Origin of the sequence: Nocardia sp. NPDC059154 (assembly GCF_042755705.1) — a bacterium.
GTDB lineage: Bacteria > Actinomycetota > Actinomycetes > Mycobacteriales > Mycobacteriaceae > Nocardia.
This window is the reverse complement of sequence record NZ_JBHZCS010000047.1, coordinates 1-56,705: the sequence shown is the minus strand read 5'-3', so window position 1 is coordinate 56,705 and position 56,705 is coordinate 1. Positions and strand designations below refer to the sequence as shown.

The window sequence follows — 56,705 nt, the reverse complement described above, 5'->3', positions numbered from 1 at the left end:
ATCTGCGGCAGGACTGGCCGAAAGCCCTGCTGGACAAGGGGTTCGAACCGGATCATCCGACCGCCTGGCTGGCCGAGGGGCTGCTGCGCTACCTGCCCGGGCACGCCCAGACTCAACTGCTCGAGCGCGTGGTGGAACTCAGCGCGCCGGGCAGCCGGATGGCGATCAACCTCGGCACCGGGTCCGGTGATCTGGCCGACGAGTTCCGGGAGCGGCGGCGCAAGGTGATGGCGGATGCCGGGCTGAAGCTGGACCTGGAAGATCTGTTCTACCCGTGGGAGGGCCGCGAGGACCCCCGCAGCTGGTTCGCCATGCACCGCTGGCTGGTCACCGAGGGCGACCCGATCGCCCTGCTCGAGGACCGCGGGCGGGCCGTTCCCGAGGCGGTCCGGGCCGCTATGACCCAACACATTCTGATGACCGCGACGAAACCGCGAGGAGACGACACGCTATGACCCAGGGCGGCAGCACCAATGAAGGCGCGCTGTGGGGTGGACGCTTCGCGTCCGGCCCGGCCGCGGCGATGGCGGCGCTGAGCAAGTCGACCCACTTCGACTGGGCGCTCGCGCCGTACGACATTCGCGCCTCCAAGGCTCACGCGCGCGTGCTGCACAAGGCCGGGCTGCTGTCGGAGACCGACCTGGCGGGCATGCTCGCGGGCCTGGATCAGCTTGCGGCGGATGTGGAATCGGGCGCCTTCGGCCCCCTCGAATCCGATGAGGACGTGCACGGCGCGCTGGAGCGCGGGCTCATCGACCGGGTCGGCACCGAGCTGGGTGGCCGCCTGCGCGCGGGCCGCTCCCGCAACGACCAGGTGGCCACGCTGTTCCGCATGTGGCTGCGGGATGCGGTGCGGCGCATCGCCTCCGGCGTACTGGATGTGGTGGACGCCCTGGTCGAGCAGGCCGCCGCGCACCCGGACGCGGTGATGCCGGGCAAGACCCACCTGCAGGCCGCCCAGCCGGTGCTGCTGGCCCACCACCTGCTCGCGCACGCCCACCCGCTGCTGCGCGACATCGACCGGATCCGCGACTTCGACAAGCGGGCCGCGGTGTCGCCGTACGGTTCCGGCGCGCTGGCGGGCTCCTCGCTGGGCCTGGATCCGGAAGCCATTGCCGCCGAGCTGAACTTCGACTCTTCCGCCGCGAACTCCATCGACGCCACCTCCTCGCGTGACTTCGCCGCCGAGGCCGCGTTCGTGCTGGCCATGATCGCCGTCGACCTGAGCCGCATGGCCGAAGAGGTGATCATCTGGAGCACACCGGAATTCGGTTACATCACCCTGGCCGACGCCTGGTCCACCGGCTCCTCGATCATGCCGCAGAAGAAGAACCCGGACGTCTCCGAGCTCACCCGGGGCAAGGCGGGCCGCCTCATCGGCAATGTCACCGGCCTGCTCGCGACCCTGAAGGCTCAGCCGCTGGCCTACAACCGCGACCTGCAGGAGGACAAGGAGCCGGTCTTCGACTCGGTCGCCCAGCTCGAACTGCTGCTGCCCGCCATCGCGGGCCTGGTCTCCACCCTGACCTTCCACACCGACCGCATGGCCGAGCTCGCCCCCGCCGGCTTCACTCTCGCCACCGATATCGCCGAATGGCTTGTCCGCCAGGGTGTTCCGTTCCGCGTCGCGCACGAGGCCGCGGGTGGGTGCGTGCGCGCCGCCGAGTCCCGCGGCGTCGGCCTGGACGAGCTCACCGACGCGGAGTTCGCCGCCGTCGACCCGGCCCTGACCCCCGGTGTCCGTGAGGTCCTCACCGTCGAAGGCTCCATCGCCTCCCGCAATGCCCGTGGCGGCACGGCCGGCACCCAGGTCGCCAAGCAGCTCGAGGAGGTGCGCGGCACCGCCGCCACCCAGCGCGCCTGGCTCAGCTGACACCCGAAACGGCAACGGCCCGTTGGATTTCCGACCTGGAAACCCAACGGGCCGCTTTCGTCATCCGCGTCGATAGTTCATGTGCTTCGCGGCGGGCACCGCGGCACGACCGGCGTCGTGCACCTTGCCGTTCGCGGTGGTCTGCTGCTTCTTGTCGCCCTTCCCGCGCCGTTCGCGCCGCGACAACGGGCGTTCGGCGGGGTCCTCGGCAAGGATTTCGGACAGCGGAAAGCGCTCGGGCATGAGTCCTCCTATGGGTATGCGTGACCGACGGACCGGGTTCGATCGCCGGTCGGAATCGGGAATGCCACAGGCACGGTCAATTCGGCAGACCGCCGGGCGTCACAAACGAATCGTGCTCAGGAGAACAGCTGCAGCCACATGCGGAGCACTGTAACCGGGCCTGGGCATTCAACGCATCCCATTTATTGCTCGAAGTCCAAGGTCGCCCGCTCCAGGAGTTTCACCAGCTCGGTGCGGACGACCTCGTCGGGTTCCGCGACGGCGGCCGCACCGACCCACTCGCGGACATCGGCGGGCAGATCCGGCCCGAACACCTCCGCGAGCTTGCGGATGGCCACGCTGCGCAATCGCACGGTGCGGCCGCGAATCCCGGCCCGCAGCAAGGGCACTCCCACGTCGCCCGATCTGCGGTCCAGACGAGCGAGTACAACCTCGAGGATGTGGTCTTCGGGTTGCCACAGGGAGCGGCTCTGGTTTCGTGAGAGCGGTCCGCTCGCCATCTCGTCCAGCGGCAACTGCTCCTGTGTCAGCCTGGCGAGTTCGGCGACCTCGTGGTCGGGTGTCCGCTTGGCGACCCATTGCCAGGCGTAAACGCTGAGTACACCCGTGCGGAGGTGTGCCAGTGCATGCGGGTAGGCGTCGAAGCCTACGGCCTCGGAGCATTGCAGGGCCTGGTTCAAGGCGAAATCGTCTGCGGGGTCGAGGAGTTCGGCCACGACCAGTTCACGCCAGTCGGGACGCTCGAGCAGTGCCGAGTACCGGTCGATGACGGCGGATGTTCGAGTGGGCTCCCAGTCCGTTTTCGGAGCAGCACGTTTCAGCTGCTGGGGGAACGATCCGGCCGCGCAGACGATACGGAGGGTCGGGGGCGCTTCGTGGAGCAGTTCGGCGAATCGAGCCAGCACGGGTAGCGCATCAGGGTAATGACGGATGTCCTGCGCTGGTCCGCCCCACCCGGTGAGAGCCGCGAGGAGATCGGCTGTGCTGTCCAGCAGTTCGGCGTCGACATCGGGTGCGAGTAGTGCGGTGTGGAGATCCCCGGTGGTGGCCGCGAGATGTGCGAGGTATTCGTTCAGTATGCGATTGCGGAACCCCGTGCGTAGCAGCCAATTCTTGATCTCCGGGTCCTGGGTCCCCGCCAGGCGTTCCACGGCATGGATCCGTCCCCAGCCATCCACGCGCTGGGCCAGCTCGTAAACCGCCGTATCGCGGTTTTGCTGGGAATTGGCCAGTGCGACAGCCGCATACAGTGTGAGGTCCTCCAAACTGCCCAGGAGCAGGAGCAGTTCACGGTCGCGGTGATCACCCGCAACGCCCAGCATGACGATGCCGAGCGCGACGGCATTGCGGCGGGTGCCATTCTCCAGAAGTCGGCGGGCCAGCGATCGCAGGTCCGCGGCGGGTACTTCCCGCGTCCGCAGTTCCCGGGCGAGATCATCGGCCACATCGAGGGCTCGGTATTCGGCGAGCCGATCATGGAGCACCGCTAGGGTATTCGTGTTTGAAAGCGCGGCGACCTCAGTGATCAGGTCGGCAAGGGCTGTGGCGGGCGGCGATTCGGAGTCCATAGCGACGTGATGGGTCCGGACGCCGTCCAGGACAGTCGAATTGAGGAATGTTCGCTCGCCAGGATCATCATCAGGGAGCGGATTGCCGCCGCGTGGCCATGGGTCTGCACCGTGGATGGCTGCGAGGCTGAGGGCGTGAGCAAGAAAAGTGGTCCGGCTGTCCGTGTTCTCGGAAGTCGGCCACTGGCCGGGGATCACCGGCAGGGGCGCTTGGCGCCCTTTCCATCGAAGAAGATCACAGTAAGACGATAGAGCCAAAAGATCGAAGAGACAAAAGATAAAAGATGCCTGGAGGAAGGAGGGAGGGTGGCCGAGCTTGCGAGGCCCCCTCACCTACCAGCCCCATTACGGCTCGGCCGTTCATCGTCTTTATGTAGTTGTCAAAGAACCATTAGCTGGGGAAATCCTTGGCGGTCTCGAGTTGTCGGTAAAGGGATGCGTGCAGTCGGTGGGCTGGGAGGTGAGGTGTGGCTCTCGGTTGGGCGTCAGCTCCAGTGCGGCAGGGCGGCGACGCAACTACACCTCCCCGTCCCCGCGCACACAGGGTGGGACGCTGGCAGCCCTGGGGCTCACGCCACCCGTGAACCCCACTCCCGGCAACTGGATTCGATCCTGGCGGCCAGCCGCTCCGCCACGTGATGACGCTCGTTGACCTGTGGGGTTTGGGTGGGGTCGATGTGCCTGGGTGCGATCCATCCGCACCGGCCGGGGTGTGGTGAATCCTGGCCCATCACAATCGTTTTCCATCCGTCCCGGCTGTTGTTGACGAGCGCGTGGCAGTGATCGCATGCCAACGCCAAGTTGTCCAGGTCGGTGGGTCCGCCGACGGCCCAGTCGGTGACGTGGTGGGCGGCACACATGCTCGCTGGTGCATCGCAGCCCGGGCGGGTGCAGCCCTTGTCCCGGGCTATGAGGGCGAGGCGCTGACCGGAGGTCGCGAGGCGCTCGCAGCGGCCCAGGTAGAGCGGAATCTCGTTGGCGTCCAGCACTGCGAGCACCGGGCGGGTGCCCTGAGCCATCTCGAGGGCCTCGTGGATGCTTACGTGGCCGCCGGTGCTGGTGGTCGCCACACCCGCGCCGCGCTCCACATCGGCCAGACTCATTGTCAGCACCGGCTGTACGCGCATGCCTCGGTGGGAGCCGAGTTCGGCGGCGCTGATGCCGAGCTTGACGGTGTTGACGGCGAGTTCGGTGGGGGAGATGCCGGGCGTGGCGGTATTGGCGCCAGACTCGGCCGCGCCGGCATGGGGCTTGGTGGCGTTGATGCCAGCCTTGCCGATGTTGATGTCCGGCTGCAGCAGCGCGTGCAGCGCGTCGTGGGTGCGCTGCGCGGCATCGCGACGGTCGCGGCGTGCGGCGGCTTCGAGGACCTTGGAATCGATTCGAGCTGTGGCGGTGAGGATTTCGGTGTCGTCGATGTTGCACATGCCGGGCCGTGCGAGCTTGGCGAGGATCGCGTCCAGCGACGCGCGCAGTCCGGGGGTGAGCCAGCCTTCGATCTTCGACATGCCGTCCACGCCGGGGCGGCCGATCACGATGCCGCGACGGCGACGCCGGTCGGCATCGGAGATCACGGTCCCGTTGGGGTCGAGGCGGGTGAGGATTTCGCGGCCGATCTTGGGCAGGTCATCGGGGGAGCCGGTGTGGCAGAACGTAACCAGCAGTTCCTCGGCCTCGACCCGTGCTTGTGTGGGGATATCGGAGGGCAGGTGCGTCATGATCTCGACGATGCCGCGTACGTGGTCGCGGGAGATGTTCGCGGTCTCGAAGGCTTTGGCGGTCGCGGCCAGAGTCGCTGTGCGCAATTGCCCGGTGCTGTCGAAGAACTCTCCGCATGCACCGGCGATCTTCACCCGCACCGAGGCGTCGTAGCGGGACAACCCGAGGGTTTCGCGCAGGAACGGCACCAGATCCTTGTCCCCATTCTTCCGCGGCAGCGAACGGTCGGAGGCTTCGATGATCAATCGCGAATCCAGTGCGGACAGTTGCCGTTTGCAGGTTTCCAGCTTGCGCATCAATTCCACGACATCACCGTCCGTGAAATGATCCAGGTTGCCGTGGAGGATCGAATTCGACAAGGTCTCGACCGCGGTCGCCAACTCGGCGATGCCGCAGGTGTCGAGTGTTGTCCCCTTCGAATCCATGTGCTAATTCTACCGCCATCAACAATGCCTGGAAACCCGAAATGTCCAGTATGGCAAGGTAATTCAGCAACATTCCGGGCGAATGCAGAGTGTAATTCTTTCCAATCCTATTGCTTGCCAACGGATCAACCTGCCCGCGTTGCCTGACGCGGCACTACCGGGTCGATGACCGATGGTGTAACCCGCCACCACGGGTAGCGGGTTACACCATCGGCCTTCCCGGAGGCGGCACTAGCTCAGGGACCGCTTCAGGAGGTCGGTGATGCGGGATTCGGTCTCGGGGGTCATGGCCTTCAGTGCATAGTTGACGGCCCACAGGTCGCCCTCGTCGAGGTTGGCGATGTCGTTGAAGCCGAGGACGGCGTAGCGGGTCTTGAACTTGGCGGCGGTCTGGAAGAAGCAGACGATCTTGCCGTCGCGCATGTAGGAGGGCATGCCGTACCAGGTCTTGCAGGTGAGTTCGGGGGCGACGGATTTGATGAGGGCGTGGAGGCGTTCGGCGATCTCGCGGTCGGTGCCGGTCATTTCGGCGATCTTGGCCAGGACGTCCTGTTCGCCGTCGGCCTTGGCGGAGCGGGAGCTGCGGCGGGCGGCGGTCTTCAGTTCCGCGGCATGGGCTTTCATGGCGGCGCGCTCTTCGGTGCTGAAGCCGACGGTGGTCTTCTTGGTGGCGTTCTCGATGGCCATGGCTGGATTCCTTTGCGGGAGTGGGGGAGAGGGCTGGGTGGGGTTGCGGTCAGCGGTCCTGGATGAGGCCCAGGACATTGCCGTCGGCATCGGTGAGGGTGGCGACCAGGCGGCCGCCGCCCACCTCGCGTGCGGGTTGTTGGACGGTCGCGCCGGCGGCGGTGAGCTCGGCGACCTTGGCCTCGATATCGCCGACGTGCCAGTAGGAGACGGGGGCGGCCGGGCTCTGCGGGCTGCCCGCGGGGACCAGGCCGATGTGCTGGCCCTCGGACTCGAAACCGATGTAGTAGGGGGAGTCGGTCTGGGGCTCGATGCCCAGCAGCGCGGTGTAGACGGTCTTGGCGGCGGCGAGGTCGGAGACGGGGTGCAGCACGGTCCTGATGCCCAGCGTGGTCATGATTTCTCCTGGTGAGTGGGGGTCCGAAGCGACCCTGTGGTCCGGTTGGCTCCTGCGAACCCGGTGTGCATTCAGCTTCGCTTCCGGGGCCCCTCGGTCACATCCGTGGTGACCACGGAATCCACCACGGAGAGCCACACCGAACCCATCGGTACCGTCTTCCGGCGACCGATGCGGCAGACTGAATTCATGGCTGTGACGTCGGAAGTATCCACTCGCGAGGCGGAAGTGCTGACCCTGGTGGGCGAGCACCTCAGTAATGCCGAGATCGGTGCGCGACTGTTCATCTCGGTGCGCACGGTGGAGAGCCACGTGTCCTCGCTGCTGCGGAAACTGGACATGCCCGACCGGCGGGCCCTGGCCCTGCACGCCGCCGCGACCCGCGCCGCCGGCCCGCGACCCGCGCCGGCGCTGCCGAAACCGTTGACCTCGTTCATCGGTCGCACCCGGGAGCGGGCCGAGCTCACGGAACTGATCAAGACGCAGCGGCAGGTGACCGCGGTCGGACCCGGCGGCGTCGGCAAGACCCGGCTCGCCCTGGCGGTGGTGGCGGATGTGGCCGCCGACTTCGCCGACGGCGTGTGGTTCGTCGACCTGGTGCCGATCACCAGCCCGGACATGTGTGTGGTCGCGGGCACCGTCGCCATGGCGCTCGGCATCGGTGAGCAGCCCGGTCGCGGCTTCGACCGCGCCGTACTGGCCGCGCTCGCCGACCGGAACGCACTGCTGGTGCTGGACAATTGCGAACACGTGCGGGACGGCGTCGCCCCCTTCGTGGAGCAGTTGCTGGCGGCGTGCCCGGGGATGAGCGTGCTGGCCACCAGCCGCGCCCGGCTGATGGTGCCGTTCGAGCGCGTGTACACCGTCCCGCCGATGTCGCTTGCCGGGGACGGTGATTCGGACGCGGTCGCCCTGTTCATGGACCGCGCGGCGGCGGGCGGCTGGCCGCCCAACCACGCCATGCGCGACCAGGTCGCGACCTTCTGCGAACGCCTCGACGGCGTGGCGCTGGCCATCGAGCTGGCGGCCGCCCGCTGGACCACGCTCGGATTGGACGGTCTCGCAGCGGGTTTGGGCGATCAGCTGCGCATGCTCTCCGGCGGCGCCCGCGCCGACGACCGGCACCGATCGGTCCGCGCGGCCCTCGACTGGAGCCACGCCCTGCTCGAGTCCGAGGACCGGATGCTGCTGCGGCGGGTCTCGGTGTTCATGACCTCGTTCCCGGTCGAGGCCGCGGCCGACGCGGCAGGTCTCGACAAGGGCGCGGTGGCAGCCGGATTGGCGCGACTGGTCGAACAGAGCCTGCTCGTGGTGACCGATACGCCGACCGGTACCCAATTCCGCGCGCTGGAGACCATCCGGCAGTACGGGCTCGAACAGCTCGAGGCGGCCGGCGAGGTGACCGACGCCCGCGCCGGGCATCTGCGCTGGTGCCTGGCCGAGGCGGGCGACCTCTCGGTGGTGCGCACCGGCTGGCGGGCCCGATTCGATGCCGCCGCAGACGATTTCCGCGCCGCACTCGGCTGGGCCTGCGAACAACCCGACCGCCGAAGTGATGCCCACGGGCTGGCGCGGCTACTGGCTCCCCTGATGTTCACCCGGCACCTCACCGGCGAATCCCAATGGCGCTACGAGCAGGCCGCCTACCTCGCCGACGACCCGGCCGCCGCCGCGGAATTGCTGCGGCACGCCGCGGCCGCAGCCGGTTGCCAGGGGAACGGTGACGACATGTACCGCCTGCACCACGCTGCCGCCGAATTCGCTCAGCGCGCAGGGGATTCCGCGGGCGCATCCATCGACCTGGCGACCGCGGCGGCCTCCGCCTACCGATTCTGGGGCAGGTTCGAGCGCATCCCGGCCCGCGAAGATCTGGTCGCACTCATCGCCGAGGCGCGCCGCCTCGCCGCAGCACCAACTTCCGCCGCTCCGGCCGATATCGCGTCGGCCGTTGCGGCGGGGGCAGATACCGTGCAGGATTCCGCTGCGCTGGCCGATATCGCTCGGTCCGGGGCTGTCACGATTGATCCGGCGCGGGCGGAGGCTGCTCGGGCTGCCATCGCACTGGCCGAGGCCGTCGTTCTCGCCAACCCCTTCGGTGCGCCACAGGGCGTTACCGATGTTCCTGCGCCGGAGGTGATTTCGAGTGCGGAGCGAGCCGTCGAGCTCACGCACGGCACCCGTGACCCGTTCGCCGAATCCGCTGCCCTCGATGCTCTCGCCGCCGCTCAGAGCCGCGCTGGGGAATTGCGCGCCGCGGCGGCCACCGCACGGCGGCGCATCCGCCTGCTCTCGACCACGCCGGACAACCCGGTCGGCACCCACGAACTGGTCGGCGCTCTCGGCCAGGCCACCGAATTCGGTCTCGGGGCAGGCGATCTGGCCGGAGCGCGCCGCTGGGGACGGCAGCTTGCCGAGCATCCGATGCTGGCCGAGGTCGGACACACTGCCACCAGCCGCCTGCTGGTGGCGGATGCGTTGGCGGGCAATGTCGATGACGTCCTCGCCCACAGCGCGCGCTTCCTCGAGGCCTGGCATCGCGAGGAGCGCCCGGCCCGCTCGGCGCTCGGCGCGGCCGTGGCCGGGGTGCGCATGATCCACGGCCTGCGCGACGACTACGACGCCGAACGCGAATGGACCCGCGTACTCCAGCAACTCGGCACCCCGGCCACGGATGCCGATGGCTACCAGGCCGTTTTCGACGCACTGCTGATGCTGCACCACGGCCAGCCGGAGGACGCGCTGGAACGCACCGAACTGACCCCGGCCGAGGCGCGCACCCGGGTGACCGGCGCATGGCTGCCGTGGTACCTGGCCCTGCACGCCGAAGCCGCCGCCATGACCGGGAACACCTCCGCATCAGACGATCTCGCACAGGCACGCACCGAGGTCACCGGAAACCCGGTGGCCACGGCCATCATCGACCGGGCCGAAGCCCTATTGGCCAAGGACCGGGACCGATTGCTCTCCACCGCAACCACGTTCGATGCCGCAGGCTGCATTTACCAGTCGGCCCGGACCCGTATCCTGGCCGGCGGTGCGGACGCCATCGAGGGCGCCGCCATGCTCACGACCCTGGGCCTGTCCCGGATGACAGCACTCGTGCACCTCTAACAGTTCAGCAGCGAGTATTCTGCTTCGCCGCCCCGGATGACGACGGGACCTGGCACTACGCCCGCTCCTGGCCCCGCTTCGGATCGGTGTCGAGCGCGGGTGACCAGGGCGTCGGAGCGGGCGCGACCCAGCGCCGATCACCTCGGCCACCGGCCGCAGCCGGATCCCGTAGCGGGCGAACGGCATTCTCGCCATGGCCTCCGGCTCGCCGACACGCACCACCACCCGGCCGCCGGGACGCAGCACCCGTCGCAGCTCGGCGCATGCGCGCTCCATGTCGCCCAGGCACTCCGGAAGCGGGGTGAAGGGTGGTTACTGTGCGGATATGACTTTGTTGTTGCTGGCGTTGGCTATTGCGTGTGAGGTGACGGCGACTGTTTCGCTGAAGATCTCGGAGGGGTTCAGCAGGCTGGTGCCTTCGATCATCGTGGTGATCGGGTACGGGGCGGCGTTTTATTTTCTGTCGCAGGCTTTGAAGCGGGGGATGGCCATCGGGGTGGCGTATGGGATCTGGTCGGCGGTGGGCGTGGTGGCGGTGGCGACCATCGGGGCGTTGTTCCTGGACGAGGGGATCACGGCGGTGCAGATCGGCGGGATCGTGCTGGTGATCGCGGGGGTGCTGGCGCTGGAACTCGGTGGGGCGCAATGACTATGGCGGCTTCCGTGGTCGTCAATCCTGCACGCGCACCAGGTATCCGGCGTCCGCGAGGGCGGTGAGCATCTCGTCGCGGTGGGCGGGGCCGCGGGTTTCGAGGGTGAGCAGCACCTCGACCTCGTCGATGGCGAGCCAGGCGCCGGTGCGGGAGTGGACCACGTCCAGGACGCTGGCGCCGGTGCGGCCGAGCTCGGCGAGCAGGCGGGACAGGCTGCCGGGACGGTCCGAGATGGTGACGCGGGCGGCGAGGTAGCGGCCGGCGGCGCTGAGGCCGTGGCCGATCACGCGGGTCAGCAGCAGCGGGTCGATATTGCCGCCGGAGAGGATGGCGCAGACGGGGCCCTCCAGTGCGAGTTCGGCTGGGCTGCAGGCCATCAGCGCCGCGACGCCCGCCGCGCCCGCGGGCTCGACGATCAGCTTGGCCCGCTCCATGCACAGCAGTAGCGCCTTGGACAGCGCGTCCTCGTCGACGGTGACGATGGTGGGCGCGCTGGCCACGATGTGCTCGAACGGCACCTCACCGGGCCGGCCCACCGCGATACCGTCGGCCATGGTGGACATCTGTTCCAGCGCCACCGGCTTCCCGGCCGCGAGCGAGGCGGGCCAGGCGGCGGCCTCGGCGGCCTGCACACCGATCACCCGGACCTGCGGCTTCAGCCGCTGCACCGCCGCGGCCACCCCGGCGAGCAGGCCGCCGCCGCCCGTCGGCACCAGCACCGTGCCGACATCCGGGAGCTGGTCGAGGATTTCGAGCCCGACCGTCGCCTGCCCGGCCACGATATCGATGTGATCGAACGGGTGCACCAGCGTCGCCCCGGAGCGTTCCGCGAAATCCCGCGCGGCGGCGAGGGATTGGTCGATGGTGTCGCCCACCTGGTGCACGGTCGCGCCGTAGGCCCTGGTGGCCACCAGTTTCGGCAGCGCCGCACCCACCGGCATGAATACCGTGGCGTCGATCCCGAGCGAGGTCGCCGCCCACGCCACCCCCTGCGCGTGATTGCCCGCGCTGGCCGCCACCACCCCGCGTGCCCGCTCGGCCGCGGTCAGATTGGCGATCCGGTTGTAGGCGCCGCGCGGCTTGAACGATCCCGTGCGCTGTAGGTTCTCGCACTTCAGCCAGACCTCGTGCCCCGTGCGCTCCGACAGCACCCGCGAGGCCACCACGGGAGTCCGCCGGATCACCGGTGTCAGCAGGGTCGCCGCCGCTTCGATCCGCGCCATGAGCTCCATGCGGGCCATGTTGCCAGGTATTCACGCGTCTGTCGTTCGCGAAAGATATATGGATCACGCAATAACCCGGAAACCGAAAAGCAATCCACGGGGAACGGCTCGTTCCTACCTTGAGCCCACCATCATCGGCTTTCGGATCGGATACACCCCATGACCGACATCGTCACCCCCGCGTCGGCGGGCGCGGAGCCCGCCGCGGCGACACCCGCTCCAGACTACGACCCCAGGCTCACCAATGACGATCTCGCCCCCCTGAAGAAACAGACCTGGGGCTCGTACCACATCTTCGCCTTCTGGATGTCGGATGTGCACAGCGTCGGCGGATACGTCACGGCGGGCAGCCTTTTCGCCCTCGGCCTGGCCGGCTGGCAGGTGCTGGCCGCCCTGCTGATCGGCATCACGATCGTATATTTCCTGTGCAATCTGGTGGCCGCGCCCAGCCAGCGGGCGGGCGTGCCGTATCCGGTCATGTGCCGCAGCGCCTTCGGCGTGAAGGGCGCGAACATCCCGGCCATCATCCGCGGCCTGATCGCGGTGGCCTGGTACGGGATTCAGACCTACCTGGCCTCGGCGGCGCTGATCGTGGTGGCGGTCAAGCTCTTCCCGAGCCTGGCGCCGTACGCGAAGTCCGGTGACTACGGTTTCCTCGGCCTGTCGCTGCTGGGCTGGTGCGCCTACCTGGTGCTGTGGGTGGTGCAGGCGGCCGTGTTCTGGCAGGGCATGGAATCCATCCGCAAGTTCATCGACTTCTGCGGTCCCGCCGTGTATGTCGTCATGTTCTTCCTGTGCGGCTACCTGATCTACAAGGCTGGCTGGAGCGCCATCGACCTGCAGCTGGGCGCGGTGAAGTACCACGGCTGGGACGCGCTGCCCGTGGTCCTGGGTGCGATCGCGCTGGTGGTGTCCTACTTCTGCGGGCCGATGCTGAACTTCGGTGACTTCTCCCGCTACAGCAAGTCCATGGCGGCGGTGAAGCGTGGCAACCTGCTCGGCCTGCCGGTCAACTTCCTGGCCTTCTCGCTGCTGGTGGTGATCACCGCGTCGCTGACCATCCCGGTGTACGGCGAGCTCATCACCGATCCGGTCGAGACCGTCTCGCGCATCGACTCCACCTTCGCCATCGTGCTGGGCGCGCTGACCTTCAGCATCGCCACCGTCGGCATCAATATCGTCGCCAACTTCATCTCCCCGGCCTTCGACTTCTCACACGTGAGCCCGCAGAAGATCAGCTGGCGCATGGGCGGGATGATCGCCGCGGTCGGGTCGGTGCTGATCACGCCGTGGAACCTCTACAACAACCCGGACGTCATCCACTACACCCTCGAGGTGCTGGGCGCGTTCATCGGCCCGCTGTTCGGGGTGCTCATCGCCGACTACTACCTGGTGCGGAAGCGGACCATCGTGGTGGACGACCTGTTCACCATGGCCGAGCGCGGAAAGTACTGGTACCGCAACGGGTTCAATCCGGTCGCGGTGATCGCCACCGTGATCGGCGCCATCGCGGCGGTGTTCCCGGTACTGGCCAAGGACATCTACGGCATGCACACCGCGGCCCAGTACAGCTGGTTCATCGGATGCGGTCTGGCGCTGGTCATCTACTACGCCCTGGCCACCCGCACCACGCTCATGGTCGAAGCCTGAGGGGATGTCCCTGGCAGCGATGCCGGTCGCTGCCAGGGATTTGCTGTGCCAGTGATAAACCGTCTCCTGAAAATGTGTCCGGCGTAACATATTCCGCACGGATCCACGTATTAAAGCGCACAGCAGGAAAACCTGCTTTTCCCAATCGGAATAAGTACCGTTGGGCCAATGCAGCTCTCCCGGTTCACCGATCTCGGCTTGCGGTCGCTCATGCGCCTGGCGGTCAGCAGTGATGCCGAGGAAAGAGTCACCGTCAAACTCATTGCGCGACAGGTGAATGCTTCCGAAAACTACGTTGCCAAGGCCGTCTCCCGGCTCGTCGAACTGGGCTATGTCGAGTCCCAGCGCGGACGCACCGGCGGGATCTTCCTGACCGAGGCGGGCAAAAAAACCACCATCGGCACTATTGTTCGGCAACTCGAATGTGATAACGAAGTCATCGAGTGTGGCGGCGACAATCCGTGCCCATTGGCGAATGCGTGCCGTTTGCGGGGCGTCCTCGCCACCGCGCAGAACGCCTTCTACGCCGAACTCGATCGGTACGTCCTGTCCGATCTGGTGGATCAGCGCACCGTGGAGCTGCTGTATATGCCGGTATTCCCGGCGGCTTCACTCATCGACACCTAGGAGACCTCATGAGGCTCGCGCCGGATTCCACGCTGCACACTTTCCCCGAGCTGGCTGAATCCACTACCCAAGGTCTTGGGGCCGAGCACGCCGAGGTGATCCGCGCGACCCTGCCGTTGGTGGCCGCGCACATCGACCAGATCACCCCGCTGTTCTACACCAAGATGTTCACCGCCCACCCCGAGCTGCTGCGCGACCGCTTCAACCGCGGCAACCAGCATCAGGGCGCACAGCAGAAGGCGCTCGCCGCCTCCATCGCCGTGTTCGCCACCCACCTCGTCGACCCCGGCCTGCCGCACCCGCGGGAACTGCTGGCCCGCATCGGCCACAAGCACGCCTCACTGGGGGTCACCGAGCCCGAATACCGCATCGTCCACGAGCATCTGTTCGCCGCCATCGTCGAGGTGCTGGGCGCGGACGTGGTGACCCCGGAGATCGCCGCGGCCTGGGATCGCGTGTACTGGCTGATGGCCACCACGCTCATCGATTTCGAGCGGGAGCTCTACGACGCCGCGGGCGTCGCGCCCGGTGACGTGTTCCGCGAGACCCGGGTGGTGCAGCGCATCGACGACCCGTCGGGTGTGGCCACCTTCGTGGTGGAGTCCGCCGATCCGTCCGAACCGTTGCCGGGATTCGTTCCGGGACAGTACATCTCGGTCGGCGCGCGGCTGCCCGACGGCGCCCGCCAGCTGCGTCAGTACAGCCTGATCAATCGCGGTGGTGACGGCCGGCTCGCCTTCACCGTGCGGAAGGTGCTCGCCGACGCGGACACGCCGGCCGGTGAGGTCTCGAACTGGCTGCACGACACCGTCGGCGCGGGCGACACCCTCGAAATCACGCTGCCCTTCGGCGATCTCACCATCGACACCGAGGCCACCACACCGGTCGTGCTCATCTCCGCGGGCATCGGCGTCACCCCGATGGCGGGAATCCTGGAATACCTGGCGGCCGAAACCCCCACGCGCCGGACTGTCATCCTGCACGCCGACCGCTCCACCACCGCGCACCCCCTGCGCGAGACGGTCGACGAACTCGCCCACCGGTTGGCGGACGTGTACTTCCGCGCCTGGTACGAGGCCGACGGCCACGGGCTGCTGGACGTGACCCAGGTCGATCTGCCCGAGGACGCGGACTACTACCTGTGTGGTGGCTCCGGCTTCCTGCAGTATGTCCGCGCCCAGCTCATGTCCGCCGGAATCCCCTCGGACCGAGTGCATTTCGAGCTCTTCGCGCCGAACGACTGGTTGCTCGACGCCGATCAGCAGCCCGCCCTCGCCTGACCGCGGGCGGCCATCGACCCCCTGGTCGCGATCGACCGGCTAGCCGGTCGCCGCGATGATCCGCAGCACTCCGCTCAACCACGGGGTGTAGCGAGCGGGTTCCGCCGCCACGTTCTCGGCGAGGGTGTCCGGCCGGATCCACGCGGTATCGGCGACCTCGTCCGGATTCGGGTGCGGCGCGGTGTCTTCCAGTCGTCCGATCAGGACGTGATCGAATTCGAACTCGACGCGGCCGGTATTCGGATCGGTGGCCTGGTAGGTGAAGGTGCCGACTTCGGACAGCTCGGCGGTGATGCCGAGTTCCTCGTGCAGCCGTTTGGCGGCCGCCTCCTCCACCGCCTGTCCCGGCGCCGGATGCCCGCAGCAGGTGTTGGTCCACAGCAGCGGGAAGCGCGTCTTCACGCCCGCCCGCTGCTGCAGCAGCACTCGCCCGGCGGCATCGAACAGCAGCACCGAGAAGGCCCGATGCAGCCGCCCGGGCGCGGTGTGGGCGGCTGCCACCGACAGCGAACCCTGCGCCCGGCCCTGCTCGTCGACCAGTTCGACGAGCAGGGTCTCACGGTCCACCACCGGGGTGGTGTCGGATGCGTCGAGGGTGCCGGTCACCTAACCACCTTATCGGCGGTGATCATCAGGTACTGGAAGCTGCCCTCCTTGTACGAGGTCAGGAAGGGTTTCTCGACGCCGGTCGCGAGTTCGGACCGGGTGCGCAGCTCCCAGTACGGGATGGTCGCGGGGGTGAGGTCGGTGACCGCGATGGGGACCAGGCCATTGGCGGCCAGCGCCTGGAAGTAGCGGCTGCGCGGATGGATATTGCAGCCGTAGTGGGTGTCGATCCAGCTCACCGAGGCCGAGCGGGCGCCGAACACGTCATTGGAGCAGCCGGTGATGCAGACGTAGCGGCCGCCCGGCTCGAGCAGGCGGGAGAACTCCGCGAACAGCTCGAAAAGGTCCACGTACATGGTGGTTTCATTGGTCCAGATGCCGCGCCGGGAGCCGGACTCGAAACCGGTGTCCAGCATGTTCTCGAAGTGGAAGCGCACCTTGTCGGAGACGCCGCGCTCGCGGGCCTGCTCATTGGCGAAACCCACCTGGTACTCGGAGATGGTGACGCCGTCCACTTCGCAGCCGAAGCGCTGGTTGGCCATGAAACTGGTGCCGCCGCGGCCGGACCCGCCATCCATGAGCCGGTCGCCGGGGCGGACGTCGCCGAGCTGGTCGAGCAGGACGTCGGCCTGCGCGGTCTCCAGGCGGTGCAGTTCCTTGACGATCCGTTCCTGCCGGGTCTCCTCGGGGCCTTCCAGGACCGACAGGTCCGGCTCGCCGATGCCGTAGTGATGGTGATAGAGCCCGTCCACCTCGCCGAGCTTGGTGTTGACGCGATCGTCATTGGGATTGTTGTTCCAGTAGGACGCGACCGATTTCTGGTATTCGGTCTTCAGCACGGCATCCGGCCGGGGGTGGAGCGCGGTCATGGCAGGTCATCCTCTCGAATGGGTGATATGACGCTGGAAGTACTGCGCGCATCGAAGTGTGGTGTGATTCACGGGGTTTCGTTGTAGCGGCGGCTGTCCGCGTGCCAGGCCCGGTTGCCGCCCATCCAGGCCCACAGGCCGGTCAGGAACCGGCGCAGCTCCGGGGAGCCGGCGGCGGCGAGGGCGCCCGCCTCGGCCTCGAAGCGGTGCACCAGTTCGTCGTGGACCTCGGCGGTGCGCTGGACGGCCTGGCGGCGGGAGCACTGCTCCTCGGCGGCGAGCACGGTGGGGAGGTTGAATTCCCTTCCGCCGGAGAGGTCTTCGCGCGCCATGGAGTAGAGGTCATTGACCATCTGGCTGGCCAGCGCGGCGGTGGTGACCACCCGCCGCACCCGCGGATCGGTGTACTCAGCGGCCGGCACCTCGTAGCCGCCGACCGCGTCGATCGGGGCCATACAGGGCAGGAAGCTGTGCGGTTGCCGGTTCAGCAGGTATTCCCAGACCGGTGGCATGCGGCCCGCCGCGCGCCACCCGGCCTCGGCGCCCAGCGCGATGAACCAGCCCGCGATCTCGGTGCGCAGCCGCGCCACCTGGGTCGGGGTGGCGAATCGCGACAGGTGCTCGAAGGAGGTCCGGAATGCCCGCAGAATCGGATCGCTCTGCATGGCCTCCTCCACCTTGACCTGGTACCGCGGTGGCAGGTGCACGGGATCCATGGCGGCGGCGGCCAATTCGAGCCGTGGCCCGAGCTCGGCCTCCGCACTGGACCGGCTACCGTCCGGCGCGATATCGCTGGCATCCTCCTCGCAGTAGTAGTCGTCCACCGACCACTCCGATACGGCGCACTTGGCCGCCGCCAGCAAGCGATCCGCATCATCGCAATCCGGATGCGCCAGCATGATCAGCCGCCCGAAGTCGGCCTTCCGCAGATCATCCAGCCGCCCCTCGTACAGCCCGATCTCCTCGGCCCAGGCGATGATCCCGAAATTCACCGCCTCCGCCAGCGCCGGATTGTCCCGCACCGGCGGCGGACAGTAGAGCGCCGGAATAGCCGCCCCCTGCGCCCGCCGCACCGATCCGGTTCCGATGCCACTCGGACCATGCGAAACCCGCTCGGCCCCAGTGGAACTCGCGGCCTCCGATACCCCGGCCGACATGGTGGTACCCGGCTCGGCCGCCGTGGAGCCCGGAATCCCACGAGCCAGCTCGGTGAGCGACTTGAGGTCCCACACCGGATCGAGGGTCTGCCCGGGATCCGGTGTGGGAGCACCGGGCCGAGCAGCCGCCGAGGTGGCTACAGCCGGAGCTACCGCATCGGCCCTGACTACGGTGTCCGCCCGTGCCGCAGGCGAAGTCGGCGCGACCGGTGTGGAGCCACCGGGTACCCCGCCTCGGCGAAATGCCGAGTTCATCCCGATTCCGGTGGGGCCGTTCGCAACCTGCCGCGCCGTCGGGCCGGGCGAGCTCTGTTCTGCGGCATGGGTTTCGGCCGGTGGGGCGGGAAGGCGGCCGGAGCCCAGGGTGCGGGGGATGGGGCGGAGGGGTTGGGCGGGTGGAGAGGTCGGGAGTGTGAGCGTCGGCATCGCGCCGCCGGCAGGCGACGGCGGACGCGATGCCTGTCCCGCGAGCTCCGTGATCACCTGGGGGGTGGGTAGGTTCACGCGGAGGCTCGGGACCCCGAGGCCAGAGGGGCCGAGCAGCCGTCGGGGGGAGTGCGCCTCGGCGGCGTCGGAGGCGCCGAGGCGGGGATCATCACCCAGGGCCGCAATGGATTCCAGGGCAGAGAGGGCTTCGGTTGCCGCGAGCAGGGTTTGGGGCGCGGTGGTGTCGAGGTTGGTCAGCAGGGCGGCGACGGCCGCCGCCACCTCATGGGTGGCAGGCGGGGCCGCGGCGCGTGAGAGCACCGACATGACAGGACACCTCGCTCAGTCGGACTGACGGGCGACCAGCACATTGTCGAGAATGCCGAGCGCATCGGGGACCAGGACGGCGGCGGAGTAGTAGCAGCTGACCAGGTAGGAGATGATCGACTGATCGTCGATGCCCTTGAACCGGACGTTCAGGCTGGGCTCGTACTCGTCCGGAATTCCGGTCTGGTGCAAGCCGATCACGCCCTGGTCCTTCTCGCCGGTGCGCATGGCGAGAATCGACGTGGTGTGGGTGTCGCTGACCGGGATCTTGCCGCACGGGAAGATCGGCACCCCGCGCCAGGCGGGCACGCGGTGGCCGTCCACCTCCACCGGGTCGGGATAGATTCCGCGCTTGGAGCATTCACGCCCGAACGCGGCAATTGCCTTGGGGTGCGCCAGGAACAGCTTGGTGCTGCGGCGCATGGAGAGCAGTTCGTCCATATCGTCCGGAGTGGGCGCGCCGGACTCGGTGTAGATGCGCTGTTTCAGGTCACAGTTGTTGAGCAGGCCGAAGTCCGGATTGTTGACCAGGTCGTACTCGCGGCGCTCGTAGAGGGCCTCGATGGTCAACCGCAGCTGCTGCTCGATCTGGTCCATCGGGTCGTTGAACAGGTCGGCGACACGGGTGTGCACACGCAGCACCGACTGGGCCAGGCTGAGTTCGTATTCGCGGGGCTGATCGTCGTAGTCGACGTAGGTGCCCTCGAGCATCGGTTCCCCGGAGTGGCCGGAGGAGATCACGATCTCGGCCTCGCCGTACTTGTTCTGCGGCAGCGCCGGGGCGAGCGCCACGGCGGAAAGGTGTTCGGCCAGTGCCGGAATGTTCTCGGTCAGCTGGTTCACGGTGGAGCGGGCCAGCACCAGCATGGTGGTGGGCGTGACCGTCTTGATGGTGACCGGCCAGATGGCGTCCGGATCGGTGAGGGTCTGATCGCCGAAGTAGTCGCCGCCACCCAGCATGCCCAGCTTGGTGGTCTCGCCGTACTCGCCGGTGCCGATCTTGGAGAGCTTGCCGTGCACGATCAGCAGCACCTGGTCCATGGGGTTGCCGAACTCGGCGACCACGGTGCCGGCGGGCAGATCCCGCTGTTCGAAGCGGCCGGCCACGGTGGCCAGGATCTCCTCGTCCGCGAAGCCGCGCAGCTGCGGCAGTTCCTGCAGTTCGAGCGGGATGACCCGGGCGTGCGGGCCGTTGATGACGTACTCCACCTCGCCGTTGCCGACGGTGTGCGTGAGGCGCCGGTTGACGCGGTAGATACCGCCCTTCACCTGGCTCCACGGCAGCGAGCGGGTCAGCCAGCGGGAGCTGATGCCCTGCATCTGCGGTTCGGATTTGGTGGTGTGTGCCAGCTGGTGGGCGGCAGCGGTACTGAGGGACTTGCGCTGGCCGTTTTCGGTCTGAAGGGGCATTTCGATGGTCATGCTGCGGTCCTCACCTCGAAGGGCCACCGCGGTGGAAGGCGGTGGAGTCCACGGCGAAACAGCAGACCCGAGCGGGGCCTGCGTGAATTAGACAAGTGAGTGAATTGACAAGCGCGACAGTGCGATTCCAGCGATTCCGATGGTAGGGCTCCGGATCACCCGACGCGCCGAAATGCCAAAACATGATGCCTGGAATGTTGCTGCACCCCGTAAACCCCGAACGGCCGGTTTGCTATGGCGCGGGCCCGGATCGCTCCGCGACGCGTAGCCCGCATGGTGCTGGTCACAGCGCCAGCGCAGTAGGGTGGACGTATGGCAAGCTCATCGCGACGCGTCGGGGCGGGTGACGCTGGTCAAGGCCAGGAAATGTCTGGGAGAGAAGCCGTGAAATTCAATATGAGGTCCGTGGTGGGTCCGATCGAGCGACTCGTCGCGACCGCACAGAACGGGCTCGAGGTGATCCGGTTCGGGGGACTGGTTCACGACATGGAATCGTCGCCGTACGAGGTGGTGGAGCGGAAGCGGATGTACCGCCTGCGCCACTACTTCCCGGACGACACCGGGGCGGAGCGTCCGGTCGTGGTGCTGGTGCCGCCCATCATGGTGACCGCCGAGATCTGGGACGTGAATGCCGCCGACGGGGCGGTCGGCATTCTGCACCAGGGTGGAATCGATTGCTGGGTGGTCGATTTCGGCTCACCGGCCACCGAAGAGGGCGGCTGGGACCGGGATCTGGCCGACCACGTGCTGGCGGTCTCGAGCGCCATCGACACCGTCACCGAAATCACCGGCCGCGCCGTGCATCTCATGGGGTACTCGCAGGGCGGCATGTTCGCCTACCAGGCCGCGGCCTACCGCTACGGCAAGGGCGTCGAGTCCATCGTGACCTTCGGCGCCCCGGTCGACGCCGTCGCGGGCATGCCCTTCGGGTTGCCGCACGGGCTGGTCTCCGACGCCGCCGATTTCCTCACCGACCATGTGCTGAACCGGCTGCCCATCACCGATTCCATGGTGCGCCTGGGCTTCCAGGCCCTGGACCCGGTCAAGACCGCCCGCGCCCGCATCGACTTCCTGCGCCAGTTGCACAACCGCGAGGCGCTGCTGCCCAAGGAGCGCCAGCGCCGTTTCCTCGAGGTCGACGGCTGGCTCGGCTACCCCGGTCCCGCGCTCACCGACCTGCTCCAGCAGTTCGTCAAGCACAATCGAATGATGCTGGGCGGCTTTGTGATCCGCGATCAGCTCATCTCGCTGGCGGAGATCAAGTGCCCGATCCTGGCCTTCGTCGGCGAGGTCGACGACATCGGCCAGCCCGCCGCCGTGCGCGGCATCGTGCACGCCGCGCCCAATGCCGATGTGTACGAGACCAGCATTGTGGCCGGGCATTTCGGACTGGTGTCGGGCTCCACCGCCACCAAGCAGACCTGGCCGGTGGTGCGCGACTGGGTCAACTACCTCAGCGGCCGCGGCGAACTGCCCGGGCAGGTCGAGCGGATGAGCACCGAGGTGGTCCGCAACGGCCCGCGCACCGGGCTCACCCGGGTCGTGCACGCCCTCGGCACGCTGGCCGAGGCCGGAACCAGCGTCGGCAAGTCCATCGAGGGCGTGGCCGGGCAGACGCTGCGCGGCACGGTCGAACTCACCGGCGAGGCCGCCCGCGCGCTGCCCCGGCTGACCCGGCTGGGCATGATCCAGCCGCACACCCGAATCTCGCTGGGCCGCTTGGTCGCCGAGCAGGCGCAGCGCGCGCCGCAGCGCGATCTGTTCGTGTTCGACGACCGCGTGCACACCCAGGAGGCGGTCAACGAGCGCATCGACAATGTGGTGCGCGGGCTGATCTCCGTCGGCGTGCGGCCGGCCACCCGGGTCGGCGTGGTCATGGAGACCCGGCCGAGCGCGCTGGCCTCCATCGCCGCGCTGTCGCGGCTGGGCGCGGTCGCGGTGCTGCTGGCGCCGGGGAGCGAACTGTCCAAGATCGCGGACCTGACCGGGACCAGGCTGCTCATCGCCGATCCGGAGAACCTCGCCAGCGCGGCCGCCACCGGTCACCGGGTGCTGGTGCTCGGCGGCGGCAATGCCCGTGTCCTCGACATTCCGCCGGGCGCCGATGTGGTCGACCTGGAACAGATCGACCCGGCGCAGGTGGAGCTGCCCGCCTGGTACCGGCCGGATCCGGGCCTGGCGCGCGAGCTGGCCTTCATCCTGGTCACCGGCACCGGCGACAAGTTCGACGTCAAGCAGGTCACCAATCACCGCTGGGCGCTGTCGGCCTTCGGCACCGCGTCGGCGGCGAACCTGAGCCGCCACGACACCGTGTACTGCCTTGCGCCGCTGCATCATTCGTCCGGATTACTGGTGAGTCTGGGTGGCGCGGTGGCCGGCGGCAGCCGCATCGCGCTGGCCCGCTCGCTGGAACCGGCGCGGTTCGCCGAGGAGGTGCACCGCTACGGCGTCACCGTGGTCACCTACACCTGGACCATGCTGCGCGACATCCTCGACGCCGACACCTTCGCCGACGGGCATGCGCACCCGATCCGCCTGTTCATCGGCTCCGGTATGCCGGCGGGCCTGTGGCGGCGCACCGAGGAGCGCTTCGTGCCCGCCAAGGTGCTGGAGTTCTACGCCTCCATCGAGGGAGATGTGGTGCTGGCCAACGTCGCCGGCGCCAAGATCGGCTCCAAGGGCCGTCCGGTGCCGGGCACCGCCAAGGTCGAGCTCATCGCCTACGACCCGCTGACCGACGAAATCCTGGTCGATGACAGCGGTTTCGCGCGGCGCTGCGCCGACAACGAGGTGGGGCTGCTCATCGGCACCGTCTCCGACCTCGTCGACCTCTCCGCGGGCGGACTCCGCGGCGTCTTCGCCCCCGGCGACGCCTGGATGCCCACCGAGAATCTCTTCCGCCGTGACAGCGATGGCGACTACTGGCTCATGGACCGCCGCGACACCGTCATCCCGACGCCGCGCGGCCCGGTCTACACCCAGCCGATCGTCGACGTGCTGAACGACATCACCGCCGTCGACATGGAGGTGGCCTTCGGTCTCCCCGCCGGTGACCGCATCCTCGCGGTCGCCGCGGTGAGCGTCCGCGCGGGCTTCGGCCTGGCTCCCAAGGATGTGACCGAGGCGGTCCGGGCCCTGGCCCCCGATCAGCGCCCCGACATCGTCTACGTCGTGGACGACATCCCCCGCAGCTCCACCTACCGTCCCTCGACGCGGGCGGTGCAGGCTGCGGGCCGCGCCGAACCCGACAACCGCACCTGGTGGTACAACCGGACCACCGAGGCCTACGAGGTCCTCACCCCCGACCTCGCCGCGCGCCTGTTCGGCTGATCGCCTCGAACGCGCCCCCGCCACCGTGTCGTACCGAAGAAGACACGGCAGGGCCGGGGCGCGTTCGCATTTCGCCTGCGATCCATCGAATTGACCGAATGGTAATTTTCGAGCATGCGATCGGATGTCGGAGGTGGGAGCGGAGCCGTGAAGCGGGTCGGCACGGCGGGGACCAAGGGGGTGCCGCGAGCCGAGCGGGAGGCGCAGATCCTCGATGTGGCGGCCGCGGAGATCGCGCGGGTCGGGTACGCGGGGCTGTCACCGGCCGTGGTGGCGGCGGGGGCCGGGGTGTCGAAACCGTTGGTGTACGGGTATTTCGGGTCCAAGGACGGGTTGTACGTGGCCTGTGTGGAGCGGGCCGCGGGCGTGCTCGGGGACGCGATCGACGAGGCCATCTCGGGGACGGCCTCGCTGGAGATGGCGGAGCGTACGCTGGCCGCGATCTTCACCGCGCTGGAGCCGCGGCCCTACGACTGGAAGGTCGTGCACGACCAGTCCCATCCGGCCGAGGGGCCCGCGGCGGACGCGGCGCTGGCCGCGCGTGCACGCATCGCGGCCCAGACCGATCAGGGTGTGGGTGCGTTCGTGACGGGACACGGGCTGACCGACCCGCAGGATCTGTCCGCGCTGATCGCGGTGTGGACCGGGCTGGTCGCCGCCCTCGTCGACTGGTGGCTGGGTCATCCCGACGAGACGGCCGAGGCCATGATCGCGCGCAGCGCCCGCCTGTTCGCCGCGCTCACCTGATCCGACCGGGAGCGGTTCGGTTCGGGCTCTTGCCATTGAATTGACCGATTGGTAACTTACGAATCGGTCAATTCATGGAGGTCCGATGTTGTCGCAGGTCTGGCACGAGATCAACACGCCACTGCTCTACGCGATCCCGGTGTTCCTGCTGTGCATCGCGGCGGAGGCGGTGACACTGCGCGACAGTGACCGCGAGCAGACGACCGGGTACCTGACCCCCGACACCCGTACCAGTCTGAGCATGGGCATGGGCTCGATGGTCTCGTCCTTCGTGTTCAAGACGGCCAGCCTGGTGCTGTTCGTCCTGATGTGGACCTATCTCGCGCCGTGGCACCTACCGACCGGCGCCTGGTGGAGCTGGGTGCTGCTGACGGTGGTGCTCGACCTGCTCTTCTATCTCAACCACCGCTTCTCCCACCGCGTCCGCATCGGCTGGGCCGCCCATCAGGCCCACCACTCGAGCGAGTACTTCAACTTCGGAACCGCCTTGCGGCAGAAGTGGAATCCGTGGTCCGAGGCCATCTTCTGGGCGCCCCTGCCGCTGCTGGGCTTCGCCCCCTGGACGATCTACATCGCCTTCACCCTCAACCTGATCTACCAGTTCTTCACCCACACCGAGACCATCGGAAAGCTCTGGGCCCCCATCGAATTCGTCTTCAACACCCCGTCCCACCACCGCGTCCACCACGGCAGCGACCCCGAATACCTCGACAAGAACTACGCCGGCATCCTCATCATCTGGGACCGCATGTTCGGCACTTTCCAGCCCGAAATGCACCGCCCCACCTACGGTCTCACCAAACCGGTCGGCACCTACAACCTCCTGAAGCTGCAATACCACGAGTACGGCAACATCATTCGCGACGTCCGCGCCGCCCGCGGCCTGCACGACAAGCTCGGCTATGTCTTCGCGCCGCCCGGCTGGGAGCCCCGCGAACTCCGCGACCAGCCCGCCTGAGCCCGCGTCGCGCGGAAGATGGGCCGGCCGTCGGGGTTACGTGGCACCCGCTCGGGATGGTGGTTACTGGGCGAGCAGGGTTCGGCCGATGATCTCTTTCATGATTTCGGTGGCGCCGCCGTAGATGGTCTGGACGCGTCCGTCGAGAAATGCTCTCGCGATAGGGTATTCGCTCATGTACCCGTAGCCGCCGTGTAGTTGCAGGCATCGGTCGGCGACGCGTTTGGCCAGTTCTGTGGCCCACCACGTGGCCATCGAGGCGTGCACAGCGTCGAGCTCGCCGTTGGCATGGTCGACGATGCACCGGTCGAGGAAGCTGCGGGTGACCGCGCACTCGGTGGCCATCTCGGCGATCTCGACGCACTTCCTTGGCGATGAATGTGCGTACGACATCGCGGAAGTCGTCGTGCTCGGTGTCGAAGATCTGTCGCTGCATTTCAACCTTCTCGATGTGACGGTTACGGGTGGCAGCCCGAAAGGGGCGGAGGTGTGTCGACTCACTGCTGCGCGGCCGCGGCTGCCAGGTACCGGCCAGCCTGCTGGATCTGCAGCACGCTCTCGTGCGAGCCGCCACCGTCGCAGGGGATGATCGCGCCGGAGATGTAGCTTGCCGCCGAGGAGGACAGGAACATCGCCAGAGCGGCAACGTCGTCCGTGGTGCCCGGCCGACCCAGGGGCACGGTCGTGATGGCGCTGCCGTCGTCGTTCTGTGGAGTCAACCGGGCCATTCCTTCGGTGCCGGCGATGGGGCCGGGCGCGATCGCGTTGACCCGGATGCCCTTGTCGCCCCACTCCATCGCCAGGACGCGGGTGAGCTGGTCGACGCCCGCCTTGGCGGAACAGACGTGGGCCTGGTAGCGCACCGGGATCGAGGCCTGCGGCGCGGTGATGTTGATGACCGAGGCGCCGGGGGCGAGGTGGGCCAGACCGGCGCGCATCACATGGAAGGTGCCGTTGAGGTCGATGTCGACGACCACTTTGAACTATTGCATGAACTGGATGGTGGGAATAGCGTGCCTCGAGGAGCGCCCCCTCTAGAGTTCGGGGAATGGCATTGCAGTTTGCGATTCTCACCGCGTTGACCGACCGCGAATCCAGCGGCTTCGAGCTGGCCAAGCGGTTCGATCGCGTGTACGGATACTTCTGGTCCGCCTCGCACCAGCAGATCTACAAGGAGCTCGACCGACTGCATGCCGCCGGCCTGGTTGCCGAAGTGCCCCAACCTGAACGCCCTGGACGAGGCCAGCCCAAACACTTCGCCATCACCCCCGCTGGAACCGCCGCGCTGCGTGAGTGGATCGGCGAGATCGACGAGCCGACCCAACCGCGCGAATCACTGATGGTGAAAGTGCGCGCCTCGGCGGAGGTGGGCGACATCGAGGGCTTGCGTGCGGTGATCGATCACCATCTCACCGTGCACGCGAGCAGCCTCGGTAAGTACGCCGACATCGAGAAACGCGACTTCCCCGGCGCGGACAACGGGGCTGATGCGCTACGTCATCTCGTCCTCAAAGCCGGAATCGCAATGGAACGCGTCTGGGCGGACTGGTGCCGCGAAGCACTCGACACCCTCGACGCGCTCCAAGCCCGCACGACCGCCGACGTCGAAACACACACCACCCCACACTGATCGAGACGGCCGATCCATCCGCGACCACCATCGCACCGACCGCCGTTGCGCCGCGCGGGTCACGGCTGTGCGCTCCGCGCCCGCGTCGAAAATCGGTCGTGCTCCTGGCGGGGCGTTGTTACCTTGGGGCCATGGAGGTCTCCCCGCGCACCGCGACCGCGCGAGCTAACAGCTCGCCGGTCGCTGTCGCCTGACCTCACTGTCCTTGTCGGCGACCGGAAACGGTCCGCCGACGGGTGACGGTCTTCCGGCCTGATCCGCGTTGCGGTCGCTTCCGGTCGATGTCGAATCGATGGAGCACTCACCATGATCACTACAGATCAGACCGTCCGGACTTTCCTCGAGTTCTTCCGCGAACGCGGGCACGAACTCACACCGGCGCAATCGCTCATCCCACCACCGGGGGATTCGGTGCTGTTCACGACCTCCGGGATGCATCCGCTGACGCCGTATCTCGAGGGGCGGCCACATCCGCTGGGGCAGCGGCTCACCGGTCTTCAGAGATGTTTGCGCACCACCGATCTGGACGAGGTCGGGGACGAGACCCATCTGATGCCCCGGCTCTGGCCCTCCCTCGACGAGCCGTCCGTGCGGCTCGTGTCCGACCATCTGCGATCCGGCATCGTCATCGTCGGTGACCGAATCGTCCCGTCTCCCAACGGCCGTGGCCACGTACTCCGCCGGCTGATCCGGCGAGTCCTGACCACCCTGTGGCGCGACGACCCGACCCGTACCCTGTCCGACCTGCCGGTCGAACTCATCGACCACACCCTCGGCCACTTCGGCCAGCCGCGAAGTCCACGCGAGGTCCGGACAGTTCTCCTCGACGAGGAACGCAAGTTCCTGCGACAGCTGGACCGAGGTCGAAAAGTCCTGTCCCACCGGCGTTTCACCGGTTCACTGGCCGAGGGCGACTACCGGTACCTCCACGAGACCCACGGCCTGCCGCGAGATCTCGTGGAGTACCTCGGCTCGGAGCGCCGGCCATGAGCCGGTGCGGCGATTCAGTTCTCCGCCAGTACCTTCTGTGGCTCGGCCGCTGCGGTGGTGCGGGCCGCGACCGCCTTGCGGACCGGGATCGCGAGCGCGATCACCGCGGACACCAGGCAGGCTGCGCTGCCGATCAGGAACACCGTGCGGAAGCCGTTCTCGGTCGGAATGGCATGGCCGCCAACCGAGATGGTCAGCTGTGCCAGCACCGCGCCCACGACCGCCGAGGAGACGGAGGTGCCGATCGAGCGCATCAGGGTGTTGAAGCTGTTGGCGGCGGCCGTCTCCGACAGCGGCACCCCACTCATGATCAGCGCCGGCATCGCGCCGTACGCGAGCGCCACACCCGTGCTGCAGATGATGTTCACCAGCTCCAGACCCCAGGTGGAGCCCATCGTCAGCTGTGCCACCCCGTAACCGGCCGCCATGGTCAACGCGCCGGTGAACAGGGTGATCTTCGGGCCGCGCGCGGCGGACAGGCGGGCGCCCACCGGTGAGATGAGCATCATCATGATGCCGCCGGGGGCCATCCACAGCCCCATCATGATCATCGACTGACCGAGGCCGTAACCGAGCGACGTCGGCAGCTGCAACAGCTGCGGCATGCTCAACTGCAACGCGTACATGCCGACACCGATCGCGATACTCGCGAGGTTGGTGACCAGCACCTGCGGACGCGCGGTGGTGCGCAGGTCCACCAGCGGCTCGGGCGACCGCAGCTCCCACCAACCCCAGGCCAGCAGGACGACAACCGCCGCAGCGAACAAGCCCAGCGTGGTACCGCTGGTCCAGCCCCAGGTCGCGCCCTTCGACACGGGCAGCAGGAACGACACCAGACCGGCGCCGAGCAGCACCGCACCTGGCAGGTCGAAACGTCCCGACGGTCCTTCCGAGCTGCCCTCGGGCACCAGGGTCACGATCAACGCGGTGGCGATGCCCACCAGGCCCGCTGCGACCCAGAACATCACACGCCAGCTGCTGTACTGGGTGACGGCCGAGGCGATCGGCAGGCCCAGTGCGCCGCCGATGCCCAGCGACGAGCTGATCAGCGCGATCGACGAGCCGAGCCGTTCGGCGGGCATCACATCGCGCAGCAGGGCGATGGCGAGCGGGATGATGCCGACGCCGAGCCCCTGCAGGCCGCGGCCGACGATCATCGACACCAGCGAACCGGACACCGCGCACACGATCGACCCGACGATGAGCGGAATGGTGGAGGCGATCATCATGCGCCGTTTGCCGTACATGTCGCCGAGTCGGCCCGCGACGGGGGTGGCGACGGCCGCGACGAGCAGCGTGATGGTGACCACCCAGCTGGTGTTCGAGGCCGACGTATTCAAGATACGGGGTAGCTCACCCAGCAGCGGCACCACCAGCGTCTGCATGAGCGACGCGATGACACCGGCGTAGGCGAGCACCGCGAGGGTGCGGCCCGCGCCCGTGCGCGCCGGCGTCGAGCCGGACGCCGTAGCGGAATCGGGTTGGGTCATGGGATCTCCTCACGATGCGTAATCATGTGTACTTTACACATAAAGTGCAAGATGCACATGCGGTGGTGGATGCACAACGCTAGGGTGTGGGTGAACAGGGGTTGAACCCGCAGGTCAATGCGGATCGCGGAAGGACGGGACGTGCCCAAGCCCACCGAATTGCTGGAATTCCAGACCATGCTGATGGGCCGTTTCAGCCTCATCGCGCGCAAGGCGGCCGACACCAGCCTCGATCGCAGCGCCTACCTGCTGCTGAGCCTGCTCGAGGCCGACGGCCCGATGTCCATCGGCCGGCTCAGCGAAATCCTCGGCCTCGACGTCTCCACCCTGAACCGGCAGACCGCGGCGCTGCTCCGCGCCGGTCTCGCCGAACGCATCCCCGACCCCGACGGCGGCGTCGCCCGCAAGTTCCGCCTCACCCCGGAAGGCGCGTCCCGCCTGAACGGTGAACGCGCACAGAGCATCCGCCATCTCGACGAGATCGTCGCCGACTGGACCGCCGAGGAGGTCACCGCCCTCGCCGACTCCCTCGCGCGCCTGAACGCCGACATCGACCGCTACCGAAACCGTATTTCCGCGCGCCCCTGACGCGGACCCCTTGCGCGGCAACGGCATCCGCGATGCCGCCGAGCCCGCGGCTACTAGACGGTGAAGCTGGTGACGCCGTCGACGACGCGGGTCAGCTGCTCCTCGGTCAGGCCCGGCCACAGGGGGAGCCGCACCAGGGTGGCCGAGAACTCGGCGCTGCGCGCGCACGGGAACGGCGTGCGGCCGAGCTTGAGGCCGGCGGGGGAGGAGTCCAGGGGGACGTAGTGGAAGGGGGCCACGATGCCGCGCTGGGACAGGTGCGCGATGAGGTCGTCGCGGCGGTGCTCGGTGGGGACGCGCAGGTAGTACAGGTGCGCGGTGTGCTCGCGGTCCGACGGCACCGTCATGAGGCGAATGTCGTTGCGGGCGGCCCAGTCCGGGAGCGCGGCGGCGTAGGTGTCCCATACGCGGTGGCGGTTGCGCTGGATGGTGTCGAACTCGGCGAGCTGGGCGTCGAGGACGGCGGCGTTCAATTCGCTGGGCAGGTAGGAGGATCCGATGTCCTGCCAGGAGTACTTGTCCACCGCGCCGCGCAGGAAGCGGGCCCGGTCGGTGCCCTTCTCGCGAATGATTTCCGCACGCGCCATGAGGATTTCGTCGGTGAGCAGCACCGCGCCGCCCTCACCGCAGTGCACGTTCTTGGTGTCGTGGAAGGACAGCGCGCCCACGGTGCCGATGGTGCCCAGCGGGCGGCCCCGGTAGTAGCCGCCCAGGCCGTGCGCGTTGTCCTCGATGATGGCGAAGCCGTGCGCGGCGGCCAGCTGCTGCAGGCCCTCCATGTCCGCGGCCACACCGCCGTAGTGGATGACCATGACGGCCTTGGTGCGCGGGGTGACCGCCGCGGCCACCGACTCCGGATCCAGATTGCCGGTGGCGGCGTCGATATCGGCGAACACCACGGTCGCGCCGCGCAACGCCATGGCCGTCGCGCTGGAGGTGAACGCGAAACTCGGCACGATCACCTCGTCCTCGGGCCCGAGTTCCAGCAGCAGCCCGGCCATCTCGAGCGCGTGCGTGCACGAGGTGGTGAGCAGCGCGTGCGGCGCGCCGGTGATGTCACGCAGCTTCGTGGTGGCCGTCGCGGTGAAGGGACCGTCGCCGTGGCTGTGGTCCGAGGACAGCACGGCCTCCACATTCGGCAGCTCGCGCGCGGCGCGGAACGGGCGGCTGAAGATGATGCGGTCACTGCTCACGCGCGGAGCTCCCCCTCGATGTCTTCGTCGAACCGATTCGTCGTGCCGTTGTGGTGACTTCCACCGTCGTAGCGGATTCCGCCGCGCAACTGCTGCGGCCGCGGCGTCGGCGAATCCACCGTCAGATACAGCGGCTTGCCGACCAGCACATGCAGTGCCACACCGAGGTATTCGGCGATCAGACCCAGCGAGAACAGCACCGCGCCCGAGCACAGCAGCAGCACCGTCATGAGCGAGGCCCAGCCCTCGGGGTCGGTGCCACTGTCGGTCAGCCGGTGGTACACCACCCACCCGGCCATGGCCAGCCCGCCCAGCGCCAGCGTCACACCCAGCATGCTCACCAGCCGCAGGCCGCGAGTTCCGCTGCACAGCACCATCTTCCAGAACAGCGAGAACAGCCGCCGGTAGTTGTAACCGGACTCCTCGCGGCCCTCCGCGCGCAACTGCACCGGCACCTGCGCCGCCTCGCCCACCACCCAGGTGAGCGCCACATCCAGGTACACGCCATTGGAGGCGACCTGCGCCAGCTGCCGCGCGATATCGCCGCGGATCAGCCGGTAGCTCTCGAAGCGGGTGGAGTCCGGGAACGCGAACAACGTCGCCAGCACGATCTTCGCGCCGCGCGAGGTGACATTCCGCAGGAAGCCGTGCGGGCGGGTGTTGACCGGCTTGGAATAGACCAGATCGGCGCGCTGCTCGAGCGCCGCGTCCAGGAAGTCGGCGATGAAGGCCGGATCGTGCTGGCCGTCCTCGTCCATGGTGACGGTCCAGTCGCCCTGCGCGGCGGCCATACCGGCGATGGTGGCGGCATCCTGGCCGTAGTTGCGGCTCAACCACACCACCCGCACCTGCGGGTAGGTTTCGGCGAGCTCCTGCAGCACCACGTCGGAGCGGTCGGGCCCGTGATCGTGCACCAGCACGATCTCCTCGACCCGGAAGGTGGCGCCCTGCGGCGTGGTGACCGGCTCCCCGAGCTTGTCCAGCTCACTGACCAGTGCGGCGATCGTCTCCTCGCCGCGGTACACGGGCACCACGACGGAGACCGCGTGCACCCGCGCCGGGCGTTCGCTGCCGGAGGTCACGCTGGGGTCGCTCGCGTAGGTGCGGGCGGACGGAATCGGCATCAGCTGAATGTACTTTCGATGACGGTGTGCGCCGGAACTCCAGCCCGGAAACCGGAGCCCGAGCCGCGCTGAACTCTAACACGCTGCTCGGCGCGGCATTCGGGGCGAAGTGTTGACACCCGGCCATCATTCCCTATGTCCATCCCGCAACGGACCGGCGTAAGTGCCATCGACATCGCCGCCCTGTAGGGTCTGGAACTCGTGGTGGAAAGCTCAGTTTCCAAGGTGGTCGGGGCCGCCGAATCCGGGCAGGACGACAAGGCGGCTCGGCGTCAGGTGTACCGCTGGGGCATCGTCACTTCGATCGGGGTGACCCTGGGGTATCTGGCTGTCATCCTGGCCAACTCCCGCCACTTCTTCACCGACGACTCCGAATCCCAGTACACGGGCCTGTGGGTGTTCTTCGGCCGCGCCTTCCGTGACGGCCATTTCCCGCTGCTGATTCCGGACCAGTGGATGACGGGCAACTACACCAATGAGGAAGCGGGACTGTTCAACCCGCCGCAGCTGCTGATCGATCTGATCGCGCCCTCGGTGCCCAACCTGGCCGTGTACGCGACCATCGTGAAGCTGGTCTTCGCGATCATCACCGGGCTCGGCGTGTACCGGGTGTGCCTGGTGTACGGCGCCCGCCCGCAGTGGGCCGCGGTGGCCGGGGTGGCCATGCCGTTCACCGGTTTCTTCCTGTTCTTCGACTCGGCCAGCTGGTTCACCGCCATGGCCGGCACCGCCTGGATGATCCATGCCTGGGCGTCCGCGGAGCGCTACCTGCGCGGCCAGGGCGGTCCGATCCCGGTCTTCGTGTACCTGTACCTGGCGATCTCGGTGCAGTACGTGTTCCCCGCGGTCGAGGCCGTGCTCGTGCTGATCGCGGTGGCCGTCGGCTACCTGGTGTGCCGGGGGCCGCGGACCTGGCCGCAGTGGCGCGACGCGTTCGGCCCGCTGCTGCGCCTGGCCGCCGCGGCGGCCTGCGCGGGCGCGGCGGGTCTGCTGACCTTCCTGCCCTCGATGCTGTCGGCGCAGGTGAGCTGGCGCGGCAATTCGCAGATCAATAACGACCAGTTCCTGACCGTGCCGTGGTCCGAATCGCTGAACGCCAGCCTGCCGACCACCATGCCGGCGTTCACCTCGTGGTGGGGCTACGTCCAGCCGCTGCCCATGACCTACATCGCCTGGTTCCTGATCCCGGCGCTGGCGTTCGTGGATTGGAAAGCGGCGCAGAAACACTGGAAGCAGTTCGTCGCGATTGCCCTGTTCGCGCTGATGGCGCTCATGTGGACCGCCGGTCCCGGCACCGTCGGCCCGCTGCGCTGGCCCGCCCGCGTGCTGCCCATGCTGGCGCTGGGTCTGCTCGTGCTGGTGTGCGTGCTGCTGGGCCGCTTCGCCACGCTCCGGGACCGCAACACGCGGATCATCTCGGCGCTGGTGCTGGTCCTGGCGCTGTGGGTGCGCACCTTCTCCGCCGACCCGCACCAGGTGCTGTGGCACCTGGGCTCGGCCGTCGTGGTGATCGCCCTCGGGTTCGGCGCGGTGTGGCTGGGCCGCACCCGCGGCGCCACCGGAGCAACCGCGCTGGTCATCGCCGCCATGGTGCCGATCGCCTGGTTCCAGGTGTGGTGGGTGCAGCCCACGCCCATGTCGTGGAACCTGCCCGCCGACCGCAACGAGGCCATGGCCGCCTTCCCGAAGTTCCAGGCCGGCACCACCCTTCAGCTCTCCGACCGCGGCCTGCTGCAGCCCGCCGACAAGACCCTGCAGGGCGCGTACGGGTCGCTGGTGTGGGGCAACTACGCCAAGGACCTGCAGCAGGACTACGTCAACGGCTATACGCCCAACGGGCACTTCTACTTCGGCGAAATGCTGTGCATGCGGTGGGACTCCAGCGTCTGCCCCGACGCGTACCGCCGGCTGTTCAGCGCCGAGCCGACCACCGGCCGCACCCTCGCCGACCTCATGCTGATCGACCGGGTGGTGTTGCAGAAGGCCATGTTCCCCGACGCCGGTGACCAACCCACCCCGGAGGGCTGGCACTTCGTCGACGTGCCCGGGCACGAGAAGTACATCTGGGTGCTCGAGCGCGACAACGGCCCGATCTCCACGGTCAACGGCCGCGTCGGCGACGCCCACGACGTCACCGCCATCTCGCTCCACGAGTCCGACACCACCAGCCGTGTGCAGGTCTCCTCGGAGGCCGGCGGCCGCGTCACCTTCGCGCGCCTGGGCTGGCCCGGCTACCGCGTCACCCTCAACGGCAAGACCGTCCCGTTCCACACCGTCGCGAAAGTCTTCGTGGCCGTGGACATTCCGGCCGGCACCGACAAGGCCGTGCTCGAGGTGAGCTGGCGGCCGCCGGGCTGGAAGATCGGAATCGGCAGTGCCGCGGGCGGACTCGTCGGCCTCGGGCTGCTCCAGTGGTTGTACGTTCGCTCGCGTCGGCGCGGACCGGACGTGCCCGCCGCCGAACAGCTCGACGACGATCCGGACCGCGAACTGGTGGGCACCGCCAAGTGACCGAGACACGCCACTCGCTCACCGGCGCCGAGCCCGCTCCGGCCGGACCGCTGCTCCGCCTGGTGCGACGGCAGGAGATCGCCTTCGCCCTGGTCGGCGGCTTCAACACGCTGATGGGCATGGTGCTCACCATCGTGTGGCTGACCGTCCTCGGCGGCATGGTGTCCAAGGACGTGGCCGCCGCCCTGTCGGTGGCGCTGGCCTACGCGGTCAGCATGGTGGTGGCCTTCGTCCTGCACCGCACCCTGGTGTTCCGGGTGCGTGGCCACCTGCTGCGCGACTTCGTGGCCTTCGTCGGCGTGAACGCGGTCGGCATGGTGCTGAACATGGTGCTACTGCAACTGGCCGTCTCCCTGCTGCACGCCCCCGCCAAACCGGCCGCGGTGGTGGTCATGGGCCTGGTCGCGGTGGCCAGCTACTTCGGCCACCGCCACATCAGCTTCCGCCGCCCCGCCGATTCCCCTCCCGCCCCCGCCGAACGGTAGGTTGTCGGACATGTCGGAGGAAACCCTGGACCCCACCCTGCTGAGTCTGCTCGCCTGCCCCCAGGACAAGGGCCCCCTGCAGCTGGTCCACACCGCCACCGGTGACACCGTGCTCTACAACCCCCGCCTGCGCCGCGCCTACCCGGTCGACAACGGCATCCCGGTCCTCCTCGTCGACGAGGCCCGCGACGTCTCCGACGACGAACACACGTTCTTCCTGACCCAATCCTGATCCCCCCACCGCCCCTTCCATCGGTGGATGTCTCGGGCGGGGTCAGCCCTGCTGGGGGAGATCGCCGGTGAAATAGCGTTGCAGGGTGGGGCCGATGGTGGTGGCGAGGTCTTCGACAGGCATGGAGGCGATGGGCTCCAGGCGGAGGATTTTGCGGGTTACCAGGAGGCCGGCCAGTTGGGAGGCGGCGAGGGCGGCGCGCTGGGCGCCGGTGCCGGGGGGTGAATCGACCAGGGGGCGAATCTCTTTCAGGACTATTTCCAGGAGGAAGGTGCGGGCCAGGGTGGGGTCGTCGCTGGCGAGGAGGCTGCGGAAGGCGGCTACGGCGGGCATGCCGACGGGGGAGTCCCAGATGCCGACGACGGTGCGGATGATGTGGGCGCCCAGATTTTCCACGGGGACGGCGGCGAAGCCGGCGAGGATGGTCTGGGGGTCGACGGGGAGTTGCAGGGCGGCGGCGAACAATTGGTGTTTGGTACCGAAGTAGTGGTGTACCAGTGCGGGATCCACTCGGGCCGCGGTGGCGATGGAGCGGATGGAGGCGCGGTCGAAGCCGACTTCGGCGAAGCGCACCCGGGCGGCGTCCAGAATCGCCTCCCGGGTGCCGGAATTGCCCGGACGCCGTCCGCTGCGGGTCCCGTTGCCCCCGCTCACGCCGCGTGTCTCCCGATCATGCGGTGCGCCGGCGTAGGGTGGCCGCGCCCAATCCCAGTGCGACGGCGGCGAAGACGGCCACGATCAGCACATCCCGCCACATCTGCGCGGTGGCCCCGGTGTGCGTGGACACCTGCTCCAGCGCGTCGACGGCGTAGCTGAGCGGCAGCACATTGCTGATCGCCTCCAGCCAGCCCGGCAGCTGCCCGCGCGGCACCAGCAGGCCGCACAGGAAGAATTGCGGCAGCACGATCACGGGCATGAACTGTACGGCCTGAAACTCGGTGCGCGCGAACGCGCTTGCCAGCAGGCCCAGCGCGACCCCGAGCACCGCGTCGACCACCGCGATCAGCACCACCAGCCCCGGGCTGCCCGCCGCGTTCAGCCCCAGCAGCCAGAACGCCACCAGGCAGGCCACCGCCGCCTGCACCGCGGCCGCGATGGAGAACGCGGTCCCGTACCCGGCCAGCAGGTCCATCTTGGACAGCGGTGTGGTCATCAACCGTTCCAGCGTGCCCGAAACCCGTTCGCGCTGCATGGCGATGGCGGTGATGAGGAACATGACCACGAAGGGCAGGATGCCGAGCATGGTGATGCCGACCCGGTCGAACAGCCGCGGCGCGCCCGGCATGGTCGGATAGTTCTTGTACACGAAATACAGCAGCGTCATGAGCAGCGCGGGCACCAGCACGATCATGGCGACGGTGCGGTGATCGGCGCGCAGCTGCCGCAGGATGCGCACGGTGGTGGCGGTGTAACAACCCAGTGGCCGTGGGCCCGCCGGGCGTGAAAGGGTCGCGGTCACAGCTCTTCTCCCATCCGGATCAGCTTGAGGAAGGCGTTCTCCAAACTGGATTCGCCGGTGTCGGACCGCAATTCGGCGGGCGTGAGCTGCGCCAGCAGCCGGCCCTCGCGCATGAGCAGCAGCCGGTCGCAGTGCTCGGCCTCGTCCATGACGTGGCTCGAAACCAGCAGTGTCCGGCCCTGTTTCGCGAGCGCCTGGAACTGCTCCCACAGGTCGGCGCGTAGTACCGGGTCCAGGCCGACCGTCGGCTCGTCGAGCACCAGCAGCTCCGGATCGGCCACCAGCGCGCAGGCCAGGGACACGCGGGTGCGCTGCCCGCCGGACAGCTCGTTGCCGTGATGCCCCGCATGACTGCTCAAACCCACGGCGGCCAGAGCCGTTTCGACATCGGCGGACGACGCCCCGTACAGCGCACCGAAATACGCGACATTGTTGGCCACGGTGAGGTCGTCGTAGATGCTCGGCTCCTGGGTCACGTACCCGACCCGCCGCCGCAGCCCGCGTGATCCGGCCTCCTCGCCGAGCACGGACACCGAGCCGGATTCGATGATCTGCGTCCCGACGATGCTGCGCATGAGCGTCGTCTTCCCGCACCCCGACGGCCCCAGCAGCCCGGTGATGCTGCCCCGGGGAACGGTCAGGGAGATGTTCTGCAGAACCTGTTGCCCGCCGCGCCGCACTTCCAGGTGCTCGATGGCGATGGCGTCGGTTGTCGTCGCTGGTGCCGTCACGGTCACCCTCAATTCATCGAGTGTTGAATTCACTACGTGATGAATTGTGCGCTCATCCGGGGCCCGGGGCAAGACCCCGCTGCCTGTCGGTTTCCGGCGTGGCGATCTGGTCATATCTGACCGATTCCGCTGACCAAATCGTGACGAATCACGCGAGGTCGGCCAGTCCGTGCGCATTCCGGCGGCGGTCCGTCCAGAATCGCCGCATGCGTGTACTTCTGACCGGCGCAGCCGGATTCATCGGCTCGCACATCCACCGCGCGGCACTGGCCGCCGGACACGAGGTCGTCGCGGCCGACTTCATGCTCGCCGCCGCCCACGGATCGGCCGCCGTGCCCCCGCCCGGCATCGCCCGGGTGGACGTGCGCGACCCGGACGCCCTCGGCGATCTCCTGCACGGCATCGATGTCGTCTGTCATCAGGCCGCCGTGGTCGGCGCGGGCGTCAGCGCCCAGGACGCTCCGGCCTACGCCAGCCACAACGACCTCGGCACCGCCGTGCTGCTCGCGGCCATGCACCGCGCCCACTGCCGCCACCTGGTGCTGGCCTCCTCGATGGTGGTCTACGGCGAGGGCCGCTACGTCGATTCCGCGGGCGTGCCCGCCGAGCCGGCCCCGCGTACCCGCACCGATCTCGACAACGGCCGATTCGACTACCGCGGCCCCGACGGCCGTCCCCTCACCTGGACGCCCATCGACGAGGACGCGCCCCTGCGTCCGCGCAGCCTCTACGCCGCCTCCAAGGCGGCCCAGGAGCACTACGCCATCGCCTGGGCCGCGGCCACCGGCGGGACCGTCACCGCACTGCGGTACCACAATGTGTATGGACCCGATATGCCCAGGGACACGCCATATTCCGGGGTCGCCGCCATCTTCCGCTCCGCACTCGAGGCGGGTGAGTCCCCGCGCGTGTTCGAAGACGGCACGCAGGCCCGCGATTTCATTCACGTCCGCGATATCGCGGAGGCCAATGTCGCCGCCCTCGAACACCCGCTGGGCGCGTTCACCCCGCTCAATATCGCCTCGGGTACCCCGATCACCATCGGCGAGGTGGCGGCCACCCTGGCCCGCGCCTGCGGCGGCAAACAGCCCGTGGTGACCGGCGAATACCGCGCCGGAGACGTCCGCCACATCGTGGCGAGTCCCGAACGCGCCCGCCGCTCACTGGGTTTCGTCGCCGCCGTCACCCCGAGTCTGGGGCTCGCCGAATTCGCGACCGCGCCTTTGCGCTCCGCCGCCGGGAACGGGGCCCCCACCTGGCGGTGAATTCGGCTGCGGCGATTACCAATTCGTCAGGATCAGGTGGTTGACGAGGAGCGCCCCCGCCGCCTGCGCGGCGAGCCAGAAGCGCGTGCTGTGGCGGGGGAGCAGCGCGGTCGCCGACAGCGCCCACACATCGAACGGCAGCCAGATGCGTTCGGTCTCGGCCTTGCTCAGCCCGCTGATGTCCGCGATGAGGATGGCGGTGATCCCGGCGGCGGCCAGTAGCGCCGCCGGATCGACGTGGGAGCGCCAGCGCGAGAGCCAGTTCCGCCACGGCCGTACCGGCAGGATCTCCAGCTCGACCAGCACCCGGCTGCCCGCGGCGGCGGTGGCCAGCCCCACCGCGCACACCGTCGCCGCGAGATTGCCCCAGACCCAGTACGAGTAGGGCCGCTCGCTGGCAATGCCCTGGTAGTAGCGCTGTACCACGAGGTGATAGCCGGTGGGCCACCAGAATCCCGCCGCCGCGAAGACTGCCACCACCGCCAGCGCACCCGCGAGCGTCGGCAGCGCGGGCCGCAGCGACCGGGCCAGCAGCACCGCCGCGGCCGGAATCACCATGAGCGCCAGGCCGTAATTGAGGAAGAGGGTGAACCCGAACAGCACTCCGGACGCCAGCGCGAGCAGGACCCAGTCCCGCTCCAGTCGGGTCGCCAACGCCAGCAATGCCACCGCCCAGGCGCCCACCCCGGCGAAGAGCCCGTCCGCGGAGACCGCGATCCAGATGACCGCGGGCATGAGCGCGAGGAATGGTGTTGCGGCCCGGGCCCGATGCTCGGATCCCAGCGCCCGGATGGCGAACGGCACCGCCGCCGCGGCACTGGTCCCGACCAGTACGCACAGCAGTCCCGCCCAGGCTCCGCCGCCCAATCCGATCCGGTCCAGCAGCACGAACACCAGCAGCGCGCCCGGCGGATGCCCGGACACGTGGGTGGTCCACGAATCGGGCTGGAAATCCAGGATGCGCCCGGAGAATCCGCGCAGCATGGCCCCGATGTCGTGCACTCCGCCGACCTCGTGCAGGTACTCGTCGCGGGTGGTGAGCCGCCCGGCGAAGCCGCGCTGCCAGCCGTCCACCATGGCCAGCGCGAACGCCCACGCCGCCGCCGTCGCCCACGCCGCCAGCAGCAGTCGTCCCCACGACAGCCGCCGTGCCAGATCGGGGCCGAAGCGCACCACGGCCGCGGCGAGGGCGACGGCCGGCACCGTGCCCCACCCCAGATGCGGCAGCCAGCCACCGAAGATCGGCGCGGCCTCGGCGTAGAGCCGGTCCCGCCAGGGTTTGCCCTCGATTCGCGGAAACACAAAGGCGGCGAAGACCAAGAGGAGAGCCGCGAGCGCGCAATAGCCGTCGACACGGGTGGAGACGTAGCGCGCGACCCGGGTCGCGGAAGCGTTCGCCATGCCGGAAACCCTAGGCTCCGAAACCCGCCGGAACTGTCCGGATCGCCATTTCTCCTGCTCTTGTCATACTTTCGTCATGCGTGTCCCGGGGTCGGAAAACCCCGATTGGCCGTACGGTCGAGGCCATGACCGAGTTGGACTCCGTACCCGGGGTCACGGTGGTGATCCCGTGCCGGGACGAAGCGGAAGCGCTTCCCGGCGTACTGTCAGCAATTCCGGTGGGCTACCGGGTGATCGTGGTGGACAACGGCTCCACCGACGGCACCGCCGAGGTCGCGCGTGCCGCCGGAGCGACCGTGGTGACCGAATCGACTCCCGGCTACGGCAGCGCCGTGCACGCCGGCGTCGACGCCGCCCACACCGACCTGGTCGCCGTCCTGGACGGCGACGGCTCCCTCGATCCCGGCGAACTTCCGCGGCTGGTGGCCGAATTCGGCCCCGGCGTCGACATGGTGGTCGGCCGCCGCCGCGCGGCGGTACCCGGTGCGCAACCCCTGCATGCGCGAATCGGCAACTGGGCCTTCGCCTTCCGGTTGCGGCGCCGCTACGGCCTGCCGGTGCACGATATCGCCGCCATGCGGGTGGCCCGCCGCGAACGCCTGCAGGCGCTCGGCCACCTGCACGCCCGCTCCGGCTATCCACTGGCCCTGCTCACCGGTGCGGCCCGCGCGGGCTGGCTGGTGCTGGAGCGCGACATCACCTATCGGCCGCGGACTCACGGCGAGTCCAAGGTCTCCGGTTCCTGGCTCGGCACCGTGCGTGCCGCCCGAGACTTCTGGAGCGTGCGATGAATCCGACCGATGTCCCCGCCACCATGCTCGTGGTGGCCAAATCGCCCATCCCCGGGTTCGCCAAAACCCGTCTCACACCGCCGTTCTCGCCGGTGGACGCCGCCTACCTGGCGGCCTGCGCCCTGCTCGACACGCTGGACGCGGTGCGCGAGAGCGGCATCCGGCACAGCGTCGTGGCCTGGACCGGCGACCTCGATCGCGCCGAGCGTTCGGTCGAACTGGCCGCCGCCCTGCGCGAGGTGACCGTGGTGCCGCAGCGCGGCGACAGCTTCGGCGAGCGCCTCGCCAACGCCCACGTCGATGCCGCCGAGTTCGGTGTCCCGGTGCTGCAGATCGGCATGGACACCCCGCAGGTCGACGCCGACCTGCTGAACCGCTCGGCCGCGCGCCTGGTGGCCACCGGCGATACGGTCCTCGGCCCCGCGGCGGACGGCGGCTGGTGGGCCCTCGGTCTCCCCGAGCCGCGCCCGGCGCAGCTGCTCACCGACATCCCCATGTCGACCGCCCGGACCGGCGAGCTCACCGCAACAGCCCTGCGCCACAGTGGATTCCGAGTCCACTCCCTCCCCACCCTCACCGATGTGGACAGCTATGCCGACGCCGTCTCCGTGGCGGCCGTGTCCCGCGGCCGCTTCAAATGCGCCGTCGCCGACCTGGTGACCGCGAAAACCCCCGCCCCACTCTGAGATTCGAGCTTGGAAAGGAGCCCGCGGCGGACGCCCGAACCGACCCCGCCGCGGACGCCATGTCAGAACCCACCGCACCGCCCGATAAACCCGCACTGCCCGGTGGGCCAGTCCAACCCGGGGGAGAAGCGGCCGGGGCGCTCCAACTGTTGCTGCCGGTCGCGCTTTCCGATCGGCTGAGTCCCGCCCGCTCCACGGCCGTGGTCGCGCGGACGGGCATTGCCCTCGGCGTCGGCCTCACCATCCTGTTCGTGACCGGCCTGATCAGCCACCTGATCCAGCATCCGCCGGACTGGTTCTGGTGGCCCGCGCATCCGGTGTGGCTGTACCGGCTCACGCAGGGCACGCACGTGACGGTCGGGGTCATGATGATCCCGCTGCTGCTGGTGAAGTTCTGGTCGGTGTATCCGCGGTTCTTCATCAAACCGGCGTTGCGGCGGGGACTTCCGGACGCGCTGGAGCGGCTTTCGGTGGCAGTGCTGATCGGCGCGGTGCTGTTCGAGATCGTGACCGGGCTGTTCAATACCGCGCAGTTCTACCCGTGGAAGTTCTTCTTCACCACCACGCATCACGCCATGGCGTACGTGGCCTTCGGTGCGGTCCTGGTGCATATGGCGGTCAAGCTTCCCGTTGTGCGGCAGGCGCTTTCGCGGCCGATCGACAATCCTGTCCCGGATGCCGACCAGACCGGAGAATCGGAACGCGCGCAGCCGGGTGTTTCGCGGCGCGCGGTGCTCGCCGCGGCCGGGCTGGGCACGGTCGTGGCGGGCCTGGCGGTGGCGGGGCAGTCGATCCCGTTCCTGCGCTGGGTCTCCCTGCTCGCGCCACGCAGTGGCGAAGGCCCGCAGGGTGTTCCGATCAACCGGACTGCGACAGCCGCTGGAGTTGCCGAGACCGCCCGCTCACCGCAGTACGCGCTGACGGTGAAAGTCGGTGGCCGCGAACACAGTTTCTCCCGCGCCGACCTGGAGGCCCTGCCGCAGACCGACAGCGCACTGCCCATCGCCTGCGTCGAGGGCTGGAGCGCGCAGGGCCACTGGTCCGGTGTCCGCCTGCGCGACCTACTGGCCCGGGTGGGCGAATACGGGGGTGGCGACGTACGTTTCGTGTCCCTGGAGACGACCGGCATCTACGGTTCGTCCGTCCTGCCCCGTACCCACGTGGTGGATGCCGCCACGCTGATCGCCCTGCGCCTCGATGGCGAAGACCTGGCCCTCGACCACGGTTACCCCTGCCGCCTCATCGCACCCAGCCGCCCGGGCGTCCTGCAGACCAAATGGCTGAAATCGATCGAGGAACTGCCGTGACGATCACCCGAATCCTGCTGGGCGCGCTGGGCATCGGCCTGGCCGTGTACGGCGTCGAACTGCTGTTGAAGATGAGCACCCCGGACCTGCACTCGGTCGCGATCTGGTTCATCGGCGTCATCCTCGCCGAGAACCTGGTCTTCGGCCCGGCCGCGGCCCTCGCCGGCGCGCTCGGCCGCCTCGTGCTCCCCGCCCGCTGGTGGCCCGCCTACGCCGTGGGCGCGTTCATCAGCCTGGCCCTGATCCTCATTGCCGTCCCGGTGTTCGGCCGTGAGGGCGCGGTCCCCGGCAACGCCACCATCCTCAACCGTGACTACACGGTCGGCCTGCTGGTCGCGCTCGCCGTGGTCTGGGCGGGGGTGGCCGCCTACCTGCTGTTCACCGCCCGGCGGTGGTCAGCAGTGGCAGCCGGACCTCGAATCGCGCACCGTCGGAACGATTCTGCGCGGTGATGTCCCCGTGGTGTGCCGCCACCAGCCCGGCGGCAATGGCCAATCCCATGCCGCTGCTGCTGCCGAGTTCGGCCGCGCCGGGGGAGCGGGCGGAGCTGCCGCGGTACGCGACCTCGAAGATGCGCGGCAGATCGGCCTCGGAGATGCCGGGCCCGGTGTCGTCGACCCGGGTCCAGGCGTGCCCGTCGTCGGCACCCGCCGAGATATCGATGCGCCCGCCGGGCGGGGTGTGCGCGATGGCATTGGCGACCAGGTTGGTCAGTACCCGGCCCAGCGCCCGATCGCTGCCCGCCACCACGATCTTGTCCTCGGGTTGCGTTGCGGCCAGGGTGATCCGGGCGCGGTCCGCCGTCGGCCGGTTGGCCGCCAGCACCTCGTCGATGAGCTCGCGCAGATCGACCGGCTCCATCTGCAGCCGCAGCGCCCCCGAATTGATCTTCGACATCTCGAACAGGTCGTCCACCATCGCGGAGAGCCGATTCGTCTCGCGCACAATCTGGTCCGCGTATCGCTGCACATCCTCAGGACGCGACACCACACCGTCCTGCAGCGCCTCGCCCATGGCGCGAATCCCCGCCAGCGGGGTGCGCAGATCGTGGCTGACCCAGGCCACCAGCTCGCGCCGCGACCGTTCCGCCGCGCGCTCCTGCTCGAGCATCTCGCGCTCCCACACCGTGGCGCGGGCCTGCTCGCGGCCGAGCAGAATCGCCGCGGGCACCGTGACAGCGGTGACGACGGCCAATACCACTGCCGTGCGCTCGAATTCGGCCCCGAACATGAGCCCGCTCACCGCCACCACCCCGCACAGCGTGGCCAGCGTCGGAATCAGCACCAGCACGGCCATGCTCGTGGTCATCGCGCGATTGCGGGTGTAGCGCAGCAGCAGTGCGCCGATCACCACCACCGGCAGCGTGCCGGCCAGCGCGTACCCGATCAGCCCGGGCGTATCAGTCGGCACCGGACACCTCCTCGGTTCCCGGATCGGTACCGAGATCGGCTCGGCCCCAGGCATATCCGCGACCCCACACCGTTTCGATCCGATGTGCGGCGCCCAGTTTGGCGCGCAACCGCTTCACGTGCACGGTGACCGTGGACAGGTCGCCGAAGTTCCAGCCCCACACCTCGGCCAGCAATTCCTGCCGGCTGAAGACGCGCCGCTGGTGCGCCAGCAGGAAGGCCAGCAGATCGAATTCGCGCGCGGTCAATTCGACCGGCGTTCCACCCGCCACCACGGTCCGCGCCGCCCGGTTCAACTCCACCCCGTCCCCGCGCAGCACCTCGTCGGCCACCGGCTGCGGATGCGCGCGCCGCAGCACCGACGCCACCCGCAGCGCCAGCTCGCGCGGACTGAACGGCTTGGTCACGTAGTCGTCCGCCCCCGCCTGCAACCCGACCACCCGATCGTCCTCCTCGCCGAGCGCGGTCAGCAGAATGATCGGTGTCTCCGGATGCGCCCCCGCCCGCACAGCCCGCGTCAGATCGATCCCATCCGGCGCCGGCATCATCACATCCAGCACCGCCAGGTCGATCTCGTTCCGGGCCAGCACGGCTGCGGTGGCAGGCCCGTCCGCGGTCTCGACCACCTCGAGCCCGTCCCGCTCAAGATACCGCCGCACCACCTCGCGCACCACGGGATCGTCATCCGCCACCAGAATCCGCATCTCCCCACCCTAGGCGGCGCCGAACCGCGAATCACCTGGTCCGAGCCATTCCCGCAGTCGCCGTCACAGTTTCGTCACCACCGCTGACCGGCTCCAACGGCCCTGCGGACCTACCGTCGAACCATGGACCCCGCACCCGCCGAGCTCCGTGTGGTCGCCGCGGTCACGGTATCGGGGCGGCCGATCGCCTGGCCGGCGCGGTGCTGAGCGCACCGAGCGCGGGATCGTCGGGAGGGCGGCCGGGCGCAGGCGGCGGCCTGAGCCGGGCAGCTCTACGCTCTGGACGTGACCAGCGATATGTCCGGCCCGGCCGGCGAGGTCGAAGCGGAAGGCGGACAGGTCCGGGCCTCGACCCTGGAACTGTTCTTCGACCTCGTCTTCGTCTTCACCATCACCCAGCTCGCCCACGCCTTCACCCACCATCCCGGGTGGTCCGAGCTGGGGCATGTGGCGCTCATGTTCGCCATCATCTGGTGGATGTACGGCGGGTATGTCTTCCTCACCAATGAGGTCGCCCCGAGCAATTCGTCGCGCCGCACGTTCCTGCTCATCGGCATGTTCGGTTTCTTCATCATCGCCCTCGCGATTCCGAGTGCGTTCCAGGGTTCGGGGCTGGCCTTCGGGCTCGGGTACTTCGTGATCAACACGGTGCACAGCGTCATGTTCGCGAGGTCGGGCAGCCGGGGGGCGAGCTCCGCGATCCTGCGTCTCGCGCCGCTCAATGCCGTGTCCGCGGCGCTGGTGCTGGCGGGCGGCATCGCCGAGGGCTGGGTGCGCGCCGTGCTGTGGATGATCGCGGTCGCGGTGCAGGTGGTCTCGCCGTACCTGGCCCGCACCGAGGGATTCATCATCCGCCCCAGCCATTTCTGCGAACGCCACGGTTTGGTCGTGATCATCGCGCTGGGCGAATCGGTGGTGGCCATCGGCGCGAACCTGACCGGTATGGACCTCACCGTCGGCCTGGTCGCGACCGCGGGCCTCGGCCTCACCCTCGGATATGTGCTGTGGTGGGCCTATTTCGGCTTCGACGACGAGCGCGGCGAGCACCGGCTGCGGGCACTGCGAGGCGACGCGCGCGTCCGCGCCGCCGTGCTCGCCTACGGCTATTCACTGTTCGTGCTGGTGCTCGGCATCATCCTGACCGCGGCCGGCATCTCCATGACCATCGCGCACGGCAACCAGCCCGCCAATACGGCCGCAGCACTGGCGCTTTCGGGTGGCGTGGCCCTGTTCCTCCTGGGCCAGTGCCTGTTCCGGCTGGCCCTCGGTCTTCCCCACCCGGGCCTGCGATTCATCGCCGCGATCGCCGTCCTGGCCACCGCGCCGATCGGGATCGCCTGGGTGGCATGGGGACAGCTCGTGGTCCTGATGCTGGTCGCCTACGGCTTCGTGATCGCCGACGACCTGCTCCGACTCCGATCCGGGGAGCGCAGCGCGTACCTGCAGGACATCTCGGGGTTCGGGCACCGGATCATTCGCGACGGCGATCGCTAGCCGCGCTCAATCCCGTTGCGGCAGCGCGCAACCGTCGGGACCGCAGGCCTCGCCGTCCGCGACGATCTCGAGCTCCGGCGCGTGATCGCTCCAGGCCCGTTCCAGCGCCTGCGCGAACACCTCCGACGGCTGCGCGCCCGACACCCCGTACTTGCGGTCGAGCACGAAGAACGGCACGCCACGCGCGCCCAGCTGGGCGGCCTCGGCCTCGTCGGCACGCACCGCATCGGCGTAGGCCTCGGGGGCCGCGAGCACCTCGCGTACGGCGGCCTCGTCGAATCCGGCCGACACCGCGACCCGAACCAGCCGTTCGGTATCTCCGAAAAGCGGTTCCTCCTCGGCGAAGTTGGCCGCGTACAAGGCATCCAGCAGCTGCTCCTGCTTGCCCTTCTCGAGCGCGAAGTGCAGCAGCCGATGCATGTCGAAGCTGTTGCCGAAGTCCCGTCCCGAGGTCAGGTACGGCAGCCCGACCGCCTCGGCCTGCGCCCCGATGCCGCGCTCATTGGCGGCGGCCTGCGCCTCGCTGATGCCGTACTTCTCCGCGATGTGCGGCACCACCGCGTCGCTGTGATCCCGGGGCAGCGTCGGGTCCAGCTCGAAGGACCGGTGCACCACCGACACGGCATCCCGATGCGGGAACGCCTCCAGCGCCTCCTCGAAACGACGCTTGCCCAGATAGCAGAACGGGCAGTTGATATCGGTCCAGATCTCGACCTGTACGGCCATCACACCTCACACTCCGACGCTGTTTCCGCAGGCCGGATGGTCCGGCCACCCCCCTGCCAACCGGCGACCGGGCCCGAATGTTCCACTGTGACCCAGTTCACAATGGCGGGTTGTCACGTTCCGCGGGGCTGTCCTGTCTCATGCCCGACCCAGCAGGAACGAGCCCCACGGAGCCGACCATGAACGCCACCACCAACACTCACCGAATCGTCGTCCTCGGCGCCGGCTACACCGGCATGCTGGCCGCCATTCGCCTGGCCCGCCGCACCCGCAAGCTGGACGCCCACATCACACTGGTGAACCCCTCGGAGCGCTTCACCGAGCGGCTGCGCATGCACCAGATCGCCGCCGGGCAGGAACTGGCCGACCACCGCATCCCCGAGCTGCTGGCCGGTTCGGGTGTGGTCTTCCACCGCGCGGCCGCCGTCGCCATCGACGCCGAGGCCCGCGTCGTCACCCTCGACGACGCCACCGATCTGCCCTACGACACCCTGATCTACGCCCTCGGCAGCACCACCGACACCTCGATCGTGCCCGGCGCCGACCACCACGCCTGGACCCTCAACGATCCGCGCCGGGCCCGCCGCTGCTCGCACCGGCTCACCGAAATCGCCGCTGCCGCAGGCACTGTCACCGTGGTCGGCGGCGGTCTGACCGGTATCGAGGCGGCCACCGAGATCGCCGAATCGCACCCGGGCCTGACCGTCACCCTGATCAGCGCCCAGGAACCCGGCCACATGATGGGCGACAAGGCCCGCGCGCACCTGAACCGCGCCCTGGACCGGCTCGGCATCGTCCGCAAGGTCGGTGTGCAGGTCGCCAAGGTGCTGCCCGATGCCGTGCGCCTGACCACCGGCGACCTGATCGCCTCGGACCTGACCCTGTGGACCGCGGGCGTGAAGGTGTCGCCGCTGGCCGCCCAGGCCGGAATCGCCGTGGACGAGCGCGGATTGATCGTCACCGACACCACCCTGCGCTCGGTCTCGCACCCGGAGATCCTGCCCATCGGCGACGCCGCCGCGGTGCGCATGCCCTTCGGCGTCCTGCACGGCACCTGCCAGAGCGGGATGCCCACCGCCGCCTACGCCGCCGACAGCCTGGCCCGCCGGCTGCGCGGAAAGACCGTGAAGCCCTTCCGATTCGGCTACATTCACCAGCCGGTGAGCCTGGGCCGCAGGGACGCGGTCATCCAGTTCACCAAGGCCGACGACACCCCGCGCCGCTGGTACCTGAAGGGCCGCGCCGCCGTCGCCTACAAGGAGCAGGTCAGCGGTAGCCCGGTGCCGGTGTACAAGATGAGCAAGCACATGAACATGCAGGTGCAGTTCGCCAACGGCGGCGGCGCCACCCGCGCGATCGCATGCTGAGATCATCGAAACGACCCGAACGTCTCTCCGGTTCGCGTCCGCCCAGGTAGCCGGGATATCGATGCGATATCCCGGCCCGCCGATGGATTCATTTCACAAGACCCGGTAGGTATGAGTCCCATGCAGGACCACACGCCCGACCAGCCCGTACCCGCTGCCCGGCAGGACGATTCGATCGATCCCTTCGTCGCCCACCGCCGGCTGCTGTTCGGCACCGCGTACCAGATGCTCGGCACCGTCACCGACGCCGAGGACATCCTGCAGGACGCCTGGATCAAATGGCACGAGGTGGACCGGGACACGGTCACCCACCCCAAGTCCTATCTGGTCCGCACCGTCACCAATCTGGCGCTCAACCGCCTCACCTCGGCACGCGCCACCCGCGAGACCTATGTCGGGCCGTGGCTGCCCGAACCCCTGCTCACCAGCACGGCCGACGCCGCAGAGGAGACCGAGATGGCCGACACCGTGTCGACCGCCATGCTGGTCGTCCTCGAAACCCTGAGCCCGGTCGAGCGCGCGGTCTTCGTGCTGCGCGAGGTCTTCGGCTATTCGCATGCCGAGATCGCCGGTTTCCTGGACCGCCCCGAGGCCACCGTCCGCCAGATCTCGCATCGCGCCCGCTCCCACGTGCACTCGCGCCGCCCGCGCTTCGACACCGATGTCTCGATCCGCTCGGAGGTCACCGAGAAGTTCATGGCCGCGGCCCAGGGCGGAGATGTCAACGCGCTCATGGAACTGCTGGCCCCCGACGTGACGCTGTGGAACGACGGTGGCGGCAAGGTCACCGCCGCCCGCCGCCCGCTCTACGGTCCCGACCATGTGGCTCGCTGGATGCTCGGCGCCATGGCCAAACCGATCAGCGCGGGCATCCGCCTCGAATCCGCCTACATCAATGGCGAACTCGGCGTGCTGGCCATGATCGGCGACTACCGTGTGGGTGCTCTGACCTACGACATTCGCGATGGTCACATCGAAAACATTCGCTTCCAGGTGAATCCGGACAAACTGGCCGGTATTCAGCAACAGGGTGGCGGCGAATAGGTCGCCGAATCGGTCGGTCGACAGGAATCCGGCGTCGCGGCGATAGCGGTCCCGTACTGTTCGGCGCTCGTCGGGGGCATCCGCTCCCGTTTCGACACCGCTACTCTGCAAGGGAATTCGTAATGATCGGCTATACCAAGCGCCGTGCGGCGCTACACATTCTGCCCTGGGCCGCCGCGGCCTTCATCGGTGCGAGCAGCGCGCTCGCCGGTCCCGCGGTCGCCGCGCCGGTGCTCCACACCGCCTGCGCTGCCAGCGAATACGAGAATGTGAGCGGCGCCTGCGTGCCGCGCCCGGAGCAGTCTCCCACGGTCCCGGACGGGGCTACCGCCCGCTGCAAGGACGGCACCTACAGCTTCAGCCAGCACCGCAGCGGCACCTGCTCGCACCACGGCGGCGTCGCGGCCTGGCTCTGAGCACCGCTTCGGCTCCGGCCACGCGGTAACCGGCCCCGCACGGCCGTCCCGGCACTCCGGGCGGGACGGCCGTGCGGAACAATAGGTCGGCGTGAGTGCCGAAGAGCTTGCCGTCGAACCACTGTGCGCCGCGCGGCGCCTGCTCGGCAGCACGCTCTGGTCCGGGCCGGTGGGCCTGCGCATCGTCGAGGCCGAGGCCTACGGAAGCGACCCCGCCGGCCCGTGGCCCGACCCGGCCGCCCACTCCGGCCGCGGCCGCACCCCACGCAACGCGGTCATGTTCGGCCCGCCCGGCGTGCTGTACGTCTACTTCAGCTACGGCATGCACACCTGTGTGAACGTCACCAGCGGTTCCGACGGCGTCGCCAGTGCCGTCCTCGTCCGGGCCGGGGAGATCATCGCGGGCCACGATCTCGCCCGCACCCGCCGCCCCGCCGCCAAAACCGACGCCGACCTGGCCCGTGGCCCCGGCAATGTCGGCAGCGCCCTCGGAATTCGCCTGGACGACTACGGAACTCACCTCTTCGACCCGGACGCGCCGATTCGCTTGGAACTCGGCCCCGAGATCACCGATCCCGCTGCCGTATCCGCCGGTCCCCGGGTCGGGGTGAGCCTGGCCGCCGACCGTCCGTGGCGCCTGTGGCTGCCGGATTCCCCGGCGGTGTCGACCTACCGCCGCAGCCCGCGCGCTCCCAAGCTGGATCGTTCCGCCTAGTCCGGATCGGTCCGCGCGCCGGGCGGGATGCGGCGCACCGGAGTCCGTATCGGCGGGCGGACCGGAGGACTACGGTGGACGAATCGACCGCTCACCCTAGGTGGAATAGCCCATGTTCGAACGGTTCACCGACACTGCCCGCCGCGCCATCGTGCTGGCCCAGGAGGAGGCCCGCCTGCTCGGGCACGACTGGATAGGCACCGAACACCTGCTGCTCGGCGTCCTGCACGGCGGTGATCCGATCGCGGGGCAGGCCCTCGCGGACGTGGGCCTGGACCTGTCCGGCCTCCGCGAACGGGTGAACCAGGCGGTCGGCGTCCAGGAGAATGGTGGCCCCGCCGGGCACATTCCCTTCACACCCCGCTCGAAGAAGGTGCTGGAGATGTCGCTGCGCGAGGCAATGCGCCTGCAGCACAACTACATCGGCCCCGAACACCTGCTGCTGGCCCTGGTCGCCGAGGGCTCCGGCGTGGCCGCCCAGGTCCTCATCAGCGAGGGCGCCACGGCCGACGACCTCCGCGACCGGATCGACGCCCGCATGGCCGCGAGCCCCGGCCCGACCGGCGTGCCCTCGGCCGAAGCCGAACTCCGCCGGCGCATCACCGAACTCGAACACCGGGTGGCCGAACTCGAACGCCGCCTGGACGGCCCCGGCACCGGGACCGTCCTCGGCGACATCATCGGGTAGCTCCGGCTACACGCTCAGCGGTACCGCCCGGGCGGCTCGCTCCCCGGCCGCCAGCACTGCGGAAACCGTGGCGCGGGCGGAGGTTTCACCGGTACCGAAGGCCCAGGCCACGCCACCGTCCGTCCGGTACTCCAGGTAGGCGACGGCCGGATCGACTCCGGCGCGGTCCACGCTCTGATGCGTCACCGACAACACCTCGACCGAGAACCCACGCCGGCCCAGCAGACCGATGGCGTCCTCGACCGTCGCATCGGCGGGGATGCCCGAATCGGCCGGGCCCCCCGCGTAGGTCGCGGTGAACAGCTGCCACAGCGTCCGCGCCGACACCTCGGTCCCGGTCCGGTCGGTGTGGTGCTGCACGTGGCGGGCGAAGTCGATCTGCAGGCGGCGCGGCAACTCCAGGCCGTACTCGGTCTCCAGCAGGTACGCAATCCCGCCCTTGCCGGACTGCGAATTGACCCGGATCACCGCGTCGTAGGAGCGGCCGACGTCGGCGGGATCGATGGGCAGATACGGTACCTCCCAGTCGATTTCGCGTTCGGGCCGCCCCAGCCGGGCCGCCCGCTCGCGATGCTCGGCGAACCCCTTCTTGATCGCGTCCTGATGCGTCCCCGAATACGCCGTGTACACCAGATCACCGGCGTAGGGATGGCGTTCGTGCACCGGCAGCCGCGTGCAGTACTCCACGGTCCGCCGCACCTGGTCGATATCGGAGAAGTCGATCATCGGATCCACGCCCTGCGCATGCAGATTCAATGCCAGCGTCGCCAGATCCACATTGCCCGTGCGCTCCCCGTTGCCGAACACGCACCCCTCGACCCGCTGTGCCCCGGCCAGCACCGCCAACTCCGCGCACGCGATCCCGGTGCCGCGGTCATTGTGCGGATGCACCGACAGGATCACACTGTCGCGCCGCGCCAGATTCCGGTGCATGTACTCGATCTGATCGGCGTACACATTCGGCGTCGCCACCTCGACCGTCGCGGGCAGGTTCAGCGTCACCGGCCGCTCGGGCGTGGCGTCCCACAGGGTCGTCATGCGGTCGCAGACCTCCAGCACGAAATCCGGTTCGGTCAGCATGAACACCTCGGGCGAGAACTGGAACCGGACATTCGGCATGTCCCCGGCCAGTTCCAGCACATCGCGCCCGCCGGCCGTGATCAGCTCGGCCAGCTCGTCACGGGTCTTGCCCAGCACCACATTCCGCCAGGTGGGCGCGGTGGCGGTGTACATGTGGATGACTACATCGTTGGGAATGCCGCGCACCGATTCCACGGTCCGCTCGATCAGATCCCGGCGCGCGGGGGTGAAGACGACGATGGTGACGTCCTCGGGAGCCAGCCGCTCGGCCCCGATCAACCGCACGAAATCGAAGTCGGTCTGCGAGGCGCTCGGATAGCCGACCTCGATCTCCTTGTAGCCCATGGCCACCAGCAGTTCGAAGAACCGCCGCTTGCGGTCGGGATCCATCGGCTCGGCCAGGGCCTGATTGCCGTCGCGCAGATCCACCGGCACCCACAGCGGTGCGGTCGTGATCCGGTTGGCGGGCCAGGAACGTTCGGTCAGCGGCACCGAAACCCGTTGGTACACATCGCGATACCGATGCGAGGGCATGACGGACGGCTGCTGACGATTCCAGCTCGGGGGAGTGCTCACGGGAGATTCGCTTTCGCGTCGGAGGAGGTGACCGGCGCAGCACAGCGAGCCCGCTAGCGGGGTGCCGGTCGGTCAGACCCCGCCGCGGCGGTGAAGGAGAAGCAGGGCACCCAGAAGCATGTGGACTAGACTAGAGGGGATTCACTCCTCAGACAAGTAGAGAGGCCGAGCAATAGTGGCGCAGGTACAGAGGCATCCGCTCGCCGCCCAGGCTGCCGAGGTCCTGCTCTCGCGAATTCGCGCGGGGGAGTGGCAGCTGGGCCACCGCCTCCCCGGCGAGACCACGCTCGCCGCCCAGCTCGGCGTCGGCCGCTCGACGCTCCGCGAGGCCATTCGTGAACTCGCGGGTAAGGGCGTGCTCGAAAGCCGCCAGGGCGCTGGAGTTTTCGTCACCGCCCTGGATGTCGCCGAGGACTGGGACACGGTGCTGCGCCGCTCGGACATCGTCACCGTCATCGAGGCCCGCATCGCCATCGAGGCCGAGGGCGCCGCCCTGGCCGCCCGCCGCCGCACCCCCGCCGACCTGCGCGCCATGCTCCGCGCCCTGGCCGCCCGCGCCGAAAGCGGCGATTCCGTCGAGGGATTGGTCGACGCCGACACCGCCTTCCACCGCACGGTCGTGGCCGCCGCCCACAACGACATCCTGCTCGAGCTGTTCAATGCCTTCGTCCCGCGCTCGCGCCACGCCATGATCGACATGCTCCGCATCCGCCCCATGCGCGATCCGGCCACCGACCACCACGCGCACGAGCACCTCTACGACGCCATCCGCGCGCGCGATCCCGAGGCCGCCGCGACCGCCAGCCGTGTCCACCTGACCGCGCTCAGGGCCGCCTTCGAGCCATAGCCAAAAAAATTCTCCCGAGCGGCGATGAGTTTCCGCGACGGCCCCCGTCCTAGTGAGCAAGCGAGTTCGACACCGAACCGACAAGCCCCGGAAGGACATTCGACATGACCGCCATCGCCGCCACCCCGACCGTCGCCACCGCCACCGCCACCCCGAGCAAGCTCCGCAACCGCGTGCTGTGGACCCTGCAGATCGTGCTCGGCCTGTTCTTCATCGTCGCCTCCGGCCTGCCGAAGTTCGCGGGCCAGGCCGACGCCGTCCGCGTCTTCCACCAGATCGGCTGGGGCGACTGGTTCCGCTACTTCACCGGACTGGTCGAGGTATCCGGCGGCATCGGCCTGCTGGTCGCCCGCCTGAACGGTCCCGCTGCCGCGGGCCTGTCCATCACCATGGTGTGCGCCGCCGCCACCCAGGCCTTCGTCCTCGGCTCCCCGGCCCTGGCGGTCTTCCCGCTCGTCCTGGTCGGCGTCTTCGCCTGGATCGCCTACGAGCGCCGCGCCTCCTTCTCCACCTTCACCAACCTGGTGAAGTGACCCGAACAATCGCTCGACCCCTGCCCGTCGCCGACGAGACTCGGCGACGGGTTTCCTCGTATGTCACGCGACAACTGATTTCGTTGCGACCGGGGTAACTCGTCGGGGACGGCCAAAATTGTCTTGGCTCTCCACCGGTGGCCGCATGCAGTACCGGCGACGGCACCAAGGCCGGGCGAAAAAGTCGCGGAGAGGCGGAATGGAAAGATAGGGACCGTGAGCGGCGACATCATCGATGAACTGACCTGGCGCGGGTTGATCGCGCAGTCCACCGACCTGGACGCCCTGCGTGCGGCCGCGGCCAAGGCCCCGATCACCCTCTATGCCGGGTTCGACCCGACCGCGGCCAGCCTGCACGCCGGACACCTGGTTCCCCTGCTTGCGCTCAAGCGCTTCCAGCGCGCCGGCCACCGCCCGATCGTGCTGGCCGGTGGCGCGACCGGTCTCATCGGCGACCCTCGCGACGTCGGCGAGCGCACGATGAACTCCACCGACACGGTCGCCGAATGGGCCGGCCGTATCCGCTCCCAGCTGCAGCGCTTCGTGGATCTGGACGGCCCGAACGCGGCGATCATCGCCAACAACATGGACTGGACCGGGTCGCTGAGCACGGTCTCGTTCCTGCGGGACATCGGCAAGCACTTCTCGGTGAACGTCATGCTGGCCCGCGACACCGTCAAGCGCCGGCTGGAGTCGGACGGCATGTCCTACACCGAGTTCAGCTACATGCTGTTGCAGGCCAACGACTTCCTGCAGCTGCGCCGCGAATACGGCTGCACGCTGCAGGTCGGCGGTTCCGACCAGTGGGGCAACATCATCGCGGGCGTGGAGCTCAACCGCCGGGTCGACGGCGAGCACGTGCACGCCCTCACCGTCCCGCTGGTGACCTCGGCCGACGGCAAGAAGTTCGGCAAGTCCACCGGCGGCGGCAGCCTCTGGCTGGACCCTGAGATGACCAGCCCCTACGCCTGGTACCAGTACTTCGTGAACACCGCCGACGCCGACGTGGTCCGCTACCTGCGCTGGTTCACCTTCCTCTCCCGCGAGGAACTCGACGAGCTCGAGAAGGCGACCGCGGAGCGGCCCTTCGCCCGTGAGGCCCAGAAGCGACTGGCCGCCGAGATGACCACGCTCGTACACGGCGAGGCGAACACCCATGCGGTGCAGCTGGCCAGCCAGGCCCTGTTCGGCCGCGGCGATCTGCGCGAGCTCGACGAGTCGACGCTGTCGGCGGCCCTGGCCGAATCCGCGGTCGACGGCAAGGTGGCCGAGGCGACGGGAACCTCCACCATCGTGGATCTGCTGGTCGACTCGGGTCTGTGCGAAGGCCGCAGTGCGGCCCGCCGCGCGGTCAACGAGGGCGGCGCCGCGGTGAACAACGAGAAGGTGTCCGATCCGGAGTGGACCCCGTCCGACGCCGACTACCTGCACGGACGCTGGCTGGTGCTGCGTCGCGGCAAGAAGAACTTCGCCGGCGTACGCCGCGCGGCCGACTGACTGGTTCGCCGATACCGAAACAAGATCGAAATGACCTGGGTCACAAACCAGTGGCCCAGGTCGCCGATCGCCCCGGTCAGCAGCCCGTTTACCAGCACAAACGACTCCGCGACCAGCGGATTTGACCTCGCGTTATCCGCCGCGTAACTTAGTCCAGGTCAGAGCGACACGGACACCGACCGGGACCGAAACGCCCAGCTCAGAGGCTGGAAATCATCGGAAGCGGATACGAGGTTGGACGAGGAGCGCCGGACATGAACACGCCAGCCAGAAAATTGGCCCTTGACTCTGCGGAGGCTCGCGGCTAGGCTGGAAAAGTTGCCTCGCAGGATATCCAATCAACTTTGGATCGATTGCTTGTGCGTGTGTTCTTTGAGAACTCAATAGTGTGTCGATGAATGTCAGTGCCAAATATTTTATTTGGTTCC

Annotated in this window: 53 protein-coding genes (1 of these 53 running past the window's edge); 30 read left to right on the top strand and 23 right to left on the bottom strand. The window is 68.6% G+C overall.

Translation table 11 applies throughout. The annotated features are described in order from the left end of the window. A protein-coding gene (locus tag ACFXN1_RS33395; RefSeq protein ID WP_379443448.1) for an SAM-dependent methyltransferase crosses the window boundary here: on the top strand, positions 1–455 show its 3' end. The gene continues 463 nt to the left of window position 1, outside the view; the window shows 455 of its 918 coding nt (coding positions 464–918); its start codon lies off the left edge, out of view; the stop codon is at positions 453–455. Continuing rightward, entirely contained in the window at positions 452–1,873 is a 1,422-nt protein-coding gene (gene argH / locus ACFXN1_RS33390) for an argininosuccinate lyase (protein WP_364619327.1), read from the top strand. Before ACFXN1_RS33395 ends, argH begins: the two co-directional genes overlap by 4 nt. Before the next feature lie 60 nt (positions 1,874–1,933). Here argH and ACFXN1_RS33385 read toward each other — a convergent pair whose 3' ends face one another. From ACFXN1_RS33385 to ACFXN1_RS33365, 5 genes are all read right to left on the bottom strand, one after another. Further along, complete coding sequence (locus ACFXN1_RS33385) at positions 1,934–2,116, bottom strand: hypothetical protein (RefSeq protein WP_379443449.1); 183 nt, start codon at positions 2,114–2,116, stop codon at positions 1,934–1,936. Positions 2,117–2,298: 182 nt separating this feature from the next. After that, positions 2,299–3,600 (bottom strand): hypothetical protein, encoded by a 1,302-nt coding sequence (locus ACFXN1_RS33380; RefSeq protein ID WP_379443451.1) that lies wholly within the window; start codon positions 3,598–3,600, stop codon positions 2,299–2,301. Positions 3,601–4,253: 653 nt separating this feature from the next. Further along, positions 4,254–5,828, bottom strand: coding sequence for a DUF222 domain-containing protein (locus ACFXN1_RS33375; RefSeq protein WP_379443452.1), 1,575 nt, complete (start codon positions 5,826–5,828; stop codon positions 4,254–4,256). A gap of 231 nt (positions 5,829–6,059) precedes the next feature. Then, complete coding sequence (locus tag ACFXN1_RS33370; protein WP_379443453.1) at positions 6,060–6,515, bottom strand: iron chaperone; 456 nt, start codon at positions 6,513–6,515, stop codon at positions 6,060–6,062. Positions 6,516–6,564: 49 nt separating this feature from the next. Beyond that, on the bottom strand, positions 6,565–6,912 hold the full coding sequence (locus ACFXN1_RS33365; protein ID WP_379389439.1) for a VOC family protein: 348 nt from the start codon (positions 6,910–6,912) through the stop codon (positions 6,565–6,567). Positions 6,913–7,101: 189 nt separating this feature from the next. Here ACFXN1_RS33365 and ACFXN1_RS33360 point away from each other — a divergent pair, with 189 nt between their 5' ends. Then, entirely contained in the window at positions 7,102–10,023 is a 2,922-nt protein-coding gene (locus ACFXN1_RS33360; RefSeq protein WP_379463749.1) for an ATP-binding protein, read from the top strand. Between the two features lie 325 nt (positions 10,024–10,348). After that, on the top strand, positions 10,349–10,672 hold the full coding sequence (locus ACFXN1_RS33355; RefSeq protein WP_379441846.1) for a DMT family transporter: 324 nt from the start codon (positions 10,349–10,351) through the stop codon (positions 10,670–10,672). Between the two features lie 21 nt (positions 10,673–10,693). On the opposite strand, the gene ilvA is transcribed toward ACFXN1_RS33355, so the two are convergent. Then, entirely contained in the window at positions 10,694–11,908 is a 1,215-nt protein-coding gene (gene ilvA, locus ACFXN1_RS33350; protein ID WP_379441844.1) for a threonine ammonia-lyase, read from the bottom strand. A 150-nt stretch (positions 11,909–12,058) separates the two neighbouring features. Between ilvA and ACFXN1_RS33345 the strand changes: the two genes are divergently transcribed. The 3 genes from ACFXN1_RS33345 to ACFXN1_RS33335 all read left to right on the top strand — a co-directional run bounded on the left by ACFXN1_RS33345 (position 12,059) and on the right by ACFXN1_RS33335 (position 15,456). Beyond that, on the top strand, positions 12,059–13,549 hold the full coding sequence (locus ACFXN1_RS33345; protein WP_379441842.1) for an NCS1 family nucleobase:cation symporter-1: 1,491 nt from the start codon (positions 12,059–12,061) through the stop codon (positions 13,547–13,549). A 168-nt stretch (positions 13,550–13,717) separates the two neighbouring features. Beyond that, positions 13,718–14,176: an RrF2 family transcriptional regulator gene (locus tag ACFXN1_RS33340; RefSeq protein WP_379402719.1), complete on the top strand. Its 459-nt coding sequence runs from the start codon at positions 13,718–13,720 to the stop codon at positions 14,174–14,176. An 8-nt stretch (positions 14,177–14,184) separates the two neighbouring features. Beyond that, positions 14,185–15,456, top strand: a complete 1,272-nt coding sequence (locus ACFXN1_RS33335; protein ID WP_379441841.1) for a globin domain-containing protein — start codon at positions 14,185–14,187, stop codon at positions 15,454–15,456. A 39-nt stretch (positions 15,457–15,495) separates the two neighbouring features. Here the strand turns inward: ACFXN1_RS33335 and idi are convergent, their stop codons facing one another. The 4 genes from idi to ACFXN1_RS33315 form a co-directional block, all read right to left on the bottom strand. Continuing rightward, positions 15,496–16,062: an isopentenyl-diphosphate Delta-isomerase gene (idi, locus tag ACFXN1_RS33330; protein ID WP_379402717.1), complete on the bottom strand. Its 567-nt coding sequence runs from the start codon at positions 16,060–16,062 to the stop codon at positions 15,496–15,498. Further along, positions 16,059–16,931, bottom strand: a complete 873-nt coding sequence (locus ACFXN1_RS33325; RefSeq protein ID WP_379441839.1) for a geranyl diphosphate 2-C-methyltransferase — start codon at positions 16,929–16,931, stop codon at positions 16,059–16,061. The genes idi and ACFXN1_RS33325 overlap by 4 nt, the downstream gene beginning before the upstream one ends. Before the next feature lie 68 nt (positions 16,932–16,999). Then, positions 17,000–18,841, bottom strand: a complete 1,842-nt coding sequence (locus tag ACFXN1_RS33320; protein ID WP_379441838.1) for a family 2 encapsulin nanocompartment cargo protein terpene cyclase — start codon at positions 18,839–18,841, stop codon at positions 17,000–17,002. A 15-nt stretch (positions 18,842–18,856) separates the two neighbouring features. After that, positions 18,857–20,263, bottom strand: a complete 1,407-nt coding sequence (locus ACFXN1_RS33315; RefSeq protein WP_379402713.1) for a family 2B encapsulin nanocompartment shell protein — start codon at positions 20,261–20,263, stop codon at positions 18,857–18,859. 396 nt (positions 20,264–20,659) lie between these two features. On the opposite strand from ACFXN1_RS33315, the gene ACFXN1_RS33310 reads away from it, so the two are divergent. The 3 genes from ACFXN1_RS33310 to ACFXN1_RS33300 all read left to right on the top strand — a co-directional run bounded on the left by ACFXN1_RS33310 (position 20,660) and on the right by ACFXN1_RS33300 (position 25,298). Further along, positions 20,660–23,593 carry an AMP-binding protein gene (locus ACFXN1_RS33310; RefSeq protein ID WP_379441852.1) on the top strand — a complete coding sequence of 978 codons (2,934 nt, stop codon included), beginning with the start codon at positions 20,660–20,662 and terminating at the stop codon, positions 23,591–23,593. A gap of 147 nt (positions 23,594–23,740) precedes the next feature. Continuing rightward, positions 23,741–24,340: a TetR/AcrR family transcriptional regulator gene (locus ACFXN1_RS33305; protein ID WP_379389415.1), complete on the top strand. Its 600-nt coding sequence runs from the start codon at positions 23,741–23,743 to the stop codon at positions 24,338–24,340. 85 nt (positions 24,341–24,425) lie between these two features. Then, a complete protein-coding gene (locus tag ACFXN1_RS33300) occupies positions 24,426–25,298 on the top strand; it encodes a sterol desaturase family protein (RefSeq protein ID WP_379441837.1) in 873 nt (290 codons plus the stop codon). 63 nt (positions 25,299–25,361) lie between these two features. Here ACFXN1_RS33300 and ACFXN1_RS33295 read toward each other — a convergent pair whose 3' ends face one another. Both ACFXN1_RS33295 and ACFXN1_RS33290 read right to left on the bottom strand, forming a co-directional pair. After that, positions 25,362–25,799 carry an acyl-CoA dehydrogenase family protein gene (locus ACFXN1_RS33295; protein ID WP_379441835.1) on the bottom strand — a complete coding sequence of 146 codons (438 nt, stop codon included), beginning with the start codon at positions 25,797–25,799 and terminating at the stop codon, positions 25,362–25,364. Continuing rightward, the gene (locus ACFXN1_RS33290) at positions 25,796–26,275 is read right to left on the bottom strand and encodes an SDR family oxidoreductase (RefSeq protein WP_379441833.1); all 480 of its coding nucleotides are present in this window, start codon (positions 26,273–26,275) and stop codon (positions 25,796–25,798) included. The genes ACFXN1_RS33295 and ACFXN1_RS33290 overlap by 4 nt, the downstream gene beginning before the upstream one ends. Before the next feature lie 71 nt (positions 26,276–26,346). Here ACFXN1_RS33290 and ACFXN1_RS33285 point away from each other — a divergent pair, with 71 nt between their 5' ends. Next, positions 26,347–26,928 (top strand): PadR family transcriptional regulator, encoded by a 582-nt coding sequence (locus ACFXN1_RS33285; RefSeq protein ID WP_379441832.1) that lies wholly within the window; start codon positions 26,347–26,349, stop codon positions 26,926–26,928. A gap of 306 nt (positions 26,929–27,234) precedes the next feature. Beyond that, positions 27,235–27,918: an alanine--tRNA ligase-related protein gene (locus tag ACFXN1_RS33280; RefSeq protein WP_379441830.1), complete on the top strand. Its 684-nt coding sequence runs from the start codon at positions 27,235–27,237 to the stop codon at positions 27,916–27,918. 14 nt (positions 27,919–27,932) lie between these two features. Here the strand turns inward: ACFXN1_RS33280 and ACFXN1_RS33275 are convergent, their stop codons facing one another. Beyond that, positions 27,933–29,408 carry an MFS transporter gene (locus tag ACFXN1_RS33275; RefSeq protein WP_379441829.1) on the bottom strand — a complete coding sequence of 492 codons (1,476 nt, stop codon included), beginning with the start codon at positions 29,406–29,408 and terminating at the stop codon, positions 27,933–27,935. A 141-nt stretch (positions 29,409–29,549) separates the two neighbouring features. Here ACFXN1_RS33275 and ACFXN1_RS33270 point away from each other — a divergent pair, with 141 nt between their 5' ends. After that, entirely contained in the window at positions 29,550–29,996 is a 447-nt protein-coding gene (locus ACFXN1_RS33270; protein WP_379441828.1) for a MarR family winged helix-turn-helix transcriptional regulator, read from the top strand. Between the two features lie 53 nt (positions 29,997–30,049). On the opposite strand, the gene rffA is transcribed toward ACFXN1_RS33270, so the two are convergent. Further along, positions 30,050–31,189: a dTDP-4-amino-4,6-dideoxygalactose transaminase gene (gene rffA, locus ACFXN1_RS33265; protein WP_379441826.1), complete on the bottom strand. Its 1,140-nt coding sequence runs from the start codon at positions 31,187–31,189 to the stop codon at positions 30,050–30,052. Then, positions 31,186–32,241 carry a glycosyltransferase gene (locus ACFXN1_RS33260; protein ID WP_379402757.1) on the bottom strand — a complete coding sequence of 352 codons (1,056 nt, stop codon included), beginning with the start codon at positions 32,239–32,241 and terminating at the stop codon, positions 31,186–31,188. The genes rffA and ACFXN1_RS33260 overlap by 4 nt, the downstream gene beginning before the upstream one ends. Before the next feature lie 348 nt (positions 32,242–32,589). Between ACFXN1_RS33260 and ACFXN1_RS33255 the strand changes: the two genes are divergently transcribed. From ACFXN1_RS33255 to ACFXN1_RS33245, 3 genes are read left to right on the top strand one after another with little or no spacing between them, the layout of a single operon-like run. Then, a complete protein-coding gene (locus ACFXN1_RS33255; RefSeq protein ID WP_379441850.1) occupies positions 32,590–34,824 on the top strand; it encodes a hypothetical protein in 2,235 nt (744 codons plus the stop codon). Beyond that, positions 34,821–35,309: a GtrA family protein gene (locus ACFXN1_RS33250; RefSeq protein ID WP_379441824.1), complete on the top strand. Its 489-nt coding sequence runs from the start codon at positions 34,821–34,823 to the stop codon at positions 35,307–35,309. Before ACFXN1_RS33255 ends, ACFXN1_RS33250 begins: the two co-directional genes overlap by 4 nt. 10 nt (positions 35,310–35,319) lie before the next feature. After that, a complete protein-coding gene (locus tag ACFXN1_RS33245; RefSeq protein WP_379402707.1) occupies positions 35,320–35,541 on the top strand; it encodes a Trm112 family protein in 222 nt (73 codons plus the stop codon). Between the two features lie 42 nt (positions 35,542–35,583). Here ACFXN1_RS33245 and ACFXN1_RS33240 read toward each other — a convergent pair whose 3' ends face one another. From ACFXN1_RS33240 to ACFXN1_RS33230, 3 genes are read right to left on the bottom strand one after another with little or no spacing between them, the layout of a single operon-like run. Continuing rightward, positions 35,584–36,195 (bottom strand): TetR family transcriptional regulator, encoded by a 612-nt coding sequence (locus ACFXN1_RS33240; protein WP_379441823.1) that lies wholly within the window; start codon positions 36,193–36,195, stop codon positions 35,584–35,586. A 16-nt stretch (positions 36,196–36,211) separates the two neighbouring features. Beyond that, positions 36,212–37,000 (bottom strand): ABC transporter permease, encoded by a 789-nt coding sequence (locus ACFXN1_RS33235; RefSeq protein WP_379441821.1) that lies wholly within the window; start codon positions 36,998–37,000, stop codon positions 36,212–36,214. After that, positions 36,997–37,731 carry an ABC transporter ATP-binding protein gene (locus ACFXN1_RS33230; RefSeq protein ID WP_379402704.1) on the bottom strand — a complete coding sequence of 245 codons (735 nt, stop codon included), beginning with the start codon at positions 37,729–37,731 and terminating at the stop codon, positions 36,997–36,999. The genes ACFXN1_RS33235 and ACFXN1_RS33230 overlap by 4 nt, the downstream gene beginning before the upstream one ends. A 206-nt stretch (positions 37,732–37,937) precedes the next feature. Here ACFXN1_RS33230 and ACFXN1_RS33225 point away from each other — a divergent pair, with 206 nt between their 5' ends. Beyond that, positions 37,938–38,996 (top strand): NAD-dependent epimerase/dehydratase family protein, encoded by a 1,059-nt coding sequence (locus ACFXN1_RS33225; RefSeq protein WP_379441820.1) that lies wholly within the window; start codon positions 37,938–37,940, stop codon positions 38,994–38,996. 15 nt (positions 38,997–39,011) lie between these two features. Here the strand turns inward: ACFXN1_RS33225 and ACFXN1_RS33220 are convergent, their stop codons facing one another. Continuing rightward, complete coding sequence (locus tag ACFXN1_RS33220) at positions 39,012–40,397, bottom strand: hypothetical protein (RefSeq protein WP_379441819.1); 1,386 nt, start codon at positions 40,395–40,397, stop codon at positions 39,012–39,014. 125 nt (positions 40,398–40,522) lie between these two features. Here ACFXN1_RS33220 and ACFXN1_RS33215 point away from each other — a divergent pair, with 125 nt between their 5' ends. From ACFXN1_RS33215 to ACFXN1_RS33200, 4 genes are read left to right on the top strand one after another with little or no spacing between them, the layout of a single operon-like run. Further along, on the top strand, positions 40,523–41,188 hold the full coding sequence (locus ACFXN1_RS33215; RefSeq protein WP_379441817.1) for a glycosyltransferase family 2 protein: 666 nt from the start codon (positions 40,523–40,525) through the stop codon (positions 41,186–41,188). Next, on the top strand, positions 41,185–41,874 hold the full coding sequence (locus tag ACFXN1_RS33210; RefSeq protein ID WP_379441816.1) for a DUF2064 domain-containing protein: 690 nt from the start codon (positions 41,185–41,187) through the stop codon (positions 41,872–41,874). Before ACFXN1_RS33215 ends, ACFXN1_RS33210 begins: the two co-directional genes overlap by 4 nt. Positions 41,875–41,933: 59 nt before the next feature. After that, the gene (locus tag ACFXN1_RS33205; protein WP_379441814.1) at positions 41,934–43,181 is read left to right on the top strand and encodes a molybdopterin-dependent oxidoreductase; all 1,248 of its coding nucleotides are present in this window, start codon (positions 41,934–41,936) and stop codon (positions 43,179–43,181) included. Further along, positions 43,178–43,633 (top strand): hypothetical protein, encoded by a 456-nt coding sequence (locus tag ACFXN1_RS33200; RefSeq protein WP_379441813.1) that lies wholly within the window; start codon positions 43,178–43,180, stop codon positions 43,631–43,633. Before ACFXN1_RS33205 ends, ACFXN1_RS33200 begins: the two co-directional genes overlap by 4 nt. Here ACFXN1_RS33200 and ACFXN1_RS33195 read toward each other — a convergent pair. Beyond that, positions 43,560–44,591 carry a sensor histidine kinase gene (locus ACFXN1_RS33195; protein ID WP_379441811.1) on the bottom strand — a complete coding sequence of 344 codons (1,032 nt, stop codon included), beginning with the start codon at positions 44,589–44,591 and terminating at the stop codon, positions 43,560–43,562. The genes ACFXN1_RS33200 and ACFXN1_RS33195 overlap by 74 nt on opposite strands. Continuing rightward, positions 44,581–45,294, bottom strand: coding sequence for a response regulator transcription factor (locus tag ACFXN1_RS33190; protein ID WP_379402696.1), 714 nt, complete (start codon positions 45,292–45,294; stop codon positions 44,581–44,583). Before ACFXN1_RS33190 ends, ACFXN1_RS33195 begins: the two co-directional genes overlap by 11 nt. 285 nt (positions 45,295–45,579) lie before the next feature. Between ACFXN1_RS33190 and ACFXN1_RS33185 the strand changes: the two genes are divergently transcribed. Beyond that, positions 45,580–46,788: a low temperature requirement protein A gene (locus tag ACFXN1_RS33185; RefSeq protein ID WP_379441810.1), complete on the top strand. Its 1,209-nt coding sequence runs from the start codon at positions 45,580–45,582 to the stop codon at positions 46,786–46,788. A gap of 6 nt (positions 46,789–46,794) precedes the next feature. On the opposite strand, the gene ACFXN1_RS33180 is transcribed toward ACFXN1_RS33185, so the two are convergent. Continuing rightward, positions 46,795–47,514, bottom strand: a complete 720-nt coding sequence (locus ACFXN1_RS33180) for a DsbA family oxidoreductase (protein WP_379402694.1) — start codon at positions 47,512–47,514, stop codon at positions 46,795–46,797. A 179-nt stretch (positions 47,515–47,693) separates the two neighbouring features. On the opposite strand from ACFXN1_RS33180, the gene ACFXN1_RS33175 reads away from it, so the two are divergent. From ACFXN1_RS33175 to ACFXN1_RS33155, 5 genes are all read left to right on the top strand, one after another. Further along, the gene (locus ACFXN1_RS33175) at positions 47,694–48,881 is read left to right on the top strand and encodes an NAD(P)/FAD-dependent oxidoreductase (RefSeq protein ID WP_379441808.1); all 1,188 of its coding nucleotides are present in this window, start codon (positions 47,694–47,696) and stop codon (positions 48,879–48,881) included. 120 nt (positions 48,882–49,001) lie between these two features. Next, entirely contained in the window at positions 49,002–49,925 is a 924-nt protein-coding gene (locus tag ACFXN1_RS33170) for an RNA polymerase sigma-70 factor (RefSeq protein WP_379441807.1), read from the top strand. Between the two features lie 122 nt (positions 49,926–50,047). Next, positions 50,048–50,341, top strand: a complete 294-nt coding sequence (locus tag ACFXN1_RS33165; protein WP_379441805.1) for a DUF3761 domain-containing protein — start codon at positions 50,048–50,050, stop codon at positions 50,339–50,341. A 91-nt stretch (positions 50,342–50,432) separates the two neighbouring features. After that, positions 50,433–51,056, top strand: a complete 624-nt coding sequence (locus tag ACFXN1_RS33160; RefSeq protein WP_379402690.1) for a DNA-3-methyladenine glycosylase — start codon at positions 50,433–50,435, stop codon at positions 51,054–51,056. 112 nt (positions 51,057–51,168) lie between these two features. After that, positions 51,169–51,744, top strand: a complete 576-nt coding sequence (locus tag ACFXN1_RS33155; RefSeq protein ID WP_379441804.1) for a Clp protease N-terminal domain-containing protein — start codon at positions 51,169–51,171, stop codon at positions 51,742–51,744. 6 nt (positions 51,745–51,750) lie between these two features. On the opposite strand, the gene ACFXN1_RS33150 is transcribed toward ACFXN1_RS33155, so the two are convergent. Continuing rightward, a complete protein-coding gene (locus tag ACFXN1_RS33150; protein ID WP_379441849.1) occupies positions 51,751–53,358 on the bottom strand; it encodes a 2-isopropylmalate synthase in 1,608 nt (535 codons plus the stop codon). Positions 53,359–53,572: 214 nt separating this feature from the next. Here ACFXN1_RS33150 and ACFXN1_RS33145 point away from each other — a divergent pair, with 214 nt between their 5' ends. The 3 genes from ACFXN1_RS33145 to tyrS all read left to right on the top strand — a co-directional run bounded on the left by ACFXN1_RS33145 (position 53,573) and on the right by tyrS (position 56,277). Continuing rightward, complete coding sequence (locus ACFXN1_RS33145) at positions 53,573–54,247, top strand: FadR/GntR family transcriptional regulator (protein ID WP_379441848.1); 675 nt, start codon at positions 53,573–53,575, stop codon at positions 54,245–54,247. 104 nt (positions 54,248–54,351) lie between these two features. Next, complete coding sequence (locus ACFXN1_RS33140; protein WP_379441802.1) at positions 54,352–54,780, top strand: DoxX family protein; 429 nt, start codon at positions 54,352–54,354, stop codon at positions 54,778–54,780. 216 nt (positions 54,781–54,996) lie between these two features. Next, positions 54,997–56,277 carry a tyrosine--tRNA ligase gene (gene tyrS / locus ACFXN1_RS33135; protein ID WP_379402687.1) on the top strand — a complete coding sequence of 427 codons (1,281 nt, stop codon included), beginning with the start codon at positions 54,997–54,999 and terminating at the stop codon, positions 56,275–56,277. The last annotated feature ends 428 nt before the right edge of the window (positions 56,278–56,705 follow it).

Excerpts from the sequence above, each read along its gene's own strand:
- argH (WP_364619327.1), top strand. The coding sequence starts at position 452 with ATGACCCAGGGCGGCAGCACCAATGAAGGCGCGCTGTGGGGTGGACGC.
- ACFXN1_RS33385 (WP_379443449.1), bottom strand. The coding sequence starts at position 2,116 with ATGCCCGAGCGCTTTCCGCTGTCCGAAATCCTTGCCGAGGACCCCGCC.
- ACFXN1_RS33375 (WP_379443452.1), bottom strand. The coding sequence starts at position 5,828 with ATGGATTCGAAGGGGACAACACTCGACACCTGCGGCATCGCCGAGTTG.
- ACFXN1_RS33370 (WP_379443453.1), bottom strand. The coding sequence starts at position 6,515 with ATGGCCATCGAGAACGCCACCAAGAAGACCACCGTCGGCTTCAGCACC.
- ACFXN1_RS33365 (WP_379389439.1), bottom strand. The coding sequence starts at position 6,912 with ATGACCACGCTGGGCATCAGGACCGTGCTGCACCCCGTCTCCGACCTC.
- ACFXN1_RS33360 (WP_379463749.1), top strand. The coding sequence starts at position 7,102 with ATGGCTGTGACGTCGGAAGTATCCACTCGCGAGGCGGAAGTGCTGACC.
- ACFXN1_RS33355 (WP_379441846.1), top strand. The coding sequence starts at position 10,349 with ATGACTTTGTTGTTGCTGGCGTTGGCTATTGCGTGTGAGGTGACGGCG.
- ilvA (WP_379441844.1), bottom strand. The coding sequence starts at position 11,908 with ATGGAGCTCATGGCGCGGATCGAAGCGGCGGCGACCCTGCTGACACCG.
- ACFXN1_RS33345 (WP_379441842.1), top strand. The coding sequence starts at position 12,059 with ATGACCGACATCGTCACCCCCGCGTCGGCGGGCGCGGAGCCCGCCGCG.
- ACFXN1_RS33340 (WP_379402719.1), top strand. The coding sequence starts at position 13,718 with ATGCAGCTCTCCCGGTTCACCGATCTCGGCTTGCGGTCGCTCATGCGC.
- ACFXN1_RS33335 (WP_379441841.1), top strand. The coding sequence starts at position 14,185 with ATGAGGCTCGCGCCGGATTCCACGCTGCACACTTTCCCCGAGCTGGCT.
- ACFXN1_RS33325 (WP_379441839.1), bottom strand. The coding sequence starts at position 16,931 with ATGACCGCGCTCCACCCCCGGCCGGATGCCGTGCTGAAGACCGAATAC.
- ACFXN1_RS33320 (WP_379441838.1), bottom strand. The coding sequence starts at position 18,841 with ATGTCGGTGCTCTCACGCGCCGCGGCCCCGCCTGCCACCCATGAGGTG.
- ACFXN1_RS33315 (WP_379402713.1), bottom strand. The coding sequence starts at position 20,263 with ATGACCATCGAAATGCCCCTTCAGACCGAAAACGGCCAGCGCAAGTCC.
- ACFXN1_RS33310 (WP_379441852.1), top strand. The coding sequence starts at position 20,660 with ATGAGGTCCGTGGTGGGTCCGATCGAGCGACTCGTCGCGACCGCACAG.
- ACFXN1_RS33300 (WP_379441837.1), top strand. The coding sequence starts at position 24,426 with ATGTTGTCGCAGGTCTGGCACGAGATCAACACGCCACTGCTCTACGCG.
- ACFXN1_RS33285 (WP_379441832.1), top strand. The coding sequence starts at position 26,347 with ATGGCATTGCAGTTTGCGATTCTCACCGCGTTGACCGACCGCGAATCC.
- ACFXN1_RS33280 (WP_379441830.1), top strand. The coding sequence starts at position 27,235 with ATGATCACTACAGATCAGACCGTCCGGACTTTCCTCGAGTTCTTCCGC.
- ACFXN1_RS33275 (WP_379441829.1), bottom strand. The coding sequence starts at position 29,408 with ATGACCCAACCCGATTCCGCTACGGCGTCCGGCTCGACGCCGGCGCGC.
- ACFXN1_RS33245 (WP_379402707.1), top strand. The coding sequence starts at position 35,320 with ATGTCGGAGGAAACCCTGGACCCCACCCTGCTGAGTCTGCTCGCCTGC.
- ACFXN1_RS33225 (WP_379441820.1), top strand. The coding sequence starts at position 37,938 with ATGCGTGTACTTCTGACCGGCGCAGCCGGATTCATCGGCTCGCACATC.
- ACFXN1_RS33220 (WP_379441819.1), bottom strand. The coding sequence starts at position 40,397 with ATGGCGAACGCTTCCGCGACCCGGGTCGCGCGCTACGTCTCCACCCGT.
- ACFXN1_RS33215 (WP_379441817.1), top strand. The coding sequence starts at position 40,523 with ATGACCGAGTTGGACTCCGTACCCGGGGTCACGGTGGTGATCCCGTGC.
- ACFXN1_RS33210 (WP_379441816.1), top strand. The coding sequence starts at position 41,185 with ATGAATCCGACCGATGTCCCCGCCACCATGCTCGTGGTGGCCAAATCG.
- ACFXN1_RS33205 (WP_379441814.1), top strand. The coding sequence starts at position 41,934 with ATGTCAGAACCCACCGCACCGCCCGATAAACCCGCACTGCCCGGTGGG.
- ACFXN1_RS33190 (WP_379402696.1), bottom strand. The coding sequence starts at position 45,294 with ATGCGGATTCTGGTGGCGGATGACGATCCCGTGGTGCGCGAGGTGGTG.
- ACFXN1_RS33180 (WP_379402694.1), bottom strand. The coding sequence starts at position 47,514 with ATGGCCGTACAGGTCGAGATCTGGACCGATATCAACTGCCCGTTCTGC.
- ACFXN1_RS33175 (WP_379441808.1), top strand. The coding sequence starts at position 47,694 with ATGAACGCCACCACCAACACTCACCGAATCGTCGTCCTCGGCGCCGGC.
- ACFXN1_RS33170 (WP_379441807.1), top strand. The coding sequence starts at position 49,002 with ATGCAGGACCACACGCCCGACCAGCCCGTACCCGCTGCCCGGCAGGAC.
- ACFXN1_RS33165 (WP_379441805.1), top strand. The coding sequence starts at position 50,048 with ATGATCGGCTATACCAAGCGCCGTGCGGCGCTACACATTCTGCCCTGG.
- ACFXN1_RS33155 (WP_379441804.1), top strand. The coding sequence starts at position 51,169 with ATGTTCGAACGGTTCACCGACACTGCCCGCCGCGCCATCGTGCTGGCC.
- ACFXN1_RS33150 (WP_379441849.1), bottom strand. The coding sequence starts at position 53,358 with ATGCCCTCGCATCGGTATCGCGATGTGTACCAACGGGTTTCGGTGCCG.
- ACFXN1_RS33140 (WP_379441802.1), top strand. The coding sequence starts at position 54,352 with ATGACCGCCATCGCCGCCACCCCGACCGTCGCCACCGCCACCGCCACC.